At 70.8% G+C, this 56,675-nt stretch carries 50 protein-coding genes (2 of these 50 running past the window's edge); 16 read left to right on the forward strand and 34 right to left on the reverse strand.

The features are described from left to right. On the forward strand, window positions 1-97 hold the end of the coding sequence (locus tag ABT254_RS27815) for a DUF5988 family protein (RefSeq protein ID WP_351475510.1). The gene continues 110 nt to the left of window position 1, outside the view; 97 of the gene's 207 nt are visible here — the last part of the coding sequence; the start codon falls outside the window, past its left edge; the stop codon is at window positions 95-97. Here ABT254_RS27815 and ABT254_RS27820 read toward each other — a convergent pair. Genes ABT254_RS27820 through ABT254_RS27830 form a run of 3 tightly spaced genes read right to left on the reverse strand, consistent with a single transcriptional unit; the run spans window position 94 to window position 3,602 of the window. Continuing rightward, window positions 94-966 (reverse strand): alpha/beta fold hydrolase, encoded by an 873-nt coding sequence (locus ABT254_RS27820; RefSeq protein WP_351475513.1) that lies wholly within the window; start codon window positions 964-966, stop codon window positions 94-96. The two genes, ABT254_RS27815 and ABT254_RS27820, sit on opposite strands and share 4 nt — an antisense overlap. A gap of 26 nt (window positions 967-992) precedes the next feature. Next, complete coding sequence (gene pruA / locus ABT254_RS27825) at window positions 993-2,624, reverse strand: L-glutamate gamma-semialdehyde dehydrogenase (protein WP_351475516.1); 1,632 nt, start codon at window positions 2,622-2,624, stop codon at window positions 993-995. A gap of 51 nt (window positions 2,625-2,675) precedes the next feature. After that, the gene (locus ABT254_RS27830) at window positions 2,676-3,602 is read right to left on the reverse strand and encodes a proline dehydrogenase family protein (RefSeq protein WP_351475519.1); all 927 of its coding nucleotides are present in this window, start codon (window positions 3,600-3,602) and stop codon (window positions 2,676-2,678) included. A 128-nt stretch (window positions 3,603-3,730) separates the two neighbouring features. On the opposite strand from ABT254_RS27830, the gene ABT254_RS27835 reads away from it, so the two are divergent. Continuing rightward, window positions 3,731-4,942, forward strand: coding sequence for a PucR family transcriptional regulator (locus tag ABT254_RS27835; RefSeq protein WP_351475522.1), 1,212 nt, complete (start codon window positions 3,731-3,733; stop codon window positions 4,940-4,942). Between the two features lie 100 nt (window positions 4,943-5,042). Here the strand turns inward: ABT254_RS27835 and pdxR are convergent, their stop codons facing one another. Further along, the gene (gene pdxR / locus ABT254_RS27840; protein WP_351475525.1) at window positions 5,043-6,455 is read right to left on the reverse strand and encodes a MocR-like pyridoxine biosynthesis transcription factor PdxR; all 1,413 of its coding nucleotides are present in this window, start codon (window positions 6,453-6,455) and stop codon (window positions 5,043-5,045) included. Between the two features lie 47 nt (window positions 6,456-6,502). On the opposite strand from pdxR, the gene ABT254_RS27845 reads away from it, so the two are divergent. Next, the gene (locus tag ABT254_RS27845; protein ID WP_351475528.1) at window positions 6,503-7,690 is read left to right on the forward strand and encodes an MFS transporter; all 1,188 of its coding nucleotides are present in this window, start codon (window positions 6,503-6,505) and stop codon (window positions 7,688-7,690) included. 24 nt (window positions 7,691-7,714) lie between these two features. On the opposite strand, the gene ABT254_RS27850 is transcribed toward ABT254_RS27845, so the two are convergent. Beyond that, window positions 7,715-8,305, reverse strand: coding sequence for a TetR/AcrR family transcriptional regulator (locus ABT254_RS27850; RefSeq protein ID WP_351475531.1), 591 nt, complete (start codon window positions 8,303-8,305; stop codon window positions 7,715-7,717). 95 nt (window positions 8,306-8,400) lie between these two features. Between ABT254_RS27850 and ABT254_RS27855 the strand changes: the two genes are divergently transcribed. After that, a complete protein-coding gene (locus ABT254_RS27855; protein WP_351475534.1) occupies window positions 8,401-9,921 on the forward strand; it encodes an MFS transporter in 1,521 nt (506 codons plus the stop codon). A gap of 66 nt (window positions 9,922-9,987) precedes the next feature. On the opposite strand, the gene serA is transcribed toward ABT254_RS27855, so the two are convergent. From serA to ABT254_RS27885, 6 genes are all read right to left on the reverse strand, one after another. Continuing rightward, window positions 9,988-11,577, reverse strand: a complete 1,590-nt coding sequence (serA, locus tag ABT254_RS27860; RefSeq protein ID WP_351475537.1) for a phosphoglycerate dehydrogenase — start codon at window positions 11,575-11,577, stop codon at window positions 9,988-9,990. Between the two features lie 232 nt (window positions 11,578-11,809). Further along, entirely contained in the window at window positions 11,810-12,808 is a 999-nt protein-coding gene (gene ilvC, locus ABT254_RS27865; protein WP_030942878.1) for a ketol-acid reductoisomerase, read from the reverse strand. A 118-nt stretch (window positions 12,809-12,926) separates the two neighbouring features. Continuing rightward, window positions 12,927-13,451 (reverse strand): acetolactate synthase small subunit, encoded by a 525-nt coding sequence (gene ilvN, locus ABT254_RS27870; protein ID WP_059128941.1) that lies wholly within the window; start codon window positions 13,449-13,451, stop codon window positions 12,927-12,929. Window positions 13,452-13,473: 22 nt separating this feature from the next. After that, window positions 13,474-15,327, reverse strand: a complete 1,854-nt coding sequence (locus ABT254_RS27875) for an acetolactate synthase large subunit (protein WP_351475797.1) — start codon at window positions 15,325-15,327, stop codon at window positions 13,474-13,476. Window positions 15,328-15,563: 236 nt separating this feature from the next. Then, window positions 15,564-18,575, reverse strand: a complete 3,012-nt coding sequence (locus tag ABT254_RS27880) for an EAL domain-containing protein (RefSeq protein ID WP_351475542.1) — start codon at window positions 18,573-18,575, stop codon at window positions 15,564-15,566. A 446-nt stretch (window positions 18,576-19,021) separates the two neighbouring features. Continuing rightward, complete coding sequence (locus tag ABT254_RS27885; protein ID WP_351475545.1) at window positions 19,022-19,972, reverse strand: 2-hydroxyacid dehydrogenase; 951 nt, start codon at window positions 19,970-19,972, stop codon at window positions 19,022-19,024. Between the two features lie 75 nt (window positions 19,973-20,047). Between ABT254_RS27885 and ABT254_RS27890 the strand changes: the two genes are divergently transcribed. Together ABT254_RS27890 and ABT254_RS27895 are read left to right on the forward strand one after the other, a co-directional pair. Continuing rightward, window positions 20,048-21,046, forward strand: a complete 999-nt coding sequence (locus ABT254_RS27890) for an aldo/keto reductase (RefSeq protein ID WP_351475548.1) — start codon at window positions 20,048-20,050, stop codon at window positions 21,044-21,046. A 115-nt stretch (window positions 21,047-21,161) separates the two neighbouring features. Next, window positions 21,162-22,304 (forward strand): PQQ-dependent sugar dehydrogenase, encoded by a 1,143-nt coding sequence (locus tag ABT254_RS27895; protein WP_351475800.1) that lies wholly within the window; start codon window positions 21,162-21,164, stop codon window positions 22,302-22,304. Between the two features lie 4 nt (window positions 22,305-22,308). Here ABT254_RS27895 and ABT254_RS27900 read toward each other — a convergent pair whose 3' ends face one another. The 7 genes from ABT254_RS27900 to ABT254_RS27930 all read right to left on the reverse strand — a co-directional run bounded on the left by ABT254_RS27900 (window position 22,309) and on the right by ABT254_RS27930 (window position 30,014). Continuing rightward, window positions 22,309-22,500, reverse strand: a complete 192-nt coding sequence (locus ABT254_RS27900) for a DUF6191 domain-containing protein (protein ID WP_351475551.1) — start codon at window positions 22,498-22,500, stop codon at window positions 22,309-22,311. 22 nt (window positions 22,501-22,522) lie between these two features. After that, entirely contained in the window at window positions 22,523-25,561 is a 3,039-nt protein-coding gene (locus ABT254_RS27905; RefSeq protein WP_351475803.1) for a helix-turn-helix transcriptional regulator, read from the reverse strand. A gap of 143 nt (window positions 25,562-25,704) precedes the next feature. Beyond that, entirely contained in the window at window positions 25,705-25,890 is a 186-nt protein-coding gene (locus tag ABT254_RS27910) for a hypothetical protein (protein ID WP_351475554.1), read from the reverse strand. A 208-nt stretch (window positions 25,891-26,098) separates the two neighbouring features. Then, on the reverse strand, window positions 26,099-26,656 hold the full coding sequence (locus ABT254_RS27915; RefSeq protein ID WP_351475557.1) for a hypothetical protein: 558 nt from the start codon (window positions 26,654-26,656) through the stop codon (window positions 26,099-26,101). A gap of 80 nt (window positions 26,657-26,736) precedes the next feature. Then, on the reverse strand, window positions 26,737-27,309 hold the full coding sequence (locus ABT254_RS27920) for a GNAT family N-acetyltransferase (RefSeq protein WP_351475559.1): 573 nt from the start codon (window positions 27,307-27,309) through the stop codon (window positions 26,737-26,739). Continuing rightward, the gene (locus tag ABT254_RS27925) at window positions 27,287-29,530 is read right to left on the reverse strand and encodes an MMPL family transporter (RefSeq protein WP_351475562.1); all 2,244 of its coding nucleotides are present in this window, start codon (window positions 29,528-29,530) and stop codon (window positions 27,287-27,289) included. Before ABT254_RS27925 ends, ABT254_RS27920 begins: the two co-directional genes overlap by 23 nt. 190 nt (window positions 29,531-29,720) lie before the next feature. Further along, window positions 29,721-30,014, reverse strand: coding sequence for a hypothetical protein (locus ABT254_RS27930; protein WP_351475565.1), 294 nt, complete (start codon window positions 30,012-30,014; stop codon window positions 29,721-29,723). A gap of 186 nt (window positions 30,015-30,200) precedes the next feature. Here ABT254_RS27930 and ABT254_RS27935 point away from each other — a divergent pair, with 186 nt between their 5' ends. Next, the gene (locus ABT254_RS27935; protein WP_351475568.1) at window positions 30,201-31,004 is read left to right on the forward strand and encodes an SAM-dependent methyltransferase; all 804 of its coding nucleotides are present in this window, start codon (window positions 30,201-30,203) and stop codon (window positions 31,002-31,004) included. A gap of 56 nt (window positions 31,005-31,060) precedes the next feature. On the opposite strand, the gene gatB is transcribed toward ABT254_RS27935, so the two are convergent. The 9 genes from gatB to ABT254_RS27980 form a co-directional block, all read right to left on the reverse strand. Next, window positions 31,061-32,575, reverse strand: coding sequence for an Asp-tRNA(Asn)/Glu-tRNA(Gln) amidotransferase subunit GatB (gatB, locus tag ABT254_RS27940; RefSeq protein ID WP_351475571.1), 1,515 nt, complete (start codon window positions 32,573-32,575; stop codon window positions 31,061-31,063). Between the two features lie 15 nt (window positions 32,576-32,590). Beyond that, window positions 32,591-32,833, reverse strand: a complete 243-nt coding sequence (locus ABT254_RS27945) for a hypothetical protein (RefSeq protein WP_030942833.1) — start codon at window positions 32,831-32,833, stop codon at window positions 32,591-32,593. Beyond that, window positions 32,830-34,332, reverse strand: coding sequence for an Asp-tRNA(Asn)/Glu-tRNA(Gln) amidotransferase subunit GatA (gene gatA, locus ABT254_RS27950; RefSeq protein WP_351475573.1), 1,503 nt, complete (start codon window positions 34,330-34,332; stop codon window positions 32,830-32,832). Before gatA ends, ABT254_RS27945 begins: the two co-directional genes overlap by 4 nt. A gap of 5 nt (window positions 34,333-34,337) precedes the next feature. Further along, window positions 34,338-34,634, reverse strand: a complete 297-nt coding sequence (gatC, locus tag ABT254_RS27955) for an Asp-tRNA(Asn)/Glu-tRNA(Gln) amidotransferase subunit GatC (RefSeq protein ID WP_030851400.1) — start codon at window positions 34,632-34,634, stop codon at window positions 34,338-34,340. Window positions 34,635-34,835: 201 nt separating this feature from the next. Further along, window positions 34,836-37,082 (reverse strand): putative bifunctional diguanylate cyclase/phosphodiesterase, encoded by a 2,247-nt coding sequence (locus tag ABT254_RS27960; protein WP_351475577.1) that lies wholly within the window; start codon window positions 37,080-37,082, stop codon window positions 34,836-34,838. Between the two features lie 259 nt (window positions 37,083-37,341). Next, window positions 37,342-39,534: an NAD-dependent DNA ligase LigA gene (gene ligA, locus ABT254_RS27965; protein ID WP_351475580.1), complete on the reverse strand. Its 2,193-nt coding sequence runs from the start codon at window positions 39,532-39,534 to the stop codon at window positions 37,342-37,344. Between the two features lie 15 nt (window positions 39,535-39,549). Further along, complete coding sequence (locus ABT254_RS27970) at window positions 39,550-40,551, reverse strand: methionine synthase (RefSeq protein WP_351475582.1); 1,002 nt, start codon at window positions 40,549-40,551, stop codon at window positions 39,550-39,552. A gap of 233 nt (window positions 40,552-40,784) precedes the next feature. Further along, window positions 40,785-41,483 carry an SDR family oxidoreductase gene (locus tag ABT254_RS27975; RefSeq protein WP_351475584.1) on the reverse strand — a complete coding sequence of 233 codons (699 nt, stop codon included), beginning with the start codon at window positions 41,481-41,483 and terminating at the stop codon, window positions 40,785-40,787. Between the two features lie 62 nt (window positions 41,484-41,545). Continuing rightward, window positions 41,546-42,085, reverse strand: coding sequence for an LOG family protein (locus ABT254_RS27980; protein ID WP_266960726.1), 540 nt, complete (start codon window positions 42,083-42,085; stop codon window positions 41,546-41,548). Window positions 42,086-42,135: 50 nt separating this feature from the next. On the opposite strand from ABT254_RS27980, the gene ABT254_RS27985 reads away from it, so the two are divergent. The 5 genes from ABT254_RS27985 (at window position 42,136) to ABT254_RS28005 (ending at window position 47,719) form a co-directional block, all read left to right on the forward strand. Next, window positions 42,136-42,459, forward strand: a complete 324-nt coding sequence (locus tag ABT254_RS27985; RefSeq protein WP_351475588.1) for a DUF427 domain-containing protein — start codon at window positions 42,136-42,138, stop codon at window positions 42,457-42,459. 59 nt (window positions 42,460-42,518) lie between these two features. Then, complete coding sequence (locus ABT254_RS27990) at window positions 42,519-43,292, forward strand: alpha/beta fold hydrolase (protein WP_351475590.1); 774 nt, start codon at window positions 42,519-42,521, stop codon at window positions 43,290-43,292. A gap of 140 nt (window positions 43,293-43,432) precedes the next feature. Then, window positions 43,433-45,061, forward strand: coding sequence for a glycosyltransferase family 2 protein (locus ABT254_RS27995; RefSeq protein WP_351475593.1), 1,629 nt, complete (start codon window positions 43,433-43,435; stop codon window positions 45,059-45,061). Window positions 45,062-45,075: 14 nt separating this feature from the next. After that, window positions 45,076-46,068, forward strand: coding sequence for a glycoside hydrolase family 26 protein (locus ABT254_RS28000; RefSeq protein ID WP_351475596.1), 993 nt, complete (start codon window positions 45,076-45,078; stop codon window positions 46,066-46,068). 10 nt (window positions 46,069-46,078) lie between these two features. Continuing rightward, complete coding sequence (locus ABT254_RS28005) at window positions 46,079-47,719, forward strand: glycosyltransferase family 39 protein (RefSeq protein ID WP_351475599.1); 1,641 nt, start codon at window positions 46,079-46,081, stop codon at window positions 47,717-47,719. Window positions 47,720-47,725: 6 nt separating this feature from the next. Here the strand turns inward: ABT254_RS28005 and mnmA are convergent, their stop codons facing one another. Next, on the reverse strand, window positions 47,726-48,862 hold the full coding sequence (gene mnmA, locus ABT254_RS28010; RefSeq protein WP_351475602.1) for a tRNA 2-thiouridine(34) synthase MnmA: 1,137 nt from the start codon (window positions 48,860-48,862) through the stop codon (window positions 47,726-47,728). Window positions 48,863-48,922: 60 nt separating this feature from the next. Between mnmA and ABT254_RS28015 the strand changes: the two genes are divergently transcribed. Together ABT254_RS28015 and ABT254_RS28020 are read left to right on the forward strand one after the other, a co-directional pair. After that, entirely contained in the window at window positions 48,923-49,582 is a 660-nt protein-coding gene (locus ABT254_RS28015) for an N-acetylmuramoyl-L-alanine amidase (protein WP_351475605.1), read from the forward strand. 185 nt (window positions 49,583-49,767) lie between these two features. Next, complete coding sequence (locus tag ABT254_RS28020) at window positions 49,768-51,291, forward strand: multicopper oxidase family protein (protein ID WP_351475608.1); 1,524 nt, start codon at window positions 49,768-49,770, stop codon at window positions 51,289-51,291. Window positions 51,292-51,301: 10 nt separating this feature from the next. Here the strand turns inward: ABT254_RS28020 and ABT254_RS28025 are convergent, their stop codons facing one another. The 3 genes from ABT254_RS28025 to ABT254_RS28035 form a co-directional block, all read right to left on the reverse strand. Next, complete coding sequence (locus ABT254_RS28025; protein WP_351475611.1) at window positions 51,302-52,465, reverse strand: cysteine desulfurase family protein; 1,164 nt, start codon at window positions 52,463-52,465, stop codon at window positions 51,302-51,304. 117 nt (window positions 52,466-52,582) lie between these two features. Further along, window positions 52,583-52,867, reverse strand: a complete 285-nt coding sequence (locus ABT254_RS28030; RefSeq protein ID WP_099931465.1) for a DUF4190 domain-containing protein — start codon at window positions 52,865-52,867, stop codon at window positions 52,583-52,585. A gap of 37 nt (window positions 52,868-52,904) precedes the next feature. Continuing rightward, complete coding sequence (locus ABT254_RS28035) at window positions 52,905-53,066, reverse strand: hypothetical protein (protein WP_351475614.1); 162 nt, start codon at window positions 53,064-53,066, stop codon at window positions 52,905-52,907. Between the two features lie 146 nt (window positions 53,067-53,212). On the opposite strand from ABT254_RS28035, the gene ABT254_RS28040 reads away from it, so the two are divergent. Next, a complete protein-coding gene (locus ABT254_RS28040; protein ID WP_351475617.1) occupies window positions 53,213-53,839 on the forward strand; it encodes a TetR family transcriptional regulator in 627 nt (208 codons plus the stop codon). A 73-nt stretch (window positions 53,840-53,912) separates the two neighbouring features. Here the strand turns inward: ABT254_RS28040 and ABT254_RS28045 are convergent, their stop codons facing one another. Together ABT254_RS28045 and ABT254_RS28050 are read right to left on the reverse strand one after the other, a co-directional pair. Then, entirely contained in the window at window positions 53,913-54,299 is a 387-nt protein-coding gene (locus ABT254_RS28045; protein ID WP_351475620.1) for a hypothetical protein, read from the reverse strand. Window positions 54,300-54,450: 151 nt separating this feature from the next. Beyond that, entirely contained in the window at window positions 54,451-55,428 is a 978-nt protein-coding gene (locus ABT254_RS28050; RefSeq protein WP_351475623.1) for a helix-turn-helix transcriptional regulator, read from the reverse strand. A 104-nt stretch (window positions 55,429-55,532) separates the two neighbouring features. Between ABT254_RS28050 and ABT254_RS28055 the strand changes: the two genes are divergently transcribed. After that, window positions 55,533-56,129, forward strand: a complete 597-nt coding sequence (locus ABT254_RS28055) for a TIGR03086 family metal-binding protein (RefSeq protein ID WP_351475626.1) — start codon at window positions 55,533-55,535, stop codon at window positions 56,127-56,129. Window positions 56,130-56,288: 159 nt separating this feature from the next. On the opposite strand, the gene ABT254_RS28060 is transcribed toward ABT254_RS28055, so the two are convergent. Further along, window positions 56,289-56,675, reverse strand: the 3' portion of a protein-coding gene (locus tag ABT254_RS28060; RefSeq protein ID WP_351475629.1) for a thioesterase family protein. 474 nt of this gene lie beyond the right edge of the window; only the last 387 of its 861 coding nucleotides appear in the window; the start codon falls outside the window, past its right edge — the gene reads right to left on this strand; it ends in the stop codon at window positions 56,289-56,291.

The following is a 56,675-nucleotide window of genomic DNA, read 5'->3' on the forward strand; positions in this document are numbered from 1 at the left end:
CTACGAGCACTTCAGGGCGACCTCGCGTCACGCGAACACCCCGGAAGGCAGCCTGCCGGTGTACGAGTGGTGGGAGCGGACGGAGATGCCGGGCTAGGCCACCGCCGGCCCGACCGCCTCCCGGAAGCCCTTCGGGTCGTCCGTCCACACCATGTGCCCCGCGTCCGGCAGGATCACCCGGCGGACGCGGGGCAGAGCACGTTCCAGGGAGTCCACGGCGGAGCGGGGGCGGATGTCCTGGGCGCCGTCGAGGATCAGGACCGGCAGATCGAGGGCGCGGCAGGCGTCGTGGAGCTCGGGAGTCCCCCAACTGCGCCCGCGTTCCTGGTTGAGGGCCTTGCCGCACTCGCGGTTGATCCCGAACCAGGGGTCGGCCATCCGTTCGGCACGCTCCAGCGCCCGCTCCTGGTCCTGGAACTCGGCCGACCACTGCAGGATCGCCCACTCCCGGTCCTCGTCGTCGGATCGCACCGGCAGGTCGTCCAACTCCCGTCGGCGGACGAGGCGTTCGGGCTGCTCGCCGAGGCGGGCGAGGAGGTTGGCCAGGAAGGCGGGGTGCCAGTCGGAGTCAGGTCCGATGCCCGTCCCGGACACGTACACGAGCAGGCTCACCCGCTCCGGGTGCGCCAGGGCGTAGCTCAACGCGAGCTGCGCGCCCCACGAGTGGCCCAGCAGCCGCATCCGCTCAAGACCGAAGTGCCGTCGTACGGCGTCGAGATCGGCGACGAAGCGGTCGAGCGTCCAGGGACCGGTGACCTCCCGTTCCGAACGCCCGCAGCCCCGCTGGTCCCAGCGGACGACCGGCGTAAGGTCGGCGAGCAGCTCGGCCAGGTCCTCGAAGTAGTCCCACAGGCCCGGCCCGCCGTGGCAGAGCACCAGGGGTTCGCCGGAGCCCGACCGCGCGGCCCACAGACGTACGCCGTCGTCGGCCGCCACGGTCGGGCTCTCGTTCTGCTTCGCCGTCATGAGGGGCAGTCTGCCCCGGTGACGGGTCAGCCCATGTGCGGGTAGGTGTAGTCGGTCGGCGGGACCAGCGTCTCCTTGATGGCGCGGGTCAGGGTCCAGCGCATCAGGTTCTGCGGGGCGCCGGCCTTGTCGTTGGTGCCGGAGGCGCGGCCGCCGCCGAAGGGCTGCTGGCCGACGACGGCGCCGGTCGACTTGTCGTTGATGTAGAAGTTGCCTGCCGCGTAGCGGAGCTTGTCCATCGTGTACGCGGCGGCCGCGCGGTCGCCCGAGATGACCGAGCCGGTCAGCGCGTAGTCGGACACCGACTCCATCTGGGTCAGCATCTCCTCGTACTTGTCGTCCTCGTAGACGTGCACGGCGAGGAACGGGCCGAAGTACTCGGTGCGGAACACCTCGTTCTCCGGGTCGGAGCACTCGACGACGGTCGGGCGGACGAAGTAGCCCACCGAGTCGTCGTAGCTGCCGCCCGCGACGATCGTGCAGGCCGGGTCGGACTTGGCTCGGTCGATGGCGGCCTTGTTCTTGGCGAAGGAGCGCTCGTCGATGACGGCACCGATGAAGTTGGAGAGGTCGGTGACGTCGCCCATGGTCAGGTAGTCGACCTCGGCGGCGAACTCCTCCTTGAAGCCGGAGTTCCAGATGGACGCCGGGATGTAGGCGCGGGAGGTCGCCGAGCACTTCTGGCCCTGGTACTCGAAGGCACCGCGGGTCAGCGCCGTCTTCAGGACCGCGCGGTCGGCGCTGGGGTGCGCGACCAGGAAGTCCTTGCCGCCGGTCTCGCCGACCAGGCGCGGGTAGGAGCGGTACTTCTCGATGTTGTTGCCGACCGTCTTCCACAGGTACTGGAAGGTCTTGGTGGAACCGGTGAAGTGGATGCCGGCCAGGTCCCGGTGCTCCAGAGCCACCTTGGAGACCTCGATGCCGTCACCGGTGACGAGGTTGATGACGCCCTTGGGCAGCCCGGCCTCCTCCAGCAGCTGCATCAGCAGGACCGCCGCGTGGGTCTGGGTCGGGGACGGCTTCCAGACGACGACGTTGCCCATGAGCGCGGGCGCGGTGGGCAGGTTGCCCGCGATCGCGGTGAAGTTGAAGGGCGTGATCGCGTAGACGAAGCCCTCCAGCGGGCGGTGGTCCAGACGGTTCCACACGCCCGGGGAGTTGGCCGGGGGCTGCTCGGCCAGGATCTGGCGGGCGTAGGCGACGTTGAAGCGCCAGAAGTCGATCAGCTCGCAGGGACAGTCGATCTCGGCCTGCTGGGCGGTCTTCGACTGGCCGAGCATGGTCGATGCGGCGAGCGTCTCGCGCCACGGGCCGGACAGCAGCTCGGCCGCGCGCAGGATGATCGCGGCGCGGTCGTCGAAGGACATCGCGCGCCAGGCGGGCGCGGCGGCGAGGGCCGCGTCGATGGCGTCCTGCGCGTCCTGCTGGGTGGCGTTGGCGTACGTGCCCAGGCGGGCCTTGTGGTTGTGCGGCTGCACGACGTCGAACCGCTCGCCGCCGCCCATCCGCTTCTCGCCGCCGATCGTCATCGGCAGGTCGACCGGGTTCTCGGCCAGCTCCTTCAGCTTGGCCTCCAGCCGGGCGCGCTCGGGCGAGCCGGGGGCGTAGCCGTGCACCGGCTCGTTGACGGGGGTGGGGACCTGGGTCACAGCGTCCATGGGATCCGTAACTCCTTGATGTTGAGCGGGTGTTGCGAGCGGGGTGCGGGTTCAGCCCTTGCTGAGCATGCTGCGGACGAAGAAGCGCAGGTTCGCCGGCTTCTCCGCGAGCCTTCGCATGAAGTAGCCGTACCAGTCGGTGCCGTAGGCGGTGTAGACGCGCATGCGGTGGCCCTCGGCGGCGAGTCGGAGGTGTTCGTCGCTCCGGATGCCGTAGAGCATCTGGAACTCGTACTCGTCGGGCTTGCGCCCGGCCTTGCGGGCCAGCTCCTGGGCGATGGAGATCAGGCGCGGGTCGTGGGACCCGACCATCGGGTACCCCTCGCCCTCCATCAGGATCCTGAGGATCCGCACATACGCCTTGTCGATCTCCTGCTTCTGCTGGTACGCGACCTCGGCGGGCTCCTTGTACGCGCCCTTCACCAGCCGCACCCGGCTGCCGGCCGCGGCGAGACGGCGGGCGTCGGCCTCGGTGCGGAACAGGTAGGCCTGGATGACGCAGCCGGTCTGCGGGAAGTCCTTCCGCAGCTCCTCGTGGATGGCGAACATCGAGTCGAGGGTGGTGTGGTCCTCGGCGTCGAGCGTGACCGTCGTACCGATGGCGGCGGCGGCCTCGACGACGGGCCGGACATTGGCGAGGGCGAGCTCATGGCCGCCGTGGAGCGCCTGGCCGAACATCGACAGTTTGACGGACATCTCGACCCGCTCACCGAGGCCCAGGTCGCTCAGCCGGTCGATCAGCGCCAGATAGGCGTCCCTGGCCGCGGCGGCCTGCTCGGGGCTGGTGATGTCCTCGCCGACGACGTCCATCGTCAGCTCCAGACCGCGGCCCGTGAGGTCCTTGATGATCGGCACGATGTCGTCGACGGTCTCACCCGGGATGAAGCGGTCGACGACCTGCTTGGTCACCGGGGCCGCCGAGATCAGGCGTCGCATCCGGTCGCTGCGCGACGCGGCAAGAATCACGGGACCCAGCACGGGGCACCTCCACAAACCAGCAGATAGAACCACCGTGAAACCTAAGGATCCCTCCGATCCTCAGCCATCGACAGCTGTCACGCATCCGTGCCGCAGATCTCAGACAGATGTATGAAGCGGGCCCGGAAATGCGGGAGAATGCCCGAGTGACGTCCGAAGCTTTCAGCCACGCCGGTGACTACCAGGAGCTGGTCGACGAGATCTCCGAGCTCCTCGGCGTACCCGCGACCCTGGAGAACCGGGACTTCGAGCTGATCGCCTTCGGTGCGTACGACAGCGAGGGCGACCTCGACACCTCCGCCCTGGATCCCGTGCGCACCCGCTCGATCCTGACGCGGCGTTCCACGTCCGCGGTCCGTTCGTGGTTCGAGGGCTTCGGCATCACCCGGGCGACGGGCCCGGTCCGTATCCCGCCGACGCCCGAGGCGGGCGTGTACCGGGGACGCATCTGCCTTCCGGTACGCCATCGGGGTGTCGTCCTCGGCTATGTCTGGCTGCTGGACTCCGACCCCGGCCCGACCGAGCGGCAGCTGACCGCCGCCATGGACGTGGCGGCACGCATCGGCGCGCTGCTGGCGGACGAGGCGCAGCACGGCGCCGACCTCACCCGGGAGCTGCGGGCCGTGCTCACCGCCGAGCGCGGCTGGCAGCAGGACATGGCGGTGGCGGAGTTGCGCACCGCGCTGGGCTCGCGCGCGGACGGCCTGCACACGGTGGTCTGCGTGACCCCCTGGCCGTCCGCCGACCCGGAAGACGCCCCTTCGGTGCGTACGGTGCCGGGGGCGACGGCGCTGTGCACGGTGCCGTGGGGTGCGTCCTCCCATGCCCTCGCCCTGCTGGTACGGCTGCGCTCGGCGGACGTCCTGACGCCGGCCGGCTCGGCGGCGGGGCGGCTGCTGGAGCGGGCGCGGCAGCTGGAGGGGGGCGGCACGGCGGCGTGCGGGATCGCGGCCGCGCGCACGGGGCTCGCGGAGCTGGCGACGGCCTGGCGGGAGGCCCTGGCGGCGGCGCGGGCCGCGCTGGCGGAGCCCCGGCTCGGTCCGGTCGCCGAGTGGGCGCACATCGGCCCCTTCCGCCTGCTGACCGCGCTGCCCCCCGACGTGGCCCACGACCCTGCCGTCCACACCCTGTTGTCCCCCACCCACCGCGAACTCGCCCGCACCGCCGAGATCTACCTCGACTGCGCGGGCCAGGCCGCCCGCACGGCCGCCGAACTGGGCATCCACCGTCAGACCCTGTACTACCGCCTGTCCCGCGTGGAGAAGCTGACGGGCCTCGACCTGGACGACGGCGAGGATCGGCTGCTGCTGCACATGGCGTTGAAGGGCGCGAGGCTGTAGTCATGCCGCCGCTGATGCGGGAATCCGTCGCACCGAGCCCGCATACCGCCGCGACCAGCCACAGCGAAGCCCCGGACAAAGAGACGGCTCATCGATCCCCTCACCCGCCCTGGCACAGGACATCCGCAACGGCAGCCACGCCTTCCCCGATCGCCCGCTCCGTCACATCCCCGAACCCCAGGACGAGCAGCCCGGGGGTCACGGCCCCCGAGGCCCTGCACGGGCTCATGCCGTACAGACCGACCCCGCGGCGGCGCGCCGCCGCCACCACCGCCCGCTCCTCCACGCCCTCCGGCAGATGCGCCACCGCATGGAACCCGGCGGCCAGCCCCGACAGCCGTACCGCGGGGGCGTGTCGGGCGAGTGCCTCCACGAGGGCGGTGCGGCGGGCCGCGTACGTCGTGCGCATGCGGCGCAGATGGCGGTCGTGGCGGCCGGACTCGATCAGGCGGGCGAGGGCGAGCTGGTCGAGGGCGGGTGAGCCGCGGTCGGCGATGCGTTTGAGGTCGGTGACCGAGTCGAGGAGCGCGGGCGGGCACAGCAGCCAGCCCAGGCGCAGGGCGGGCGCGAGGGACTTGCTGACCGTGCCGATGGAGATCACCCGGTCCGCGGCGATCCCCTGGAGCGCACCGACCGGTTCACGGTCGTAGCGGAACTCGGCGTCGTAGTCGTCCTCGATGACGTACGCGTCCCGGCGTGCCGCCCATTCGATCAGCGCGTGGCGACGCTCGGGTGTCAGTACGACGCCCGTGGGCCACTGGTGGGCCGGGGTGACGATCACCGCGCGGGCTCCGGTGGCGTCCAACGCCCGTACGTCGACGCCGTCTTCGTCGACCGGCACCGGTACGGCCGCGAGGCCCGCCGCGTCGGCGGCGGACCTCGCGGTGGCGGGTCCGCCCGGGTCCTCGTAAGCGACGAGGCGCACCCCGCTGCGGGCGAGCGCGCGCAGGGCGAGGTTCAGGCCCTGTGCGTAGCCGGAGCAGACGACGGTGCGGGCGGGGTCGGCGGCGGCGCCGCGGACCCGGCGCAGATAACCGGCCACCACCTCGCGCAGGACCCAACTGCCGCGTGGATCCCCGTAGTCGAGCTCCGCGGTGGGCATGGTGCGCGCCGCCTCCCTGGTCGCCCACAGCCAGTCGGCGAGCGGGAAGGAAGCCAGGTCGGGGACGCCGTGCCGGAAGTCGGCGATCAGGCGGGGGCGGGCCTCGGGCGGCGACGGCGCGGGGGCGGGCTCCACCTGGGCGCAGGCCGCGACACGGGTGGCGGAGCCGACGCGGGTGACGAGGTAGCCCTCTGCCTGGAGCTGCGCGTAGCAGTCCTGGACGAGACCGCGGGACAGACCGAGGACGCGGGCGAGTTCACGGGAGGAGGGGAGGCGTTCGCCGGCCTCCAGCCGGCCCGAGCGGATCGCGTCCCGCAACTGCCGCTCCAACTGCGCACAGAGCCGATCCCCGCCGTCCCGGTCCACGGTCAGGAGCAGCTCGGGTGACAAACCGGCCCACTGCACAGGCATGGAATTGGAGCTTAGCCCAGGGCCGGTCGGTGCGTAGCTTCGACGGTATGACGCCTACGACGCCTTCGGCCGACTGCCCTGCGCAGCAGATCACTTCACGCCCGCCGCTGCTGAGCCGGCCCCTGCTGCTGCGCTTCGTGAGCCTGGTCGGCGCGAGCGTCAGCTTCTTCCTGCTGCTGTCGGTGGTGCCCGCCTACGCCGCCGAGGCGGGCGGCGGAGGTGCGGCGGGTCTCGCCACCGGCTCTCTGATGCTCGCCACGGTCCTCGGCGAACTCGTCACTCCCCGGCTGGTGGCCCGGCACGGCTACCGGGCGACCCTGATGGCCGGCCTGTTCCTGCTCGGCGCCCCGGCCCTGGTTCTGACCATGTCCGGCGGCACGGCGTGGATCGTGGCGGTGTGCCTGGTGCGTGGCCTGGGCTTCGCGCTCACGATCGTCGCGGGCGGCGCCCTGACCGCGACGCTGATCCCGGCCGAGCGCCGCGGCGAGGGCCTGGCGGTGGTGGGTGTGGTGTCCGGGGTGCCGTCGCTGATCGGTCTGCCGCTGGGGCTGTGGCTGGTCGGGCGGGTGGGGTACGGGCCGGTGGCGGTGGCCGGGGGTGCGGCGGCGCTGGCCGCGATCGTCTCCGTGCTCGGACTGCCTGACCGGTCGGCGGGTTCGCAGGAGTCGGTGGGAGTGGTCCGCGGGCTGCGCACGGGCGCCCTGCTGCGCCCGGTCGTCGTGTTCGCGGCCACCGCGACGGCGGCCGGAATCCTGGTCACCTTCCTGCCGTTGGCCGTCCCTTCGACATCCGCCGGGGTGGTGACCGTGGCGCTGTTCGTGCAGCCGGCCGCCGCGACCGTGGCACGCTGGGCGGCGGGCCGCCACTGCGACCGGTACGGCAGCGCCCGGCTCGTGCTGCCCGGCCTGCTCCTGTCGGCGGCGGGCGTGCTGGTCACCGCCGCGACCGGGAGCGCGGCCGCCGTCGTGGCGGGAACCGCCCTGTTCGGAACAGGCTTCGGCATCGCGCAGAACGCCACGCTGACACTGATGTACGCCCGCGTCTCCGCCTCCTCCTACGGCACGGTCAGCGCCCTGTGGAACCTGGCCTACGACGGCGGCATGGGCGTGGGCGCCGCGGGCTTCGGCCTCCTCGCGGGGCTGACCGGCTACCCATGGGCCTTCGCGGCGACGGCGGTACTGATGCTGGGCGCCCTGGCGCCGGTTCTTCGAGATCGCCACCACAACGATTGCTGAAGTCCACTTCGGGGGACGGGAGACTCAGCTCCTCGTGGCCCCGGTGGCCCCGGCGATCACCTGGCGCAGCCCCTCGGTGAGCTGCTCCGCGGTGGGCGCGGTCTTCGGGTCGAAGTGCCACTGGGCGATGAGGCCTGTCATGAGGGTCACGTAGAACATGCCGAGCGTGTCGGTGGTCTCGTCCGAGACGTCCTCCTCGCGCCCGCCCATGAGCATCGGCACGAACCCGCGTCCGGCCTCCCGCTGGGCGCGCGCCAAGTGGTCGCGCAGCTCGGGCAGTTGGTCACCCATGACCACGATCTCCATGCTGAGATGCCAGATCGAGCCCGGCGCGCGCATGGTGCCGATGACGTTCGACCACACCTCCTGGAACCGTTCGAGGGAACCGGGCTCGGCGCTCATCGCGGCCCCGTCCCCCTCGAAGGCGTCCCCCATCCCCTCGACCAGCGACACATACGCCTGCGCCAGCAGGGCGTCCTTCGACCCGTAGTGGTAGCCGATCGAGGCCAGGTTGGTCCCCGACGCCTTGACGATGTCGCGCGCCGTCGTGCGCGCGAACCCCTTCTCCAGCAGGCAGCGCTTGGCGCCTTCGAGCAGATCCTCACGGTGTCCCATGCCCCCACCCTACTCCGATCCATACAACCGTCCTAGACGCATGACTTATACGTTCGTTCTAGACAAGTGTTTAAGACGCCCGTACAGTCCCTGTCATGACGAACCCGACGAGCACCACCACAACCCCGGCCGGCCAACTGGCCGGCCGCCGCGAATGGACCGCAGTGGGCGTGCTGATGCTCCCGTTGCTGCTGGTCTCGATGGATGTCTCGGTCCTGTACTTCGCGATCCCGGCGATCAGCGCGGACCTGGAACCGAGTGGGACCCAGCAGCTGTGGATCTTCGACATCTACGCCTTCGTCCTGGCCGGCCTGCTGATGACGATGGGCTCCCTGGGCGACCGCATAGGCCGTCGCAAGCTGCTCCTGATCGGCGCGGCGGCCTTCGGCATCGCGTCGCTCACCGCGGCCTACGCGAACAGCGCCGAGACCCTGATCGCGGCCCGCGCGGTCCTCGGCATCGGCGGCGCGACCCTGATGCCGTCGACGATGGCGCTGATCCGCACGATGTTCACCGACCCGGGCCAGCGCGCGAAGGCGATCGGCCTGTGGTCCGGTGTGATGACGGCCGGCATCGCGCTCGGCTCGGTGATGAGCGGCGTCCTCGTGCAGTACTTCTGGTGGGGCTCGGTCTTCCTGGTCAACCTGCCGGCGATGGCCCTGCTGCTGATCCTTGGCCCGTTCCTGCTGCCCGAGTCCCGCGACCCCGCCCCCGGCCGCTTCGACTGGCTCAGCGTGCCTCTGTCGATGGCCGCGGTGCTCCCCGTCATCTACGGCCTCAAGGAGATCCCGTCCGAGGGCTGGCACGTCCAGTACGTCGTCTCGATCACCGTCGGCCTGCTCTTCGCGACCGCCTTCGTCCACCGTCAGCGCACCGCCGCCGCACCGATGATCTCGCCGGCGCTGTTCCGCGGCCGTGGCTTCGCGCCCTCCGTCGTCCTCAACCTCATCGGCTCGTTCGCCATGATGGGCTCGGCGTACTTCACCACGCAGTACCTGCAGTCGGTGCTCGACAAGAGCGCCATGGAAGCGGCCCTGTGGGCACTGCTGCCGTCGGTGCCGATCGGCATGGCGGCACCACTGGCGACCTCAATGGTCCAGAAGGGCGTCGACCGCGCCTACGTCGTCACCGCGGGCTTCGCGATCGGCGCGGCCGGCTACGCGCTCCTGGCCTTCGTGGGCACGGACTCCCTCTGGCTGATCCTGGTCGCGTGCGGCGTCCTCGCCTCGGGGATCGTCATGGTCATCTCGCAGATCACGGACCTGGCGATGAGCAGCGCCCCGGTGGAACGGGCGGGCTCGGCCTCCTCCCTGATGGAGACCGGCGCGGAGTTCGGCGGCGCGCTCGGGATGGCGATCCTCGGCTCCATCGGTACGGCCCTCTACCGCCACGAGATCCCCGCCTCGGCTCCCGCTCCGGCCCACGAAACCCTGGGCGGCGCACTGGCGGCGGCCGCTCAGCTCCCGGGGCGCGCGGGAGACGCCCTGGCGACGACGGCCCGCGAGGCGTTCACCAGCGGAATGCACGGCGCGGCGATCGCCGGGACGGTGGTCCTGGTGGGGGCGGCGGCACTGGCGGCGAGGGCGCTGCGGGGGATTCGCGTCAGCGACAAGTAGCACGTAGGGCAACGCGAAGGGGCCGAGCCGACTCACGTCGGCTCGGCCCCTTCCCTTGGTGATCTGTCAGACCAGGTTCACCGAGCGGGCGAACGTCGCCCCGATCTCCGCCTCGACCTCGACCAGCACCGCGGGGGGCACCGTGTCGTCCACGGTCAGTACGGCCAGCGCCTCGCCACCGGCCACGGCCCGCGAGACCTGCATACCGGCGATGTTGATCCCCGCCTCGCCGAAGATACGGCCGACCGTGCCGACGACACCGGGACGGTCCTCGTACCGCAGCACGACCATGTGGTCGGCAAGGGCGAGGTCGACGTCGTAGTCGCCGACGGCCACGATCTTCTGCAGGTGCTTCGGGCCGGCCAGCGTGCCCGAGACCGACACCTCGTCGCCGCCCGAGAGCGTGCCGCGCACGGTGACGACATTGCGGTGGTCGGTCGCCTCCGAGCTGGTGGTCAGCCGCACCTCGACGCCGCGCTCCTGCGCGAACAGCGGGGCGTTGACGTACGACACCGTCTCGTCGACGACGTCCTCGAAGACACCCTTGAGGGCGCTGAGCTCCAGCACCTTCACGTCGTGCTGGGTGATCTCGCCGTACACCTCGACGTCGAGGCGGACCGCGACCTCACCGGCGAGCGCGGTGAAGATACGGCCGAGGCGCTCGGCGAGCGGCAGGCCCGGCTTGACGTCCTCGGCGATGACACCGCCCTGGACGTTCACCGCGTCCGGCACGAGCTCACCGGCGAGGGCGAGGCGCACCGAGCGGGCGACGGCGATACCGGCCTTCTCCTGCGCCTCGTCGGTGGAGGCACCGAGGTGCGGGGTGGCGACGACCTGGTCGAACTCGAACAGCGGGGAGTCCGTGCAGGGCTCCTTCGCGTACACGTCGAGACCGGCACCGGCGACCCGGCCCTCCTTGAGGGCGGAGTACAGCGCCTCCTCGTCGACGATCCCACCGCGCGCGGCGTTGACGATGCGCACGCTCGGCTTGACCTTGCGCAGCGCCTCGTCGCCGATGAGGCCGACGGTCTCGGGGGTCTTGGGCAGGTGGACGGTGATGAAGTCGGAGACCTCGAGCAGCTCGTCCAGCGACAGCACCTTGACGCCCATCTGCGCGGCGCGGGCGGGCTGGATGTACGGGTCGTAGGCGACGACCTTCATCCCGAACCCGGACATGCGCTGCGCGACGAGCGCGCCGATGCGGCCGAGACCGACGACACCGAGGGTCTTCTCGGCGAGCTCGACGCCCGTGTACTTGCTGCGCTTCCACTCGCCGTTCTTCAGCGCGGCGTTGGCCTGCGGGATGTGGCGGGCGGTGGCGACGATGAGGCCGCAGGCCAGCTCGGCGGCGGTCACGATGTTCGAGGTGGGGGCGTTGACGACCATCACGCCGGCCTTGGTGGCGGCGGAGACGTCGACGTTGTCCAGGCCGACGCCGGCTCGTGCGACGACCTTCAGCTTGTTCGCGGCGGCGATGGCCTCGGCGTCCACCTTGGTGGCGGAGCGGATCAGGATCGCGTCGACGTCGGCGATGGCGGGGAGCAGTTCGGCTCGGTCCGCTCCGTTGCAGTGCCGGATCTCGAAGTCGGGGCCAAGCGCGTCCACGGTCGCGGGCGACAGCTCTTCAGCGATGAGTACGACGGGTTTCGAGCTCACGTGAGTCCTCACAAGTCCAATGCGGACGGCCGTCCCGACGGCCGCAGGCGGTGGAGGTTTGCTAGCCGCGTGGAAGACGCACGACGCTGTGGGCCTGACGCGTATGTAGTACGGCAGTGTAGTGGCGGCGCGACGATCGTCCTGCGCCTCTCCGGAAGGATCACCCGTCCGTGAGTGGACGGTCTGGACAAGGGGGCCGGAGCAGTCCGCTCCGGCCCCGTCGCCATGAGGCTTACGCCTCCTCGTCGACCCAGCTCATCAGCTTGCGCAGCTGCTTGCCGGTGGTCTCCAACAGGTGCTCGGAGTCGGCCGTCTTGTACTCGTTGTACTTCTTCAGACCGCCGTGGTACTCGGCCATCCACTCACGCGCGAAGGTGCCGTCCTGGATCTCGGCGAGGACCTTCTTCATCTCGGCCTTGGTGGCGTCGGTGATGATCCGCGGGCCGGTGACGTAGTCGCCCCACTCGGCGGTCTCGGAGATCGACCAGCGCATCTTCTCCAGGCCGCCCTCGTACATGAGGTCCACGATCAGCTTCAGCTCGTGCAGGCACTCGAAGTACGCGATCTCCGGCTGGTAGCCGGCCTCGGTCAGCGTCTCGAAACCGGCCTTCACCAGCGCGGCCGTGCCACCACAGAGAACCGCCTGCTCACCGAAGAGGTCGGTCTCGGTCTCCTCGGTGAAGGTCGTCTTGATGACGCCGGCGCGGGTGCCGCCGATGCCCTTGGCGTACGACAGCGCGAGCGCGAAGGCGTTGCCGGTCGCGTCCTGCTCGACGGCCGCGATGCACGGAACGCCGCGGCCCTCCTCGTACTGACGGCGCACCAGGTGGCCCGGGCCCTTCGGGGCGACCATGCAGACGTCCACGTTGGCCGGGGGCTTGATGAAGTCGAAGCGGATGTTCAGGCCGTGGCCGAAGAACAGCGCGTCCCCGTCCTTGAGGTTGTCCTTGATGGACTCCTCGTAGACCTGGGCCTGGATCGGGTCCGGCACCAGGATCATGATGACGTCGGCCTCGGCGGCGGCCTCGGACGGCGTCACCACGCGCAGGCCCTGCTCCTCGGCCTTGGCCTTGGACTTGGAGCCCTCGTGCAGACCGACACGGACGTCGACACCCGAGTCACGGAGCGACAGCGCGTGGGCGTGGCCCTGGCTGCCGTAACCGATGACCGCGACCTTGCGGCCCTGGATGATGGACAGGTCGGCGTCGGCGTCGTAGAACAGCTCGGCCACTTTGGGTTCTCTCCTTGAGTGCAGGTTGTGCGTCCCACCGTATGACGACGGGCGGAAGTGAAGTTTCGGGGTCTCGGAATACGGGCGGCCGGTGTCACCCGGCCGCCCCAATGCGTCGTTACGCCGACCGGTCGAGCGCGCGCAGCGACCGGTCCGTGATCGAGCGGGCGCCCCGGCCGATCGCGATGGTGCCGGACTGGACGAGCTCCTTGATGCCGTACGGCTCCAGCATCTTGAGCATGGCGGACAGCTTGTCGCTGCTGCCGGTGGCCTCGATGGTGACGGCCTCCGGGGAGACGTCGACGGTCTTGGCGCGGAACAGCTGGACGATCTCGACGATCTGGGAGCGCGTCTCGTTGTCGGCGCGCACCTTCACCAGGACGAGTTCGCGCTGGACGGCCTGGGCCGGCTCCAGCTCGACGATCTTCAGCACGTTGACCAGCTTGTTGAGCTGCTTGGTCACCTGCTCCAGCGGCAGGTCCTCGACGTTCACCACGATGGTGATGCGGGAGATGTCGGGGTGCTCGGTGACGCCGACCGCGAGCGAGTCGATATTGAAGCCGCGGCGGGAGAACAGGGCGGCGATCCGGGCCAGGATGCCCGGGGTGTTCTCCACCAGGACGGAGAGCGTGTGCTTGGACATGGTCTGGTTGCGTCTCTCTCGCTCAGTCGTCTTCGTTGTCGCCGAAGTCGGGGCGGACGTCCCGGGCGGCCATGATGGTGTCGTTCGAGGTGCCGGCGGCGACCATCGGCCACACCATCGCGTCCTCGTGGACGATGAAGTCGATGACGACGGGGCGGTCGTTGATGGAGTTCGCCTCTTCGATGACCTTGTCGAGGTCGGCGGGGTCCTCGCAGCGGATCGCGTAGCAGCCCATGGCCTCCGACAGCTTCACGAAGTCGGGGACGCGGGTGCCGGCGCTCGGCTGCTTGCCGTCCGCCTCCGGGCCGGAGTGCAGCACGGTGTTGGAGTAGCGCTGGTTGTAGAAGAGGGTCTGCCACTGGCGGACCATCCCGAGGGCACCGTTGTTGATGATGGCGACCTTGATCGGGATGTTGTTCAGGGCGCAGGTGGTGAGCTCCTGATTGGTCATCTGGAAGCAGCCGTCGCCGTCGATCGCCCAGACCGTCTGGTCCGGGGCGCCGGCCTTGGCACCCATCGCGGCCGGGACCGCGTAGCCCATCGTTCCGGCGCCGCCGGAGTTCAGCCAGGTCGCGGGCTTCTCGTACTGGATGTAGTGCGCGGCCCACATCTGATGCTGGCCCACGCCCGCGGCGAAGATCGTGCCCTCCGGTGCGAGCTCTCCGATGCGCTGGATGACCTGCTGCGGCGACAGCTGGCCGTTCTCGGGGTGCTCGTAGCCCAGCGGGTACGTCTCGCGCCAGCGGCTGAGGTCCTTCCACCAGGCGCTGTAGTCGCCCTGGTGGCCCTCGCTGTGCTCCTTCTGGACGGCCTGGATCAGGTCGGCGAGGACCTCGCGCGCGTCCCCGACGATCGGCACGTCCGCGGCGCGGTTCTTGCCGATCTCGGCCGGGTCGATGTCGGCGTGGACGATCTTGGCGTACGGGGCGAAGCTGTCCAGCTTCCCGGTGACGCGGTCGTCGAAGCGGGCTCCGAGGGCGACGATCAGGTCGGCCTTCTGCAGCGCGGTGACGGCGGTGACCGCACCGTGCATGCCCGGCATTCCCACGTGCAGCGGGTGGCTGTCGGGGAATGCGCCGAGCGCCATCAGGGTGGTGGTGACGGGCGCTCCGGTGAGCTCGGCGAGAACCTTGAGCTCGGCGGTGGCGTGTGCCTTGATGACACCGCCGCCGACGTAGAGGACGGGCCGCTTGGCGGAGGTGATCAGCTTCGCGGCCTCGCGGATCTGCTTGGCGTGCGGCTTGGTCACCGGGCGGTAGCCGGGCAGGTCCATGACGGGCGGCCAGGAGAAGGTCGTCTGCGCCTGCAGCGCGTCCTTCGCGATGTCGACCAGGACCGGGCCGGGACGGCCGGTGGAGGCGATGTGGAAGGCCTGCGCGATCACCCGCGGGATGTCCTCCGCCTTGGTGACCAGGAAGTTGTGCTTGGTGATCGGCATCGTGATGCCGACGATGTCCGCCTCCTGGAAGGCGTCCGTGCCGATCGCCTTGGACGCGACCTGCCCGGTGATCGCCACGAGCGGCACCGAGTCCATGTGCGCGTCGGCGATCGGGGTCACCAGGTTGGTGGCGCCCGGCCCTGAGGTCGCCATGCAGACACCGACCTTGCCGGTGGCCTGCGCGTAACCCGTCGCCGCGTGGCCGGCCCCCTGCTCGTGGCGGACCAGGACGTGGCGCACCCGCGTGGAGTCCATCATCGGGTCGTACGCGGGAAGGATCGCACCGCCGGGAATGCCGAATACCGTGTCGGCCCCGACCTCCTCGAGAGAGCGGATGAGGGACTTCGCACCCGTGACGTGCTCGGGTGCGGACTGCTGTCCTCCGGATCGGGGCCGCGGCTGCGGATGGGCCCCGGTGGCCTGCTCGGTCATCGTCAGTCTCTTCTCGATGCTGAGGGTTTTTGCGAGGTTTGTACAGTGTTCAAGTGCTGCATGACTGGTGCCTGTGCAACAAAAAACCCCTCGTGCCGTAAGGCAAGCGAGGGGAGCGCGCCGGGTGTGGTCGCTGGGAGTTCCGGGTCCGTCCGGACATCGCCAGCTCAGCCGACGCGCTTTCCAAGTACGAGAATTCGGGTGCGCATGGCACAGACCCTCCCCCCGGCACGCACCACGTGTCAAGTGGGTGGGACGGGAGTCTCATTATGTGAGCGGAGGGCACTTCCGCCTCCCAGAACAGCGGGCACACCACTGGTGTACACCCCTGCGCCGCCGCCCGCGAACGCGGGCTCGATCGGGCCGTGCGGTACCGGATAGTGGCCGGAAGACAGCGCCCGGCGCACCCGGACCTCGTCCAGCGGACCGGAGAACGCCATGCCCTGCCCGTGCGTGCACCCCATCGCGCGCAGCGCCACGACCTGTTCGGGCAGGTCCACGCCGTCGGCCACGGACTGCAGCCCGAGGTCGGTCGCGATCCGCAGCAGCCCACTGGTGATCTTGTGCAGCCGCGCGGACTCGACGACGCCCTCGACCAGGCTGCGGTCGAGTTTCAGCACGTCGACGGGGAGTCTGCGCAGCGCCGTGATCGCCGCATAGCCGCTGCCGAAGCCGTCCAGGGCGATCCGCACGCCGAGCCTGCGCAGGGCGGCCAGGCGTCGCTCCAGCTCGTCCAGGGAGACCCGGGGGTCGGTGTCGGACAGCTCGATCACCAGGGAGCCGGACGGCAGCCCGTGCCGGGTCAGCAGCGCCTCGATGGAGCCGAGCGGCATCGAACGGTCGAGCAGCCGCCGGGCGCTCATCGGCACCGCGACGGGCACGGACAGCCCCGTGCCGGTGCGCTCGGCGGCCTGCTCCACGGCCTCCTCCAGCATCCAGCGGCCGAGCTCGGCGGTCTTGTCACTGTCCTCGGCGACCCGCAGGAACTCGGCGGGGGTGAACAGCACCCCCTGCGAGGACCGCCAGCGCGCCTGTGCCTCGACCGACGTGATCCGGCCGTCCTCCAGACAGACCACGGGCTGGTGCAGCAGCGCGAACTCGCCGTCGTGCAGTGCGGCACGCAGCCGGGTGGCCAGCTCCGCCTTGCGTACGACGTCCTGCTGCATCTGCGGGGCGTACAGCTCGACGCGGCCCTTGCCGGCCGCCTTGGCGCGGTACATGGCGAGGTCGGCGTTGCGCAGCAGCTCGCCCGCACCGAGGCCGGGCTCGGCGAAGGCGACGCCGATGGAGGCCGCCACCCGGACATCGTTGCCGTCGATGAGGTACGGCTGCGAGAGCGTGATCCTGAGGCGGTCGGCGAGCTCCAGGATGTGCCGTTCGCGCGCGGAGCGGTCCCGGGTGCCGTCCCCGACGATGAGGGCCGCGAACTCGTCACCGCCGAGCCGGGAGGCGGTGTCCCCGTGCCGGACCGCGTCCTGGAGTCTGCGGGCGGCCTGGACGAGCAGCTCGTCCCCGGCCTGGTGCCCGATCGTGTCGTTGACGGCCTTGAAGCCGTCGAGGTCGATGAAGAGGACGGCCGTACCCCGCAGGGACACCCGGTCGGCGGCCCGGCGGCCGGAGAGGGCCTGCTGGACGCGCTTGGTGAACAGGGCCCGGTTGGGCAGGTCGGTGAGCGGGTCGTGCTCGGCGTTGTGCTGCAGCTGTGCCTGCAGGCGCACTCTTTCGGTCACGTCCCGGCTGTTGAAGATGAGGCCGCCGTGGTGGCGGTTGACCGTGGACTCGACGTTGAGCCAGCCGCCGTCGCCGGACCGGAAGCGGCACTCGATGCGCGTAGTGGGTTCCTCGGACGGGCTGGCGGCGAGGAAGCGGCGCACCTCGTGCACCACGCAGCCCAGGTCCTCCGGGTGGATGAGATTGGCCAGTTCCGTACCCACGAGGTCCTCGGCGGGCCGTCCGTAGACCCCGGCGGCGGCCGGGGAGACATAGCGGAGGATGCCGTTGGGCGCGGCGATCATGATGACGTCGCTGGAGCCCTGCACCAGGGAGCGGAAGTGGTTCTCCTTCTGCGCCAGTTCCTGGGTGAGGGTGATGTTGTCGAGCAGCATGATGCCCTGGCGCACCACGAGGGCGAGCACCACCGTGCCACCGGTGAGGAGCACCACGCGGTCGACCCGGTGGCCGTTCAGCACCGTGTAGAGGATCCCGAGCGTGCACACGGCAGCGGCGAGATAGGGCGTGAGGGCGGCCAGGGAGCCGGCGATGGGCCGGGCGCCCGGATACCGGCCGTGATCGCCTCCCTGTGGTGCCGGGTGGTGCTGGTGCGCGCCACCCCGCTGGCCCGGCACGTGTTCGTGCACCACGCGCGTGTGCCCGTCGAGGTCGCACCGGTCGGACTCGGACTGCTGGCCCGGCCGGGGCGCGGCCCAGGGGGCGTACGCCAGGAGCAGGGAGCCGGCGAACCAGCCCGCGTCGAGCAACTGGCCCGAGTGGTAGCTGTTGTGCAGCAGCGGCGAGGTGAACAGGGCGTCGCACATCACCGTCAGCGCCAGCGCGCCGATGGCGGTGTTGACCGCCGTGCGGTTCACCGCGGAGCGCCTGAAGTGCAGCGCGAGCACCATGCTGACCAGGACGATGTCCATCAGCGGATAGGCGAGCGACAGCGCGGTGTGCGCGACGCTCGGCCCGTCGAACTTGGCCGCCTGGGCGAGCGCGAGGCTCCACGACAGCGTGAGCAGCGAGCCGCCGATCAGCCAGGCGTCGAGCGCGAGGCACACCCAGCCGGCCTTGGTCACCGGCCGCTTGGCGAGCACCAGGAGTCCCACGATCGCGGGCGGCGCGAAGCACAGGAAGAACAGGTCGGCATAGCTGGGACTGGGGACCTGCTCGGCGAGGACGACCTCGTACCACCCCCAGACCGCGTTGCCCAGGGCGGCCATGGCGGAGGAGAGGGCGAACAGCAGCCAGGCGGGTCGAAAGCGGACACGGCGGCTGCGGGCGTACAGGAACAGCGACACGGCGGCGGTGCCGGCCGCGGCGCTCAGTCCGAAGTCACCCATGATCAGCGAGAGTTCGTCCGAACCCCAGCCGAACGCGGAACCGACGGCGTATCCCGCGCAGACCAGGGCCAGCACGAGTTGCGGGACCAGACCGGGTCCGCGGCCGGCGGCCGGCGGACGGGGCAGCAGCGTCCTCGGCGAGGGCTGTACCCGCACCGCTGTGCCGAGGGTGGTCGTGGGGGGCGGGGGCGAGCTCACCGGGCCCACCCGGTCCGCATCGCTCCCAGGTCCCGCAGCTCCCGGTGCGCTGGGTGCGCATGCCCCCGGCGGCTGTGCCTGCGGTGGTGATGGCTGTGCCGGCAGCCGTGACTGCCGTGGTGACCGCGTCTGCGCGCGGCCGTACGCCAGAGTCGCCTCCGGCGGCCCCGTCGCGTCGGATCGCTCGCCCATAGGCCGTGCATCGCCCGTCGCCCCCCTCACAGTCTGAATTTCCATCCCCGGCGCCGAACGGTGCGGCGCAGCCCCTGCTCGGGACGATACACCAGTCTCGTCACTCAGGGACATAGTTCCTCTACGCTCCGTGACGACCAGCGGGAATGTGAGCACGGACCGCGTCCGCAGGGTTGCGGAGGGTACCGGAAACGGATTGCACTCCCGTTGCGTCCCTCGCGCGGGGCGCGCACGGGACGCTCAAGCCGTCGGGGTCACGCGCCGCTTGCGCCTGTCGTAAGGATCACGTTGCGCAGCGGCTCCCGGTTCACGAAACGGGTCAACTGGTCCACCAGCAGTCGCTTGGCGCGGGGCAGAAACGCGGACGTGGGGCCGCCGACATGGGGGCTGATGAGGACTCCCGGGGCACGCCACAGGGGGTGTTCGCGGGGCAGCGGCTCCGGGTCCGTGACGTCGAGGGCTGCGGTGATACGGCCGGACTCCACCTCGGCGAGCAGGGCCTTGGTGTCGACGACGGGGCCGCGGGAGACGTTCACGAGGAGCGCGCCGTCCTTCATGCGCGCGAGGAAGTCGGCGCCGGCGAGGCCGCGGGTGGCCTCGGTGAGGGGCGTGACGAGGACGACGACATCCGCTTGTGGCAGCAGGGCGGGCAGATCGGTGAGCGGATGCACCGGGCCGCGCGCCGTGGTGCGCTCAGAGCGCGCGACGCGCGCCACCCGCGCCACCTCGAACGGAACGAGCCGGTCCTCGATGGCGGAGCCGATCGACCCGTATCCGACGATGAGGACGTTCTTGTCGGCCAGCGCGGGCCGGAATCCGCCGAGCCACTCCCCGCGGCCCTGAGCCCGCACGAAGTCGGGGACGCCTCGCAGCGAAGCGAGGATCAGTGTGAGCGCGAGTTCCGCGGTGCTCGCCTCGTGCACCCCGCGCGCGTTGCACACCTGCACGCCGGGACGCAGGTGCTTCAGCCCCGGCTCCAGGCTGTCGATGCCGGCCGACAGGGTCTGTACGACCTGCACGCCGCTCAACGCGGGGAGGGGACGTACGCCCACGTCACCGGGCTTCATGTAGGGAACGACGTAGTAGACGCAGTCGGCAGGGTCCCCGGGGAAGTCGTCGGCGCCGTCCCAGAAACGGTACTCGGGGCCTTCGGGAAGCCCCTCGATGGTGTCGGGCGGGATGGGGAGCCACACGTCAGCAGTCATGTCAGGAGGCTATGTCAGGGCCACGGCAGCGCAGAGGTTAGGTTGGGGGACCAGGAGAGGGAGGGTCACGAGCAGGTGGAGCGCAGGACGATCGGCGCGGGGGCACTCGCGGTGGGGGCCGTCGGACTCGGGTGCATGCCGATGAGCTGGGCGTACAGCGGGTCGCGGCAGCGGGGCGACGCCTCGCTCAGGGCGGTGCACCGGGCGCTGGACGCGGGTTCGACGCTCCTGGACACGGCCGACATGTACGGCCCGTTCACCAACGAGCTGCTGCTGGGGCGGGTGTTGAAGGAGCGCCGCCAGGACGCCTTCGTGTCGACGAAGGTCGGCCTGCTGGTGGGCGAGCAGCACATCGTGGCCAACGGCCGCCCCGGCTATGTGAAGCGCGCCTGCGACGCGTCCCTGAGGCGCCTGCAGACGGACGTCATCGACCTCTACCAGCTGCACCGCGAGGATCCGGAGGTCCCGGTCGAGGAGACGTGGGGCGCGATGGCGGAGCTCGTCCGGGCCGGAAAGGTACGGGCGTTGGGCCTGTGCGCGGTGGGCGCCCGCGGCGGCCGGCGCACCGGCGGCCGACTGCACGACGCGACGATCAGGCAGCTCCAGCGCGTCCAGCAGGTGTTCCCGGTGAGCGCGGTGGAGGCCGAGCTGTCGGTGTGGTCGCCGGAGGCACTGGAGTCGCTGCTGCCGTGGTGCGAGGCGCGTGATGTCGGCTTCCTGGCCGCGATGCCGCTCGGCAACGGCTTCCTGACCGGCACGCTCACCCCGGGCCAGGGCTTCGAACCGGACGACGTGCGTGCCCGCCACCCCCGTTTCACCGCGGAGATGATGGCCGCGAACCAGCCGATCGTGGCCGGCCTGCGCCGGGTCGCCGCCCGGCACGGCGACGAGGTCACGCCCGCCCAGGTGGCCCTGGCCTGGGTGCTGGCCCAGGGACGGCACGTGGTCCCGGTCCCGGGCACCAAACACGAACGCTGGGCAACGGAGAACGCCGCATCCGCAGCCCTCCGGCTGACCCCGCAGGACCTGACCGAACTGGCGGAACTGCCGGGCGCGCGGGGATCCTGGGACTGAACCCGACGGTGGGGATCCGTGGACCGGGAACCTGCGGGACGCGAGCGGTGTAAGACAAGTAGAACCTGCCGCTGGACCGCCGCCCGAAGGGACCAAGACCGTGCTACGACGAGCTGTGCCGGCCGTGCTGGCCACGACCGCGCTCCTGCTGACAGCGGGCTGTTCCTCCGGCGGAGGGTCAGGCGGTGACGGTACGGGGCCCGGCAGCAGCACGCCCGCGAGCGCGTCCCCGTCGCGGCAGGCCGCCGAAAAGGCCCCGCCCGCCAAGGGCTCCGTCAAGGTGCTGCGTACGGTCGCCACAGGGCTGAAGACCCCGTGGGGCCTCGCCCGGCTGCCCGGCGGGGGCCTGCTCGTCTCCTCCCGTGACGAGGGGACGATCACGAAGGTCGACGAGAAGACCGGCAGGAAGACCGAGCTGGGCAAGGTGTCCGGGGTCTCCCCCGCCGGAGAGGGCGGCCTCCTCGGCATCGCGCTCTCCCCGGACTACGCCGCGGACCACATGATCTACGCGTACTTCACCTCGGCCTCGGACAACCGCATCGTCCGCCTGCTGTACGACGCGCAGAAGCCGGCCGGCGAACAGCTGGGCGCGCCGGACACCATCTTCAAGGGCATCCCCAGGGGCTACATCCACAACGGCGGCCGGATCGCCTTCGGCCCGGACAGGATGCTGTACGCGGGCACGGGCGAGAGCGGAAACCGGGGCCTGGCCCAGGACAAGAAGTCGCTGGGCGGCAAGATCCTCCGTCTGACCCCGGAGGGCGACCCGGCTCCCGGCAACCCCTTCCCCGACTCCCCCGTCTACACCTACGGTCACCGCAACGTTCAGGGCCTGGCCTGGGACCCCGAACAGCGCCTGTTCGCCTCGGAGTTCGGCCAGGACACCTGGGACGAGCTGAACGCGATCAAGCCTGGCGGCAACTACGGCTGGCCGGACGCCGAGGGCAGGTCGTCCGACTCCGAGTACCACAACCCGATAGCCCAGTGGCACACGGACGACGCCTCGCCCAGCGGCATCGCCTACGCCGAGGGCTCGATCTGGATGGCGGGTCTCAAGGGGCAGCGCCTGTGGCGCATCCCCCTGAAGGGCACGGCGGCCTCGGCCGATCCGCAACCCTTCCTGCGGGGCGAGTACGGCCGCCTTCGGACCGTGGTCTCGGCCGGCGGCGACAGGCTGTGGCTGACGACGAGCAACACGGACGGCCGGGGAGACCCGAAGTCCGGCGACGACCGAATACTGGAGCTGCAGGTCCGCTGAGGGATCACTCCTCGGCGGCGTCCGTCTCTTCCTCCTGCCGGGGCGGCCGTACGACGACCTTCCCGGACTCGAGGTCTATCGGCCCGCGTCCGGGGTCGTTGTCGCCGACGTCCTCGCGGGTCAGTTCCAGCCTCTTCTTCTCGTCTCGGGTGTGTTTGCGGCCGGGTGCGAAGAGTTCCTCGAAGACGTTGAACATCGCTTTCCCTTCAGCTGCTCCGTCATCCGGCGATCAGGCGGTCGCCGTCCCCCGGCGGGAAGAGTCCCCGTCGATGCGCCACCGCCGCCGCCTCTCCTCTTCCTGAGACGCCCAGCTTCCCCAGAATGTTCGACACATGGACGCTGGCGGTCTTCGGGGAGATGAAGAGTTCCTCGGCGATCTGGCGGTTGGTGCGGCCGGCGGCGACCAGGCGCAGGACGTCGCGTTCCCGTCCGGTGAGGCCGAGCGCCTCCGCCGGGTCGGCGGGCCGAGGGTCCGGGACGCGCTTGAGGGCGAGGCGGCCCCGCTGGGCGAGCAGGGCGACGGCGTCGGCAAGGGGGCGGGCGCCGAGGTGGTCGGCCACGGCGTGGGCCAGGCGCAGCAGTTCGGTGGCGCGGTCGCGCTCGTCGTCGCCGCCCGAGGCGAGAAGGGCCTCGGCCAGCCGGTGGCGGACACGGGCGAGGTCGTAGGGGCGGTCCAGGGCTTCGAAGGAGGTGACCACGTCCGACCAGGTGTCGGTGGTGTCGCGGCCCTCGGCGCGGGCGAGTTCGGCGCGGACCCACTGCTCGTGGGCGAGCCAGATGGGGGTGTCGGTGGTGGTCTTCTTGACGGCCTCGCGGAGCCGTTCCAGGGCGTCGGCGCGGCCCTGGGCCGCCGCGGGCAGGGCCCGGGCGTCGGCCTCGGCGGTGGCGGCGGCGAGCAGCAGCGGCCAGCCGTAGCGCTGGGTGCCGGGCGGTATGTCGGAAACCAGGGCGCGGGCCAGTTCGGCCCGGGCGTCGAGGAGGCGGCCCTCACCGGCGGCCACGCCGATCTCGATGCGGGAGAGGAGCAGGGTGTGCTGAGGCATGGGATCGTGCGTACCCAAGTAGCCGCGGGCAGCGGCGAGTTGACGGGCGGCCTCGGGCAGGTCACCACGGCCGAGGGCGACGTGGGCGAGGCAGCTGGCGCCGCCGCCCCGGGGCTTGGCGCCGTGTCCCACGCGCAGGGCGCCGGCCGCCGCGTCGGCGGCCTCGTCCCAGCGGCCCAGGGAGTAGAGCGCCTCGGAGAGGTTGGCCCACACCCAGGCCTCGGAGTCCAACTGGCCGAACTTCCTGGTGTAGACGAGGCCTTCCTGGAGGAGGGGAACGGCTTCGCGGGTGCGGCCGACCGCGTCCAGTTCGGAGGCGAGATTGACGTAGGCGCGACCGGCGACGTACGAGACGCCTTCCTCCAGGGCCCGGTCCTTGACCTCGTACATCTCGGCGAGGCCCGCCTCGACGGAACCCGCGTCGACCATCAGGCCGCCGTAGGTGAGGCGGGCGTTGAGCTCGGTCTCGCGGGCGCCGACCATGCGGGCGTACTCGACGGCACGCTCGGCGGAGGAGAGGGCGTCGGGGCCGGGTTCGTGGAGCATCGACCAGTTGGCGGCGGTGGAGAGCACCTCGGCGTGCACCTCGGAGGGCGGCAGTCCGCGGACCAGCTCCTGGGCGGTGCCGAGTTCCTTCCAGCCGTCGCCTCGGGCGAGAGCCTGTACGAGACGGGAGCGCTGGACCCAGAACCAGGCGGCGCGCAGGGGGTCGCCCTCCTCCTCCAGCAGATGCAGGGCCCGCTTGGTGATCTGCAGGGCGCGTTCGCGTTCCCCGGACAGCCGGCCGGCGACCGCGGCCTCGGCCATCAGGTCCATGTAGCGCAGGGGTGTGGTGGCCGGGTCGCAGCCGCAGGGCGGGTAGACCTCGGTGTAGTCGATGGGGCGCAGCCGGTCCCGTACGTCCTCGGGGGCGGTGTCCCACAGCTCCATCGCCCGTTCCAGGAGCCGCAGTTGCTCGCTGTAGGCGTGGCGGCAGCGGGCCTCGACGGAGGCGTCCAGGACGGCGGGCAGGGCCTTGGCCGCATTGTGGGCGTGGTACCAGTAGCTGGCCAGGCGCATGACACGCTGGTCGGCGGGGACGAGCGTCGGGTCGGCCTCCAGGGCCTCGGCGTAGCGGCGGTTGAGGCGGGAGCGCTCGCCGGGCAGCAGGTCGTCGCTGACGGCCTCGCGGACCAGCGAGTGGCGGAAGCGGTAGCCGTCGCCGGCGGTCGTGGCCAGCAGGATGTTGGCGTTCACGGCGGCCCGCAGCGCTTCGATGAGGTCGTCCTCGGCGAGCTGGGCCACGGCGGCGAGCAGCGGGTACTCGACGGTGGAGCCGCCCTCGGCGACGATCCGGGCGACCCGCTGCGCGATCTCGGGCAGGCCCTCGACACGGACCAGGAGCAGGTCGCGGAGGGAGTCGGTGAGGCCGGTGCCGCAGCCCTCGCTGGCGCAGACGGCGAGTTCCTCGACGAAGAAGGCGTTGCCGTCGGAGCGTTCGAAGATGTCGTCGATCTGGGCGGGGTCCGGTTCGGCGGCGAGGATGCCGGCGATCTGGCGGCCGACCTCCTCCCGGTTGAAGCGGCCGAGTTCGACGCGGCGGACGGTGCGCAGCCGGTCGAGTTCCGCGAGCAGGGGGCGCAGCGGGTGACGGCGGTGGATGTCGTCGGCGCGGTAGGTGGCGAGGACGACCAGGCGGCCGGTGCGCAGGGTGCGGAAGAGATAGGCGAGGAGGTGGCGGGTGGAGGCGTCGGCCCAGTGGAGGTCTTCGAGGGCGACGACGACGGTCCGGTCGGCGGCGACGCGTTCCAGGACGCGGGCGGTGAGTTCGAAGAGGCGGGCCATGCCCTCCTCGTCGTGCCGCCCTCCGGAGGTTTCGCCCAGTTCGGGCAGGAGCCGGGTGAGCTCCTCCTCCTGGCCGGCGGCCGCGGCGGCGAGCTGGTCGGGCAGTTCGCGGCGCAGGGCGCGCAGGGCGGTGGAGAAGGGTGCGAAGGGCAGCCCGTCGGCGCCGATCTCCACACAGCCGCCGAGCGCGACGACGGCGCCCTGACGGCAGGCCGCGGTGGCGAACTCCTCGACCAGCCGGGTCTTGCCGACCCCGGCCTCGCCGCCGATCAGGAGGGCCTGGGGGGTGCCTGCGGCGGCTTGGGCGAGGGCGTCGTTCAGCGTGTCGAGTTCTTCTGTTCGGCCGACGAACACGGGGCTTACGGACCTGGTCTCCACGAAGCCGAGCATCGCACGCGGGTCCGACAGCGCGGGAACGGTTTTCGTCCGGGGGCTGCCGCCCCCGGACTCCCGCTCCGGCCCTGGAGGGGCCTTGTCCTCGAACGCCGGGAGGGCCGGCTCTTCGCGCCCGCCCTCCCGGAGCTTGACCGCGCTCACGCCGCGCGGGCGGAGCGTAGCCGGCGAAGACCCCGGCTATGGCTTTCGTCCTCGGCGGCGTGGCGGGTGGCCTCGTGGCGGGCGGCGCGGCGGCCGCGGACGACGGCGCGGGCCAGCCGCTCCTGCTCGGCCTCGCGGATCAGTTCGGCGGAGCGGAGCTGGGAGATCTCGTACTCGTACATGGTGTGTCCCTTGTGAGTGGTGGTTTTCGGGCTTCGCTTGCTGCGATGCCTCAACCTTCGTCTCCAAGGGGGGTGCGCCACATCGGGAGAGTTCCGCATCTTCGGGCCCACCGGGGGCCTTAGATGTGCGTGAGGGGCCTCAGGAGCTCCGTAAGGTACTCACGGATGCCCTAAGACCCCTCAGGACCTGCGGTGATGCGGTGGTGGTTCAGCTGGTCGACGGCAGGCCGAGCAGGACGTCGGTGTACTTCAGGACGGCCAGCAGCAGGCCGATGACGCCGAGCGCGACACCGCCCCAGGCGACCGACTTGATCCAGGCCGGCTGGGGCCTGCCGGGGGCGCCGAAGGCGGGCCGGGCGAGCACCACGACACCGACGACCAGCGCGAGGAGCGCGAACAGTCCGCCCCACAGGGCGCTGGTCTGCCAGGCGTCGCCGTAGACCTCCTTGACCTGCTTGGCGACCGTCGCGGTCTGCGAGGTCTGCAGCTGGCCCACGAGCGTCTCGCGCGCGGCGGCCACCGTGCCGATCCAGCTGCCCGTCAGCGAGACGATGCCGAGCCCGGCGGAGACGACGGCGCCCGCGCCCTGGCCGACGCCGGAGGGACCTTCCTCGTCGCTCGCGCGGTCGCTCTCGACAAGGTCTGCCTCGGCGGTCGCCTCCTCGGGGGTCTCCTCGGCGGCGGTGGCGTCCACCGTCTGCTCGTCGGTCTTCACTTCGGTGGCCTCGGTCGTGCCGGCCTCGTCATCAGTCTTGGTGGTTCCCATACCTCGCACCGTACGGACGCTGTCTGAGAGGTCTCTTAATGATCGTCGGGGCGATCGCGGAGGCCTCTTCTTGCGGATCGTCAATGATCGTTGTGTTCGGCACGCGCGCGTGCTTCGCGCCACTCCGGGGCGAGGATCGACCACACCTCGAGGTCGTGCCGCACCCCACCATAGGGGTGTGCCTGGCGCCGTACACCGTCGCGGGTCATTCCGAGACGCCGGGCGACGTTCAGACTGGGTACGTTTCCCGAGGCCGCGACCCATTCGATGCGGTGGATGCCGCGCTCCTCGACCGCCCAGTCGATGAGCACCCGCATCGCGCGGGTGACCAGTCCGCGGCCCGTCGCCGCGGGCTCCAGCCAGCAGCCGACCTCGGCGTTGCCGGTCTCCGCGTCGAAGTGCAGTGTGAGCACGCCACCCACGAGCTTTCCATCCAGCCAGATGCCGTGGAGCGAGCCGGTGTCGGCGGCGCGCATGTCGGCGTACCGCTGGAGCACCTCGCGTGCGGAGGGCACGTCGACGGCCTTCGAGCCGAAGGCGATGAACTGCCCGATGAAGTCCCGTCCGCGCTCCAGATGCGCCAGGAACTCCTCGGCGTGCCACGGCTCCAGGGGACGCAGTTCGGCACCGTCACCCAGAGGTATCGCGTACATCCTCGTCCTGCCCCTTCGCCAGTACGTCCGCCACCTCGGCGTCCGTCGCCGCGGCCAGCCTCTCATGGGCCGCGCGGGCTTCCGGCGGTTCGATGCTGATGCGGGGCAGGCGCTGGTCGAGCCAGCGGGGCAGCCACCAGTTGGCGCCGCCGAGCATGTGCATGAGGGCCGGTACCAAGAGGGTGCGCAGCACGAAGGCGTCGAGGGCGACCGCGGAGGCGAGCGCGATGCCGAACATGGCGATCACGCGGTCTCCGCTGAGCACGAAGGCGAGGAAGACCGAGATCATGATGACCGCGGCCGAGTTGATCACCCGGCTGGTCTCGGCGAGCCCGACGCGGACGGCGCGCCGGTTGTCGCCGGTCTCCAGCCACTCCTCGTACATCCGGCTGACCAGGAAGACCTGGTAGTCCATGGACAGCCCGAAGAGGACGGACACCATGATCACGGGGAGGAAGGGCTCGATGGGGCCCGCGCGGCCGAGGCCCAGCAGTTCGCTGCCCCAGCCCCACTGGAAGATCGCGACGACGATTCCGAAGGCGGCGGCGACGGCGGCGACGTTCATCGCGGCGGCCTTCACCGGGATGCCGATGGACCGGAAGGCGAGCAGCAGGAGCAGACAGCCCAGGCCGATGACGACGCCCACGAACAGGGGCAGCTTGCCGACGATGACGGCGGCGAAGTCGTCGTAACTCGCCGTCACACCGCCGACGTGCAGATCGAGCGAGGTGCCGGTCTCTGCGCGCGGCAGCACCTCGGTGCGCAGCCGGTCGACGAGGTCGCTGGTCTTCTGCGACTGGGGCGCCGACTCGGGGACGATCGTGAAGTACGCGGTGTCGCCGCCGGTGTTGTAGGTCACCGGAGTCACCGAGGCGACACCCTCGGTGGTGCGGATGGTGGCGTCGAGGTTGTCGAGGGCGAGCTTGTCCTCGGCGCCGTCGACGCGCGTCACCACGGTCAGCGGGCCGTTGACACCGGGCCCGAAACCGTCGGCGAGGCGGTCGTACGCCTGCCTGGTGGTGGATGTCTTCGGGTCGTTGCCCTGGTCGGAGGTGCCCAGGTGGAGGGAGAGGGTGGGCAGCGCCAGGACGGTCATGACGACGAGCGCGACGATGCCGAGCACCTTGGGGTGGCGTTCCACGAACGCCGACCAGCGGTGGGCGAAGCCGGTGGGCAGCTCCGGCTGCGGCCCGTGCTCCTCCAGATGGCGCCGCTCACGCCGGCTCAGGGCGCGCGGGCCTATGAAGGACAGCAGGGCGGGCAGCAGGGTGACGGAGGCCGCGACCGTCAGGACGACGGTCAGCGAGGCGGCGATCGCGACGCCGTTGAGGAAGCTCAGTCTGAGGATCAGCATCCCCAGCAGGGCGATGCAAACGGTGGCACCCGCGAAGACCACGGCGCGTCCCGTGGTTGCCACCGCGCCGGTGACCGCCTCGGTGACGGACAGCCCGCGTTTGAGTCCGCGTCGGTGTCTGGTGACGATGAACAGCGCGTAGTCGATGCCGACGCCGAGTCCGATCAGCATGCCGAGCATGGGCGCGAAGTCGGCGACGGTCATGGCGTGCCCGAGCAGCACGATCGCGCCGTACGCGGTGCCGACGCCGACCAGCGCGGTCGCGATGGGCAGCATCGAGGCGGCGAGCGAGCCGAAGGCGAGGAAGAGGACGGCGGCGGCGACGACCACGCCGACCACCTCGGCCAGATGTCCGCCCGCCGACTCGGTGAGCCCGATGGCGCTGCCGCCGAGTTCGACCTGGAGACCGTCGGCCCGGGCCGCCTCGGCCGTGCGGACGACGGCCTCGGCCTCGGGCTTCTTGATGTCCTCGGCCCGGTCCTCGAAGGTGACCGTGGCGTACGCGGTGTGCCCGTCGGCGCTGATCCGGCCCGCGCCCTGGCCGTCGTAGGGGCCGCTGACGGAGGCGATGCCGGGCAGGTCCGCGATCTTGTCCAGGGTCTCGGTCATCGTCTGCTCGACGTCGGCGGCCCGGACGGTGCCGGAGGTGGTGTGCCAGACAACGGTGTCGGTGTCACCGCCGAACCCCGGGAAGCCGTCCTGCAGCAGTTGCATGGCCCGGCCGGACTCGGTGCCGGGAGCCTCGTAGTCGTTCGAGTACGCCGAGCCGGTGACGGCGGCGGCCGCGCTCACCCCGCCGAAGGCCAGAAGCCACAGCAGTACCGCGACGAGGCGGTGCCGAACACACCAGCGTGCAAGGGCTGCCACGAACGTGCTCCCAGGTGGATTTGTGGATCTTTGACCGGGAACAGTCGTTCACAAGATGAACAGCCCGCAAAGAACGCATGAGCAATGCGAAGACCACTCTTGCAGGCAGAAGTGATCGTTTATGCCATTCGTGGAGTTATTCACACGAGTGGGAGCCAGATCACAGGACAGTAACGAGAACTCTGTCACCTCAGTCGAACTGGTCCCCCAGCGCCATCACCATCGCCCCGATGATCAGCAGCCACAGCGCCCGCCGGGTATGCCCCCGGGAGCCCAGCACCGCGGCCAGCGCGCACACGAGGGCGCCGAGGGCGTAGGCGCCCGGCACCAGCGCCGGAGCGGACCCGGTGGCTCTCAGCACCGACGCGGCCAGCCCCGCGAGGGCCAGCAGCGCCCCGGTCCCGGCCGCCGTCCAACGGGCCCGCCGCGCGACCTCGGCAGGATCCGCGAGGTCCGGTATCTCGGAATCACCGCGTCCACTCATGGCGGGCGAGCGTAGCGCGTCCCGCTGGGAAACCGGATGCGGGGCGCCCACGAGGGCTGCTAGCTTCCGCCCGTCGACAGTCCCCGGCTCCTCGCCGACGACCGAAGCGGGTGCATTGTTTGAAGGTCCGACCGAGCTCCTACGCATCGACTTCCACTACGAAGATCACAAGGAGCCCGTTCACCGATGTCCGACACCAGGACCACGAACGACGACCTGACTGACCGCCTCACCCACCCCCGATGGGCCCGCAGCAACCGCTACGACGCCCGCTGGACCATCGAGAACCAGATGGGCCCGCACGCGCTGTGGCTGCTGGAGTGGCTGGCCCCCGCGCTCGGCCTGGAGGAGCTGCGCCCCGGCGCCCGCGTCCTCGATCTGGGCTGCGGCCGCGCGATGACGTCCGTCTTCCTCGCCAGGGAGTACGACGTCCAGGTCACCGCGGCCGACCTGTGGGTGAAGCCCGACGACAACGCCGTACGCATCGCCGAGGCGGGCGTCGCCGACCGCGTGCTGCCCGTGTACGCCGAGGCCCACGACCTGCCCTTCGGCCAGGGCACGTTCGACGCGATCGTGTCCGTCGACGCGTACCAGTACTTCGGCACCAACGACCTGTATCTGCCCACGCTCACCCGGCTGTTGAAGCCGGGCGGACGGATCGGGATCGTCGTACCGGCACTCCGGCAGGAACCGGAGGGCGACGAGCCGCCGGAGCACCTGAAGGAGTACTGGGAGAAGGACCCCGGCTTCTGGGCGTTCCACACCCCCGCCTGGTGGCGCCGCCTGTGGACCCGCAGCGGGGCCGTGGAGGTCGAGACGGCCGACTGGCTCGAGGACGGCTGGCGCGACTGGCTGCTGTGGAGCGAGGTGTGCGCCGAGGAGAGCCCCAGCGCGTTCATGGCGGACATGGCGCGCTGGTCCGTGGACCTCATGCACGCCGACGTCGGGCATCTGCTCGGCTTCGCACGGATCGTGGGTCGCCGGCTGTGAGCTGACATGGCCGGGGGGCTGCGCCGGTACGCCGGCGCAGCCCCCTGGTCGCGTGCTCAGCCCTCGCTGACGCCCAGCTTCTGAAGGATCAGCTCCTTGACGCGGGCCGCGTCGGCCTGACCGCGGGTCGCCTTCATGACCGCGCCGACCAGGGCGCCGGCCGCGGCCACCTTGCCACCGCGGATCTTGTCGGCGATGCCCGGGTTGCCGGCGATGGCCTCGTCGACCGCCGTACCCAGCGCCGAGTCGTCGGAGACGACCTTCAGACCGCGCTTGTCGACGACCTCGTCCGGGGTGCCCTCGCCCGCGAGAACGCCTTCGATGACCTGGCGGGCCAGCTTGTCGTTCAGATCACCGGAGTTGACCAGCGCGGTGACCCGGGCGACCTGCTCCGGCGTGATCGCCAGCTCGTCGAGCGAGGTGCCCGACTCGTTGGCGCTGCGGGCCAGTTCACCCATCCACCACTTGCGGGCGGAGGCCGCGTCGGCACCGGCGTCGATCGTCGCGACGATCGGGTCCAGCGCACCGGCGTTGAGGATCGCCTGCATGTCGGTGGCGGAGATGCCCCACTCGGCGAGCAGCCGGGTGCGGCGGGCCAGCGGCAGCTCGGGAAGGGCCGCCCGGATCTCCTCGACCCACTCGCGCGAGGGGGCCACCGGCACGAGGTCCGGCTCGGGGAAGTACCGGTAGTCCTCGGCCTCTTCCTTCACCCTGCCCGAGGTCGTCGACCCGGTGTCCTCGTGGAAGTGGCGGGTCTCCTGGACGATCGTGCCGCCGCTGCTCAGCACGGCCGCGTGCCGCTGGATCTCGAAACGGGCCGCACGCTCCACGGACCGCAGCGAGTTGACGTTCTTCGTCTCGGAGCGCGTGCCGAACTTCTCGCTGCCCTTGGGCATCAGCGAGAGGTTCACGTCACAGCGCATCTGCCCCATTTCCATACGGGCTTCCGACACGCCGAGCGCCCTGATGACCTCGCGCAGCTCACGGACGTACGCCTTCGCCACCTCGGGGGCACGGTCGCCCGCGCCGACGATCGGCTTGGTGACGATCTCGATCAGCGGGATGCCGGCCCGGTTGTAGTCGAGCAGCGAGTGCGAGGCGCCGTGGATACGGCCGGTCGCGCCGCCCACATGGGTCGACTTGCCGGTGTCCTCCTCCATGTGGGCGCGCTCGATCTCCACGCGGAAGGTCTCGCCGTCCTCCAGCTGTACGTCGAGGTAGCCGTTGAAGGCGATCGGCTCGTCGTACTGGGAGGTCTGGAAGTTCTTCGGCATGTCCGGATAGAAGTAGTTCTTCCGGGCGAAACGGCACCACTCGGCGATCTCGCAGTTCAGCGCGAGACCGATCTTGATCGCCGACTCGACGCCGGTCGCGTTGACGACCGGGAGCGAGCCGGGCAGGCCGAGGCAGGTGGGACAGGTCTGCGTGTTCGCGTCCTGACCGAGCTCGGTCGAACAGCCGCAGAACATCTTGGTCTTGGTGCCGAGTTCGACATGGACCTCGAGGCCCATGACGGGGTCGTACGACGCGAGAGCGTCCTCGTACGACACCAGGTCGGTCGTGGTGGTCACGGTGAAACTTCCCTCTCAGCCCAGCAGGACGTCGTCGTCGCCCAGCCGCTTCAGCTCGCGGTACAGGATGGCGAGGCCGGTGACGATGCCGACGGCGGCGACCGTCGCGTCGATCAGCCGCAGGGTGTCCTGTTCGGCCTTGGCCTTCTTGATCCGCTTGGCGACACCGAACGCGCCGAAGGCGGTGGTGGCGATGGACACGTACGTACCGGACTTGGACTTCTTGAAGTCCTTGGCCTTGGTCAGTGCCTTGGTCACAGCGACGGAGCCTCCTCGAGGAGCGGGTGCCCCCACCTTTCCACGAAGGCGGCCTCGACGGCTGCGCCGACCTTGTAAAGACGGTCGTCCTTCAGCGCCGGGGCGATGATCTGCAGACCGACCGGGAGGTTGTCCTCCGGGGCCAGACCGCAGGGCAGCGACATGGCCGCGTTGCCCGCCAGGTTGGTCGGGATGGTGCAGAGGTCGTTGAGGTACATCGCCAGCGGGTCGTCGATGCGCTCGCCGATGGCGAAGGCGGTGGTCGGGGTCGTCGGCGAGACGATCACGTCGACCTGCTCGAAGGCCTTCTCGAAGTCGCGCGTGATGAGCGTGCGGACCTTCTGGGCGGAGCCGTAGTAGGCGTCGTAGTAGCCGCTGGACAGGGCGTACGTGCCGAGCATGATGCGGCGCTTCACCTCGGGGCCGAAGCCTTCGGCGCGGGTGAGGGAGGTGACCTCCTCGGCGGAGTGCGTGCCGTCGTCGCCGGAGCGCAGGCCGTAGCGCAGACCGTCGAAGCGGGCGAGGTTCGAGGAACACTCGCTCGGCGCGATCAGGTAGTACGCCGACAGCGCGAGGTCGAAGCTGGGGCAGTCCAGCTCGACGATCTCGGCGCCCAGTTCCTTCAGCAGCGCGACGGACTCGTCGAACCGCTGGATGACGCCGGCCTGGTAGCCCTCGCCGCGGAACTGCTTGACGACGCCGACGCGCATGCCCTCGACGCTGCCGTTGCGGGCGGCCTCGACGACCGGCGGGACCGGCGCGTCGATGGACGTGGAGTCCAGCGGGTCGTGCCCGGCGATGACCTCGTGCAGCAGCGCCGCGTCCAGGACCGTACGGGCGCAGGGACCACCCTGGTCGAGGGAGGAGGAGAAGGCGACCATGCCGTAGCGGGAGACCGCCCCGTACGTCGGCTTCACGCCCACCGTGCCGGTGACGGCGGCCGGCTGGCGGATGGAACCGCCGGTGTCGGTGCCGATGGCGAGGGGCGCCTGGAAGGAGGCGAGCGCGGCACTCGACCCACCGCCGGAGCCACCGGGGATCCTGGTCAGGTCCCACGGGTTGCCGGTCGGGCCGTACGCGCTGTTCTCGGTGCTGGACCCCATGGCGAACTCGTCCATGTTGGTCTTGCCGAGGATGACGACGTCGGCGGCCTTCAGCTTCTTGGTGAGGGTCGCGTCGTACGGCGGGATCCAGCCCTCGAGGATCTTCGAACCGACGGTCGTCGGGACGCCCTCGGTGGTGAAGATGTCCTTGAGCGCGAGCGGGACACCGGCGAGGGGGCCGAGCTTCTCGCCCCGCTCCCGCTTCTCGTCGACGGCACGGGCCTGGGCCAGGGCACCCTCGCGGTCGACGTGCAGGAAGGCGTGCACCTTCTCGTCGACGGCCTCGATACGGGCCAGGTGGGCCTCGGCGACCTGGACGGCCGTGAGCTCGCCGGAGGCGATCTTCGCGGCGGTCTCGGCGGCCGTGAGCTTGATGATGCTGACGTTCTCCGTCATGGCGGTTAGTCCTCCCCCAGGATCTGCGGCACCTTGAAACGCTGCTGCTCCTGGGCCGGGGCGCCGGAGAGCGCCTGCTCGGGGGTGAGCGAGGGACGGACCTCGTCCTTGCGCATGACGTTCGTCAGCGGGAGCGGGTGCGAGGTCGGCGGTACGTCTTGGTCGGCGACCTCGCTGACGCGAGCCACCGCGCCGATGATGTCGTCCAGCTGGCCTGCGAAGTGTTCGAGCTCTTCGGGCTTCAGCTCCAGACGCGCCAGCCGGGCGAGGTGGGCGACCTCCTCGCGCGTAATGCCAGGCATGCAGCGTTCCTCTGGGGTGAGTGTGTGTGGTTGGGGGCAGGCGGATATGTGACGCCAGTCCCCAATCCTATGGGGCGGGGCCCGGTGACCGTGAAACGGTTTCCCGGACCTTACGCCCAAGAGGCCGTCGGGGGTCAACGGCGCCCGTCCCGGGCCTCGGCCCCCGCCTCCCGCCGGCCCCACGGGTGGGCCGGCGGGGAACTACTCGTCGGTCGCCGCGGCCGGCAGGGCCGCCCGAGGCCGCTGCCAGCCCCGCGACCCGCGCGCCCGCAGCCACGCCGTCGTCTCCTCCGGCGGCATCGCGGCTGCGACCAGCCAGCCCTGTACGGCGTCGCAGCCGAGGTCCCGCAGCCGCTCCCAGGTCTCGTCGTCCTCGACGCCCTCCGCGACGACCAGCAGACCGAGGGAATGGGCGAGGTCGACCGTGCAGCGGACGATCTCCGCGTCCTCCGCGTCGACGGCGAGGCGGGCCACGAAGGAGCGGTCGATCTTCAGCTCGCTCACCGGAAGCCGCCGCAGGTGCACCAGGGAGGAGTAACCGGTGCCGAAGTCGTCCAGTGACATCTTCACGCCGTGCCCGGTCAGCCCGGCCAGTGTGTCGGCGGCGCGCTGCGGGTCCTCGAGCAGGACGTGCTCCGTTATCTCCAGTTGGAGCGCTCCCGCCGGGACGCCGTGCCGGGCCAGCCGGGCGGCGACGGAGCCCGCGAAACCGGGGGTGTGGACGTCACGCGGGGAGACGTTGACCGCGACCGGCACATACAGGCCCTGGGCCCGCCACCGGGCCACCTGAGCCAGCGCCGTCTCCAGGACGTACTCCGTGAGATGGGGCATCAGCCCCGAGGACTCGGCGATCGCTATGAACTCGTCCGGCGGCACCTTCCCGCGCTCGGGATGCACCCACCGGACCAGGGCCTCGAGGCCCGCGACCTGTCCGTCGAAGCGGACCTTGGGCTGGTAGTGCAGCTGCACCTCCTGCGCGTCCAGCGCCCGGCGCAGATCACCGAGGAGGCCCAGCCGGTCCGGTGTGTTCGAGTCCCGCTTGGACTCGTACACCTCGACGCCGGTACGGTCCCGCTTCGCCTGGTACATCGCCACGTCCGCCCGCCGCAGCAGCCCCTCGGCGTCCAGTGCATGGTCCGGGAAGACGGCGACCCCCGCGCTGGCCTCCAGGACGAGGGTGAGCCCGTCGAGGTCGAGCGGGGAGCTGAGCGCGGCGACCAGGCTCCGGGCGAGGCGGGTCGCGGAGGTCGTGGAGTCGGCCACCGGCAGTAAGACGGCGAACTCGTCACCGCCGAGCCGCGCGGCCTCCGCTCCACGGGGCAGGGCCAGGCGCAGCCGGTCGGCTATCTGCAGGAGCAGCCGGTCACCGGCGAGATGCCCCAGGGTGTCGTTGACCGAGCGGAAGCGGTCCAGGTCGATCAGCATCAGCGCGGCGCGCGCACCGATGCGTTCGGCGTCGTCGAGTGCGGTCCAGATGCGCTCAAGGAGCCACTGACGGTTGGGCAGCCCGGTCAGCGGGTCGCGCAGCTGCTCCTCGGCCCGGGCGCGGGCGATCCACAGGGTGGAGTCGAGGGCGATCAGCGGGATGGCGAAGAGCGGCAGCAGCACCGGCTGGGCGACGGCGACCACACAGACCAGCGGGGCGATGCCGAGCAGCGCGACCGCGACCAGGCCCTGTCTGACCAGGGCGGTGCGGGCGACGGTGGGCAGCCCGCCGTGGCGCGGGGCGTGCAGGTACCAGAGGAGGGTGCGGGTGACCAGGAGGTACGCGACGGCGACCAGCATCACCGCGGGCGCCGTGTAGAGGGTCCAGGTGTCGGGGTTCCAGGGTTTCTCCACGGACGGCACGCGTCCGAAGGCGCCCAGCACCAGGGCTCCGGCTCCGATGCCGAGGATGTCCACCGAGCCGTGCAGCACGCCCTGGCGCCAGCGGTTGCGCCGGGCTATGCCGACCAGCACGACCACGGTGAGGCTGACCATTCCGGCGGGCACCCAGCCGTACAGCATCAGGACGGCGAGGGTGAGGGCGGCGCCCGAGCCGGTGCCGCCCCACCAGCGGGAGCGGCCGAGCATGACCAGGTGGCCGACGATGATGCCGGTCAGCACGGCGAAGGACCAGCCGACGGTGCCGGCCGGGAAGAGCGCGTGCGTGCCGGCGAACCCGCGGTAGAAGCCGGCGCCGAGGACGAAGGCCGCCGCCGCGACGACCGCCGCGGGCAGCGCGGGCCAGGACATGTGCCGTTCGTGTTCGGAATCCGGCAGTCCGGGAGGGTGGTCGGCGGTGAGGTGCGGGGCGCGCCCGTCCGTCACGGTGTACTGTCCGGTGGCGCGCCCCTCCGCACCCGGACGCTCCGAAGGCCGCCCTGCCCACCGGCTCGCCCGCCATGCACCGGTGACCCGGCGCAGGCGCAGCCGTGAGTCAGGGGCGGCGCTCTCGGTCGGTTCCATTCCCGTCCCTCTCACAGCCGGCGGTGCCCACGCCACGCGGCCCGTTGCCCGACATCCATCAACGGCACCGCGTTGGAAAACCCTTCCCCTTGCCCGCCAAGAGCAAGGGGATGCCCCAACCGCAGCTGGGCACGGCAGGTGCACACCTCAACAGTAGGCCGCAGAAGGCTTCCACGGGCAGCGGTCGCGGACGGTTGCCCGAATGCACCCCGGCCACCCGTATGCATCTGGTATGCGCCGATCGGGTGGCCTTCAATCGCTATTCCTCTGTGGGAAGCGCAACTTCGGCCGCCGCGTCCGGTCCCTGTTCCAACAGGACGTTGAAGCCCTCCTCGTTCAGAACGGGCACCTTGACCTGCATCGCCTTGTCATATTTCGACCCAGGATTGTCACCGACAACCACGAAGGATGTCTTCTTCGAAACGGAACCGGTCACTTTCGCTCCGCGGCTCTGCAGCGCCTCCTTCGCGCCGTCGCGGGTGAAGTGCTCGAGAGTGCCGGTGACCACGACGGTCAGCCCTTCGAGCGGGCGCGGGCCCTCCTCCTCACCCGAGCTCTCCTCCTCCATGCGCACGCCCGCGGCGCGCCACTTGCGGAGGATCTCCTGGTGCCACTCCTCGGCGAACCACTCCTTGAGGGAGGCGGCGATGATCCCGCCGACGCCTTCGGTGTTCGCCAGCTCCTCCTCGGTGGCCTGCTCGATGCGCTCGATCGACCGGAACTCACGGGCCAGCGCCTCGGCCGCGACCGGGCCGACGTGACGGATCGACAGGCCCGTGAGGATGCGCGCGAGCGGGCGCTCCTTGGCCGCGGCGATGTTCTCCAGCATGGCAACCGCGTTCTTCTTCGGCTCGCCCTGCTGGTTGGCGAAGACCGTGGCGACCTTCTCCTCGCCGGTCTTCGGGTCGCGCTTGGGCAGCCCGCTGTCCTGGTCGAGGACGTACGCCTTGATGGGCAGCAGCTGCTCGATGGTGAGGTCGAAGAGGTCGCCCTCGTCCACCAGCGGCGGGTCCTTCGGCTCCAGCGGCTTGGTGAGGGCGGCCGCGGCGACATAGCCGAAGTGCTCGATGTCCAGTGCCTTGCGGCCCGCCAGATAGAACAGCCGCTCGCGCAACTGGGCCGGGCAGGTGCGGGCGTTGGGGCAGCGCAGGTCGACGTCGCCCTCCTTCATGGGCCTCAGCGCCGTACCGCACTCGGGGCACTCGGCCGGCATCACGAACTCGCGCTCGCTGCCGTCGCGCAGGTCGACGACCGGGCCGAGGATCTCCGGGATGACGTCACCGGCCTTGCGCAGCACCACCGTGTCGCCGATGAGGACGCCCTTGGCCTTGACGACGTCCTGGTTGTGCAGGGTGGCGAACTCGACCTCGGAGCCCGCCACCGTGACCGGCTCGACCTGGGCGTACGGAGTGACCCGGCCCGTGCGGCCCACGCCCACGCGGATGTTGATGAGCTTGGTGTTGACCTCCTCCGGCGCGTACTTGTACGCGATCGCCCAGCGCGGGGCGCGGGAGGTGGAGCCGAGCCGCCCCTGGAGCGGGATCTCGTCCAGCTTGACGACGACCCCGTCGATCTCGTGCTCCACGGAGTGGCGGTTCTCGCCGTAGTGGGCGATGAACTCCCGTACGCCGTCGAGCCCGTCGACCACCTTGTTGTGCCGGGAGGTGGGCAGGCCCCAGGTCTTGAGCAGGTCGTAGGCCTGGGAGAGGCGGGTGAGGCCCTCGAAGCCCTCCAGGGCGCCGATGCCGTGGACGACCATGTGGAGCGGGCGGGTGGCGGTGACGCGGGGGTCCTTCTGGCGCAGTGAACCGGCCGCCGCGTTGCGCGGGTTGGCGAAGGGCTTGTCGCCGGCCTCGACCAGGCGGGCGTTGAGCTCCTCGAACTTCTCCATCGGGAAGTAGACCTCGCCGCGGATCTCCACGAGGTCGGGGACGCGGTCACCGCTCAGCCTGTCCGGAATCTCCGCGATCGTACGGACATTGGGGGTGATGTCCTCGCCCGTGCGGCCGTCGCCGCGGGTCGCCGCGCGCGTGAGGCGGCCCCGCTCGTAGGTGAGGTTGACGGCGAGACCGTCGACCTTGAGCTCGCACAGGAGGTGGTAGCCGGGCCCGCCGACGTCCCTGGCGACGCGCTCGGCCCAGGCGGCCAGTTCCTCGTCGCTGAAGGCGTTGTCCAGGGAGAGCATGCGTGAGCGGTGCTCGACGGAGGTGAACTCCGTCTCGTAGGCCCCCGCGACCTTCTGGGTCGGCGAGTCCGGCGTGCGCAGCTCGGAGTACTCCTCCTCCAGCGCCTCCAGGGAGCGCAGGAGCTTGTCGAACTCCGCGTCGCTGATGACCGGAGCGTCCTTCACGTAGTACCGGAAGCGGTGCTCCTCGATCTGCTCAGCGAGCTTCGCGTGCTTCTCCCGCGCCTCGGCGGGCACCGTCGTCTCCGCTTGCTTGTCGCCGGCCACCGTGTTGTCCTCCCGTTACTCTGGGTTGTCCGCGAGGGATCTCGCCGCCCGGACGCAGTGGGCGAGTGCCCTGCGTGCGTAGTCCGGGGAGGCCCCCGCGAGTCCGCACGACGGCGTGAGGGTGACCGCCTCCGCGAGAAGACCCGGTTGCAGCCCCAGCCTGCGCCACAGCGTCCTGACACCCATGACGCTACCGGCAGGGTCTGACAATGGACCGTCCGTGCCCGGTACGACACCGGCGAAGAGCCGGGTACCCGCTTCCACCGCCTCTCCGATCGTGTCGTCGTCACGCTCGGTGAGGAGCGAGAAGTCGAAGGAGACCGCCGCAGCGCCCGCCCGTCGCAGGAGGGCGAACGGGACGTCCGGTGCGCAGGAGTGGACCACGGTGGGGCCGTCGCCGTGAACCCCGACGACGTCGCGGAGGGTGGCCTCGACGAGCTGGCGGTCGACGGCGCGGTGGGTGCGGTAGCCGCTGGCGGTCTTCACCCGGCCGCGCAGGACGGCGGTGAGGGAGGGCTCGTCGAGCTGGAGGACGAGGTGGGCGCCGGGGATGCGGCGGGCGACCTCGGCGAGGTGCAGTCGGAGGCCTTCGGTGAGGGAGGCGGCCAGGTCGCGGCAGGCACCGGGGTCGGAGAGGGCCGCCTCGCCGTTCTTCAGCTCGAGGTTGGCGGCGAGCGTCCAGGGGCCGACGGCCTGCAGCTTGAGCGGCCCCTCGTACCCCTGCGTGAACTCCTCGAGCGCGTCGAGATCCTCGCCGAGCCATGACCTGGCCCGCTTGGTGTCCCGTCCCGGGCGGTCCCCGATCCGCCAGCCGCTGGGCTCCACGCGCGCGTACAGCTCGACGAGCAGTCCGGCGGTTCTGCCGATCATGTCCGCGCCGGGGCCGCGGGCGGGCAGTTCGGGCAGGAAGGGGAAGTCCTCGAAGGTCCCGGTGACGGTTTTGGCCGCCTCGCGGGCGTCGCCGCCGGGCATCGAGCCGATGCCGGTGGCTGGGCCGAAGGAAAGGTCTGCGTTCACATGTGAAGCCTATGTTTTCCCGCCCCCGCCGCCCCTACCCGTCCCGACCCTGGGGGCTGCCGCCCCCAGACCCCCGCTTCGGCCTGAACGGCCTCGTCCTCAAACGCCGGACGGGCTGAAAAACCAAACCCCGGCCAGCGAAAAATCAGCCCCTCCGGCGTTTGAGGAGCGGGGGTCCGGGGGCTGGCCCCCGGGTCGGGACGGGAAGGGGCGGCGGGGGCGAAAAACTCCCGTCAGCGGCCCGGGCGCACCGTCAGGTCGTTGACCTCCGCATCCCTCGGCAGATCGACGGCCATCAGAATCGTCGTCGCGACCGACTCCGGGTCGATCCACTTCGACGCGTCGTACTCCTTGCCCTCCTGCTGGTGGACCTTGGCCTGCATCGGGCTGGCGGTACGCCCGGGGTACACGGAGGTGACGCGGACGCCGTTGTCGTGCTCCTCGTGCCGCAGGGAGTCCGCCAGGGCCTTCAGGCCGTGCTTCGAGGCCGCGTAGGCGGACCAGTCCGCGTGGGCGTTCAGGCCCGCGCCGGAGTTCACGAAGACCACCTGGCCCCGGGCGGCACGGAGTTGGGGCAGGAAGTGCCGGGTCAGCTCGGCCGGGGCGATCAGGTTGACGTTGAGCTGGTGGCGCCAGGACTTGGGCGTCAGCTCGCCGACCGGTCCGAGGTCGACCACACCCGCGATGTGGAGCAGGGAGTCCACCCGGTCCGGCAGCGTCTGGTGCGAGAACGCCCAGGACAGCCTGTCCGGGTCGGCCAGGTCGCCGACCAGCGTCCTCGCACCGGGAAACTCGGCCGCGAGTTCCTTCGCGCGGCCCGCGTCCCGCGCGTGCAGGACGAGTTCGTCCCCGCGCGCGTGGAGGCGGCGGGCGACGGCCGCGCCGATGCCGGAGCCCGCTCCGGTGATCACATGGGTAGCCATGCCCGCCATGCTCGCACCCGCCGGCGCCCGCGGGCGCCCTGCCCTCTGCCGCCGTCCCCGTCATGCGCGCCTCACTCGACGCCCTGGCTCTCCTCCAGGTAGGCCAGCGCACCCACCGGCTCCTCCGCGAAGAACACCAGGTCGGTGAGGGGGCGGGGCAGGAACCCCTCGTCCTCCATGCGCCGGAACTGCTCCTTGAGGCCGTCGTAGAAGCCCGCCGTGTTGAGCAGGACGACCGGCTTGTCCGTGTGGCCGTGCTTCTTCAGTTCCAGGATCTCGGTGGCCTCGTCCAGGGTTCCCGTCCCGCCGACCATGACCACCACCGCGTCGGCCTTCTCCAGGAGCAGCTTCTTGCGCTCGGCGAGGTCACGGGCGATCACCATCTCGTCCGCGCCCTGCCGCGCCTTGGCCGCCAGGAAGTCCACGGAGACCCCGCACAGCCGCCCTCCGGCCTCCTGCACACCGTCGGCGACGACCTTCATCAGGCCGACGTCCGAACCGCCCCAGACGAGCGTGTGCCCGCCCTTGCCGAGCAGTTTCGCGAACTCGCGCGCGGGGCGCGTGTAGCGGTCGTCGAGATCGGCGGCGGAGAGGAAGACGCAGATTCGCATGCCCTCACCGTACGCGGGAAGAAAGGGGCCTCCGCGAATGCTCTTCCGGTATGGCCGAAGGACACACGATCACCATCGAGCAAAGCGACCGGCACGTGCGCGTGGTGCACGGCGGGCAGATCCTGGCGGAGAGCGAACGAGCCCTCGTCCTCAGGGAGACGGGCTGTCCGCCGCGGTACTACCTGCCCGCCGAGGACGTACGACTCGATCTGCTGACCCCCTCCGACACCCACACCTACTGCCCGTTCAAGGGCACCGCGAGCTACTGGTCGCTGCCGGACGCGGCGGACCTGGTGTGGTCCTATCCCGAGCCCAAGCCCGAGGTCGCGCAGATCAAGGACCACCTCTGCTTCTACGAAGTCGAGGTGTCGTGAGCGAGGTCCTCAGCGCGTAAGGGCGATTATTTCCCTGCCTTGGGGCAATCTCCACAGGCATGGACAAGAAGACCATTTCGCACGACGGCACCTCCCTCGCGTATCAGCGCACCGGGCAGGGGCCCGCCGTCATCCTCGTCAGTGGAGCGATGTCGACCGGTGCCACCGTGGCGCCCCTCGCCGGGCCGCTCTCCGGTCGTTTCACCGTCGTCTCCTACGACCGCCGGGGCCGCGGCGAGAGCCGTGACACCCAGCCGTACGCGGTGGCCCGCGAGGTCGAGGATCTCGCCGCGCTCATCGACGCGGTGGGCGGCGAGGCCTCGCTGTACGGCATCTCGTCGGGTGGCGCGCTGGTCCTGGAGGCGGCCGCGAGCGGGCTGCCGGTGCGTCGGGTCGCCGTGTACGAGGTGCCGTTCGCGGTGTACGAGGGCGGCGCGAAGGAGCGGGCCGAGTACACCGAGCGGCTCGACGAGGCGCTCGGGCAGGGCCGGCTCGGGGACGCGGTCGAGCTGTTCCTCAGGCTCACCGGGCTGGCCGAGGAGATGATCCAGGGCGCCCGCAACTCCCCCATGTGGTCCGGCATGGAGGCGATCGCGCCGAGCCTGGCGTACGACAACGCCGTGATGGGGGACGGCCTGGTGCCGCGGGACCGGCTGGCCGGGATCGATGTGCCCGTTCTGTCCCTCGCGGGCAGCGCGAGCCCCGCCTGGATGCGGAAGGCCGCCCGAATCGTGGCCGAAACGGTACCCGAGGGGACGTATCGGGTCCTGGAGGGTCAGACACACATGGTGGATCCGAACGTCCTTGCGCCGGTGCTGGCGGAGTTCTTCTAGATGGGCGCGCTCCCACGTCAAGAGTTGAGGAAGGTGAAACACACTCGGGCGGAATAGTCACATAAGATTCACCACGAACTCGCGCTTCCGGCGAGCCTCCTTGTCCCCCGGCATTCCGGCTCGCTTGTGGAGCACGACCCATGAATACCGCGCACACCTTGTCCGACGGCGGCATCCCGGCGGTCCCGCCGCAGCGTCGCCGCCGGGCCGAACCGCGCAAGGCCCTTTCCGGCCAGGACCGGTCGGGGCTGCTGCCCTCCCCTCCCGACGACCGGGAGAAGATCTCGTACGTCAGGCGCCACACCTGGGTGCTGACGTACTCCTCCCTCGTCGGGTTCGTGTGCCTGGTGATCAGTCAGGTGGAGGCGGCGGCGACCAGCTCGTGGATCTGGGCGTACATCCCGCTACTGCTGCTGTCCGTGGTGAGCTTTCTGATCTCGTTCCGGCTGGACGCCTTCACCCCCAGCTTCGACCTGCGCGGGCACCGCCGTCTGGTCAAGGCCTGGCAGCCGGAGCGGTATCCGGACGTGGACGTGTTCCTGCCGGTGTGCGGGGAGCCCATCGAGGTGCTGCACAACACCTGGCTGCATGTGCGCACGCTGGCCGAGCGCTACCCGGGGACGGTCACCCCGATCGTCCTTGACGACTCCGACGACGCCGAGATCGGCGCGATGGCCGAGGACTTCGGCTTCCGGTACCTGGTGCGGCCCAACCGGGGCTGGATGAAGAAGGCGGGCAATCTGCGGCACGGCTTCGAGCGCTCATCGGGCGAGTTCATCCTCATCCTGGACGCCGACTTCGCACCCCGCGCGGATCTGCTGCACGAGCTGCTGCCGTACATGGACCGCGAGCCGCGCACCGGCATCGTGCAGTCGCCGCAGTTCTTCCGGGTCCTGGACCAGCAGAACTGGATCGAGCGCGGGGCCGCGGCCGTCCAGGAGCTGTTCTACCGCAGCGTCCAGGTCTCCCGGCAGAAGAGCGACGGCTCGATCTGCGTCGGCAGCTGCGCGGTCTACCGGCGCAGCGCCCTGGCCGAGATCGGCGGCACCAGCCTGGTCGAGCACTCCGAGGACATGTACACGGGGTTCGAACTACGCGCGCGTGGATGGGATCTGACGTACGTACCGGTCGCGCTGTCGACCGGGGTGTGCCCGGACACCGTGGGCGCCTTCTACAGCCAGCAGTACCGCTGGTGCATGGCCTCGCTCGCGATGCTCGGCAGCAAGGACTTCTGGCGCACGAAGATGCGCTTCGTCAGCCGGCTGTGCTATCTATCCGGATTCGTCTACTACATCGAGACCGGACTGCTGACCTTCAGCGGCCCGCTCATCGCCCTGACGATCATGCTGGCGGCCCCCGAGCAGCTCAAGCTGGCCAACATCGGCCTGGTGCTGCCCAGCGTCATCTACCTGACCGTGATCTACCCGATCTGGCACCGCAACCCCTACCGCCTGGAGGCCTGGGCCACCCGCATCCTGTACGGCTGGGCGCACGCGTTCGCCGTCTGGGACACCGTGCGCCGCCGCCCGATGGGCTGGACGCCGACCGGAGCGGGCGGTGCCAAGGGCAGCAAGACCCGCCGTCTGTGGATCGGCATGTGGGCCTGGAGCGGGACGACCGCCGTGGCCTGGATCGCGGTCGCGGTCTGGCGGATGAGCACCTCGCTCAGCCCGTCCGACTACGCCCTGATGCTCGCCTCCGGCCTCTTCTACGGCGTCGCGGTCGCCCGCGCCCTGATCCAGCCGCGCGCCGAAGAGGTCGCCGCATGAGCCGGAAGAGCCGTATGACCAGCCCCCGTTGCCTGCTGCTCGCCCTCACCGGCTTCCTGCTGGCCGCGGCCTCCGCCTGCGCGCCGCCCGCCCCGCAGGTCCCCGCGGCCGCGGCCGCCAAGGCACAGCAGCAGACGCAGAGCGCCGAACCGCCGTACGACATACGTCCGTTGCTGAAGCCGGACCACAAGTACCTCGGTGTCGCCTTCAACGGCTCGCCCCGCGCCACCGCGCCCGTGACCGCCTTCGCCGGGAAGGCGGGGAAGCAGCCCAACCTGCGTGAGTACTACGCGAAGTGGGGCGACCCGTTCCAGGCGGACGTCAACCGGGCCGTGTGGGACGACGGCCAACTGCCCTTCCTGGTCTGGGAACCCTTCTCCCGCACGGCCGCACAGATCGCGGCCGGACAGGACGACGCGTACATCCGGGAGTTCGCGGACGCCGTGCGCGACTACAACCGGCCGCTCGCGCTGAGCTTCGGGCACGAGATGAACGGCGGCTGGTACCCCTGGGGCAGCAAGAAGACCGGCGCGGCCGACTTCGCGCGCGCGTGGCGGCACATCCACGACCTGTTCACGGACGAGGGCGCGGCCGATGTCATCTGGGTGTGGAGCCCGAACGTCATCAACCCGGTCCCGGACGTCCGGCTGAAGCCGTACTACCCGGGTGACGCGTACGTGGACTGGGTCGGCGTCGTCGGCTACTACGCGCTGCACGGCCCGACCACCTTCCGCACCCTGTTCGGGCCGACCATGACCGAGATCCGCCGCTTCAGCGACAAGCCGCTCCTGATCGCGGAGACGGGTGTCCAGGCCGGGGAGACCAAGCCCACCGAGATCGCCGACCTGTTCGCGGGGGTACGCGCGCGTGCCGACGTCCTGGGCCTGGTCTGGTTCAACCTCAAGAAGGAGGCCGACTGGCGTATCGACAGCGGCCCCTTGTCGCTCGCCGCGTTCCGGAAGGCGGCCGCGGACGGCTCCTTCGGCTTCGACGTCCGCAATCCGTAGGGGGCCGCAGATGGAGCAGAACGACTCGACCATGCAACTGCCCGTGGCGCCGCCGAAGGCCCGCCGCCGGGTCGCCGAGACGATGCAACTGCGGGTGCTGCGGCCCAGGCCGGGCGGCTACACCCTGCGCCCGGTCCCGGACTCGGGCTGGTCGGCTCAGGCCAGCTCGCGCCGTGTCTGGGTCAGCCGGCTGGTCCTGCTGGCCCTGCTGGTCGTACAGACCGCGCTGTCGCTGCGCCTGCAGAACACCGCCTTCGAGGACGAGGCGCTCTACCTGTTCGCCGGGCACGCCGAGCTCGGCCATCTGCTGCACGGCACGAAGCTCTACGGCGGCTTCGAGAGCTACTTCTCCGGCGCGCCCGTCCTCTACCCGGTCCTGGCGGCCGCCGCCGACTCCGTGTTCGGGCTGGCCGGGGCGCGCGCGCTGAGCCTCGCCTGCATGCTGGGCTGCACGTCCCTGCTGTACGCGATGACGCGCCGCCTGTTCAACGAGCGGGCGGGTCTGTGCGCAGCCGGTGTCTTCGCCATCGCCCAGTCAACGGCGTTCATGGGCAACTTCGCCACCTACGACGCCCTCGCCCTGTTCCTGCTGGCGCTGGCCGCCTGGATCGTCGTCCGCACCTCGGACGCGCACCCGCTGCTGACCCTGCTCGCGGCGCCGGTCGCCGCGCTCGCCGTGGCGGTCAAGTACGCCGCGGCGCTGTATCTGCCCACCGTGGTGCTGCTGTGCGTCCTGACCGCCTACCAACGGCGCGGTCTGCCGCGCGCGTTGCTGCGGGGCGTGCTGCTCTCCCTTGGCACCGCCGCGCTGCTGGGCGCGGGGCTGTACGCCTCCGGGTACCTCGCCGCGATCCAGTCCACCACGACGGCCCGTGCGGCCGGTACGACGCCCGCCGGGCAGATCCTGCGCGACTGCGCCCGCTGGGGCGGCCTGGCGGTCGCCGTGGCCCTGGTGGGGGCGTTCTCGTACGTCCGCACCGGACGGATGAGCGAGATGCCGGGCTGGCGCGGGAACCTGCCGGGGGCCCGCTGGCGCGCCGCGCTCGGAGTGCTGCTGGTCGGCACCGCCCTGCTCGCGCCCGCCTACCAGCTGCACCTGCACACCGAGGTCTCGCTGCACAAGCACATCGGCTACGGCCTGTTCTTCGCGGCGCCGCTCGCCGGGGTCGGCGTCACCCGGCTGATGGGCGCCCACTTCAAGTACCCGCAGTGGGCGATCTTCCTGGGCGTGGTGCTGCTCTCCAGCGGCATGTCGCAGGCGTACGACAACTTCCACGCCTGGCCCGACTCCAGGGGCCTGGTGGCCGCGATACGGCCTTATGTGAACGCCCACGGCCACTATCTCGCCGACACCTACGAGGTGCCGGTGTACGAGCTGGGCAAGGCCACTTCGTACCGGCAGTGGAACTCGACGTACACGATCGACTACACGACCCGTTCCGGACGGCACCTCACGGGCGCGGCCGGCTTCAAGGCGGCCGTGGCCGAACGGCACTTCACGCTGATCGTGCTCGACCGGGGCAACCCGACCGGTGAGAGCGCGACCGTCCGGGACGCGCTCGTCCACTCGACCGGCTACCGCCTCCTCGGCACGGTGCCGTACGCCGCGGGCTGGGGCAGCAGCCGGTTCGAGCTCTGGGCGCCTTCCTAGAGACGGTCAGGCGACCGAAGTCGTCGTCCTCGCGCGCGTGGTCGTCGCGATCGTCGCCGAGCCCACCACGCGCGTGCCGTCGTACAGCACGATCGCCTGGCCGGGGGCGACACCGCGGACGGGCTCCGTGAAGGAGACCTCCAGGGTGCCGTCGACGAGTTCGGCGGTGACCTCGGTCTCGCCGCCGTGGGCGCGCAGCTGGGCGGTGTACGTGCCGGGCCCGGAGGGGGCCGTGCCGCACCAGCGGGGCTTGATCGCGGTCAGGGCGGTCACGTCCAGGGCGTCGGCCGGGCCGACCGTCACCGTGTTGTTCACCGGCGAGATGTCCAGGACGTAGCGCGGCTTGCCGTCGGGGGCCGGGGTGCCGATGCGCAGCCCCTTGCGCTGGCCGATGGTGAAGCCGTACGCGCCCTCGTGGGTGCCGATCTTCGCCCCGGACTCGTCGACGATGTCGCCCTCGGCCTTGCCGAGCCGGTTCGCGAGGAAGCCCTGCGTGTCGCCGTCGGCGATGAAGCAGATGTCGTGCGAGTCGGGCTTCTTGGCGACCGCGAGACCGCGGCGCTCGGCCTCGGCACGGATCTCGTCCTTGGTCGTCACGGTGTCGCCGAGCGGGAAGAGGGCGTGCGCCAGCTGCCTCTCGTCCAGGACGCCGAGGACGTACGACTGGTCCTTGGCCATGTCGGAGGCGCGGTGCAGCTCACGGGTGCCGTCCTCGTTCACGATCACCTGGGCGTAGTGGCCGGTGCAGACGGCGTCGAAGCCGAGCGCCAGGGCCTTGTCCAGGAGGGCTGCGAACTTGATCTTCTCGTTGCAGCGCAGGCACGGGTTCGGGGTGCGGCCGGCCTCGTACTCGGCGACGAAGTCCTCGACCACGTCCTCGCGGAAGCGGTCGGCGAGGTCCCAGACGTAGAACGGGATGCCGATGACGTCGGCGGCGCGGCGGGCGTCGCGGGAGTCCTCGATGGTGCAACAGCCACGCGCGCCCGTGCGGAAGGACTGCGGGTTCGCGGAGAGCGCGAGGTGGACGCCGGTCACGTCGTGGCCGGCCTCCGCGGCGCGGGCGGCGGCGACGGCGGAGTCCACTCCGCCGGACATGGCGGCGAGTACGCGAAGGGGGCGGGGGCGCTGCGGGGTGTCAGTCATAGCCCTTCAAGAGTACGGGGACTCGGGAACCGGAGCCCACGCGTATCCGTTGGTGATCACATGGGGGCGAGCAGGAGTGACTCGGACCGGCGGATCGGGCGCCGTGCGCTGCTGCTGGGCGGCGCGGCGGCCGCGGTCGGCACGGCGGTGCTGGCGCGTGAGGAGCTGTCGCACCTGTGGTGGCGGCTGCCGGGGGTGGAGAAGCCGCGCACGCCGGGTGCGGTCGACTTCCGGGGTGCGCAGTGGCTGGCGGCCTCGCCGGCGAACTACCGGCGGGCCGACCGGCCGGCCGACTACTCGATAGACCGGGTGGTCGTCCATGTCACCCAGGGCGGCTTCGCGAGCGCGGTCAAGGCCTTCCAGGACCCGGACCACAAGGCCGCGGCCCACTACATAGTCCGCAAGGACGGGCACGTCACACAGATGATCCGCGAGCTGGACGTGGCGTTCCACGCGGGCAACCGCGAGTACAACGAACGCAGTGTCGGCATCGAGCACGAGGGCTTCGTGGAGGACAGATCGTCCTTCACGGACGCGATGTACGCCTCCTCGGCGCGGCTGGCCGCGGGGATCTGCCGGCGCTACGGCATACCGGTCGACCGCGAGCACATCATCGGGCATGTGGAGGTGCCGGGGACGGACCACACCGACCCGGGGCGGTACTGGGACTGGGACCGGTACATGGGGCTCGTGCGGTCGGTGAAGACAACGAAGTCGTAAAGGCTTCCGCCGGGACGAGGTGTCCATTGCGTCCCTCACGCCGTGGGCGATCTGGTCTTTTTCAACTTGGCTCTTCTTCAAGGCAGTTGGGTGGGGCGGACGCTCAGGGCGCCTTCACAGCCGGCCCGGCTTCTTCCTGACTTCACCCCAGCCCTCGCACAGTTCTTGGTTCAACGATCCCGCCCATGACTCACACCACAGAGCCCGGCGAGGGCACGGGCGGACACGGCGAGAACACCCGCAAGGGCAAAGGCATGCACCGGCGCAGGTTCCTCGGCGGCATGGCCGGTGTCGGCCTCGGGGCCGTCGCCGGGGCCGGGGGCGCCTTCTCCCTGCTGACCGAGGCGGGCAGGAGCAAGGCGAGCGCGGCGACCGACACGGCCGCCCTGACCGTCCCGGACCTGCTGGAGGGCACCACCTCCGGCAGCACCACCACCTTCACGCTGGAAGCGAAGACCGGCACGGCCGAGGTGCTCTCCGGGGTCACCAGCGACACGATGGGCTACAACCAGTCCTTCCTCGGGCCCACCATGAAGTGGACCAGCGGCGACACGGTCCTGCTCGACATCACCAACAGCCTGGGCGAGGACACCACCGTCCACTTCCACGGCGCGCATGTCCCGGCCAAGATGGACGGCGGCCCCCAGGTCGCCTTCGCCGACGGGGAGACCTGGTCCCCGACGTTCACGGTCAAGGACGAGGCCAAGACGCTCTGGTACCACCCGCACGCCCTGGGCACCACGGCCAAGCAGGCGGTGCACGGGCTGGCCGGCATGATCATCGTCGAGGACGACTCGACCGCGTCCTCGAACCTGCCGAGCACCTACGGCACCGACGACATCCCGCTGATCTTCCAGAGCCTCGCCACCGACAGCGCGGGCGCGCTCAAGTACGACCTGTCCGGCTATCTGAGCAGCGGGCTGAGCTTCCCGCTGCTGCTGAACGGCACCAACGTCGACGACACCACGCTCACCTTCACCGCCACCAAGACCCGCACGCGGTTCCGGGTGCTCAACGCCTCGCCGTCCGACATCATCACCCTCCAGCGCAGAGACGGCGGCAAGCTCAACCAGATCGCCACCGACCAGGGCTATCTCACCGCGGCAACCGAGGTGACCAGCATCCGGCTGGTGGCCGGCGCCCGCGCCGAGTTCGTGCTGGACCTCTCGGACGCCGTGACGCTCCAGGCCGTCGTCACCACCGGCTGGGTGCGCGGCGGCAGCGGCACCTACGACGTGCTCGCGATCACGGCGTCCGGCACGGACACCCCGTCCGACCTGCCGAGTTCGCTCAACACCATCGACCGGTACGACACCAGCGACTTCACCGCCCGCACCATCACGCTCGGCCAGAGCGGCACCTCGATGACGATCGACGGTTCGGTGGGCACGAGCATGTCGTCCATGGCCATGATCAGCACCACGCTGGGCTCCAAGGAGATCTGGACGATCAAGAACAACACCCAGCTGGAACACTCGTTCCATCTGCACGACGTGCCGTACCAGTTGGTCTCCGTCAACGGCGAGGACCCGACCGGGGTCGACCTCGGCTGGTTCGACACGTACGAGGTGGTCGGCGGCGGAACCATCAAGATCGCCATGGAGTTCACGGACTTCTCCGACGACACCTACATGTACATGCTCCACTGCCATCTGCTGCAGCACGAGGACGAGGGCATGATGGCGTCCCTCATGGTGACGGAGAGCTGACGGCGCTTGTTCAGGTGAGCCCGGCGGCTCGAGCCCGCTCGACCGCCGGGCCGATCGCCTTCGCCAGGGCCTCGACGTCCGCCTCCGTGGAGGTGTGGCCGAGGGAGAAGCGCAGGGTGCCGCGGGCCAGGTCGGGGTCGGTGCCGGTGGCCAGCAGGACATGGCTGGGCTGGGCGACGCCGGCGGTGCAGGCGGAGCCGGTGGAGCACTCGATGCCCTGGGCGTCGAGGAGCAGCAGCAGGGAGTCGCCCTCACAGCCGGGGAAGGTGAAGTGGGCGTTGGCCGGGAGGCGGTCCACGGGGTCGCCGCCCAGGATCGCGTCCGGGACCGCCGTACGGACGGCCTCGACCAGACTGTCGCGCAGGGCGCCGATCTCCCGCTCGAACCACTCGCGCTGCTCGGCGGCGAGACGTCCGGCCACCGCGAAGGAGGCGACGGCGGGGACGTCGAGGGTGCCGGAGCGGACATGGCGCTCCTGACCGCCGCCGTGCAGGACCGGCACGGGGGTGTACTCGCGGCCGAGGACCAGGGCGCCGATGCCGTACGGACCGCCGATCTTGTGCCCGGAGACCGTCATCGCGGCGAGTCCTGAGGCGGCGAAGTCGACCGGGACCTGGCCGAAGGCCTGGACCGCGTCGGCGTGCAGCGGGATGCCGGACTCCCGTGCCACGTCCGCGAGTTCACGGACGGGCATGACCGTGCCGATCTCGTTGTTCGCCCACATCACGGTGGCCAGGGCCACGTCGTCGGGGTTGCGGGCGATCGCCTCGCGCAACGCCTCGGGGTGGACCCGTCCGTACGGGTCGACCGGGAGGTACTCGACGGTGGCGCCCTCGTGTTCGCCGAGCCAGTGCACGGCGTCGAGGACGGCATGGTGCTCGACGGGGCTGGCGAGGACGCGGGTGCGGGCCGGGTCGGCGTCGCGCCGGGACCAGTACAGGCCCTTCACGGCGAGGTTGTCGGCCTCGGTGCCGCCGGAGGTGAGAACGACCTCGCTGGGGCGGGCGCCGAGCGCTTCCGCAAGGGTCTCGCGGGCCTCCTCGACGGTACGGCGGGCCTGCCGGCCGGAGGCATGGAGGGAGGAGGCGTTGCCCGTGACGCTCAGCTGGGCGGTCATTGCCTCGACTGCCTCGGGGAGCATCGGGGTGGTCGCGGCGTGGTCGAGGTAAGCCATGGTGGGGCCGATTCTACGGGGCCCCCGTCGCCGGCAGTACGTCCGGACCGGGCGGTTCGGCGACCGGGCCCCGTCGTCCTCGGGGAGGTCGGCCGTTCGTCATGGTGCGCCTCGGGCTCACAGGCTCCACGAGACCGTGTTGGACATCTGCATGGCGATCACCAGAACCGCCAGGTCGGCCACGCCCAGGGCCATACCCAGGTACGCGCGGCCCCGGCGGGTGGTACCGCGCCAGAGGGCGACGGCGGCCAGGACGATGGCGACGGGGCCGAGGAAGACGTTCAGCACGAGCAGGCCGAGGAGGCCGAGGATGAAGGACGCGACGGCCATGCCGTCGGCGTCGCGGGCGGGCTTGCGGGTGGTGGTGTCGGTGCGGCTCGTGGCCGGGGCGGTGAGTTGCATCGTGCTCAGCTCCAGTGGACGGAAGTCGGTCGGGTGGTCAGTGGGCCGAGGTGCGGCGGCTGTGGCGCTCGCGGACGGCGAAGATGCCGAGCCAGACGGCGATGCCGACGGCCACGAGAGCGGTGACGGTCAGCGGCGCGTGGGCCACGGTGCCCAGGACGACGCCGAGCAGCATGAGTGCGGCGACGAGGAACAGCATGGGATTCGATCCCCCTCCGTGCGCCCCGGGAGGGCGCCTCTGGTTAAGTTTCGGTGAACGGTTGTAGTAACACTTGTTCACTGACTTCAGAGTCTAGCGCGCTCAACGGCTTTCCAAATCCAGAGAACAGTTGTTAACTGGATGACATGAGTCACACCCTCGGCATCCGGCAGGCCCAGAAGCAGAAGACCCGGCAGGCGCTCCTGGACGCGGCACTCGGCCTGCTGGAGGAGCAGAGCCTGAGCAGCCTGGGCCTGCGCGAGGTCACGCGCGCCGTCGGCGTCGCCCCGACCGCCTTCTACCGCCACTTCCGCTCCATTGCGGATCTCGGCGTGGCCCTGGTCGAGGAGGCGCTGGGCAGCCTGCACCCGATGATCCGGACGACGGTGTCCGCGGCCGACTCCAGCGAGGAACGCATAGCGCGCGCCATCGAGTTGATCGCCGGCCATGTGGACGGGTACCCCGCGCATGTCCGTTTTATCGCCCGCGAACGACATGGCGGGGTCCAGCCGGTGCGGGAGGCCATCCGGGACCAACTGGCCCGGTTCGCCGAGGAGGTGAAGGGGGAGCTCGCCAAGGACCCGGAGTCGGAGGGCTGGAGCGACGACGACCTGCTCATGCTCGCCCATCTGTACGTCGACCAGATGCTGGTCACCGCCTCGCTGTTCCTGGAGTCCCTGGAGGGCACCAAGGAGGACCGGGAGCGCGTGGCGCAGATCGCGACCCGTCAGATGCGGCTGATCAGCATCGGGCGGCACCACTGGGCGGACTGAGCCCGGGCAGCACCAAGGGACGGCCCCCCTGTTTCACCGGGGGGTGCCGCCCCTTGCCGTACCGCGTCCGAGGTCAGTTCTTCGTAGCTTGCGCGGTGGGGGCGCCGCTGGGTGCGGCACCACCGCCACCGGGGCCGCCCTGACCACCGCCGCAGCCGCCGCCCTGGCCGCCTCCACCGGGACCGCCCTGACCGCCGCCCGCGGCCGCACCGGCGCTGGGCGCGCCGCTCGGCATGCCCGAGGGGGCACCGGAGGGCCTGGCGGTGGCGTTGCCGGTGGGGGCGCCCGAGGGGGCACCGCTCGGGCGCCCGGTGGCGTTGCCGGTCGGTGCCTGACAGGCTTGCTGCTGCCCCGAGTTGCCGCTGTTCGACGACGACGAGTCGCCCGAGCCGCAGGCCGCCAGGACCAGAGGCGAGAGCGCCAGCAGAGCCACCGCCGGGACGAGACGCACACGCTTCATGAGAAACAACTCCAAGGAGGATGAAGGGAGATGAGGGAGCCTCGAGTGCGGGAACTCAATCAACGGCGCTTAGGGCTTCCTTGGGGGCGGTCTGTCCCCGGCCTGTGATTCAGGTAAAGCGGATCCCAAGAGACCGCGCTGACCTGCTACTTCACAAACCGCTCTCGCCTACTCGCTGGTACAGGTCCGTGACAGAGGCGGCCGCGGCGGCCAGCTCCGCGCGCACCTCGGGCGGCGAGAGGACCTCCACGTGGTCGGCGAACTGCAGCAGCTGGCGCGCCTCGCGGACCACGCGGTACGAGAGCCGCGCGGTCACCCACTCGCCCTCGCCGTCGTCCTCGGGGAGTCCGGCGAGCTGCGAGGCGTGCAGGCGCAGGAACATGTCGAGGCGGTCGCGGCGGACGCGGACGGCGACGTCGAGTCCGCCGGGCCGCTCCTCGACCTGGCGGCGCAACACCTCCCAGGCATCGGCGAGTTCGACCCCCGGCCGCCGCTTCACCCCGTCGTCCAGGACGGTGGCGGACTGCACCCGGTCGGCGCGGAAGAGCTGCGGTTTCGCGCGCCGGTCGGCGACGAGGTACCAGATGCCCGCCTTCGACACGAGCCCGTACGGGTCGACGGTGTACGTCCGCGCCTTCTGCGCCCCGCTGTGCCGGTAGCGCAGCCGCAGCCGGCGGTCGGCGAAGACGGCGTCCTGCAGGGTGTCCAGGTCCACGGCGGGCTGCGGACCGCCCTTCCAGCGCGTGGCGTCGACGAGGATGCGGCGGGAGGTCACCTCGGCCGCCGGGCGGTACGGGGCCGGCAGCGCGGCCATCACCTTGCGCAGCGCCGAGCCGAGCGCCGCGTCCAGGCCGAGTGCGGCGTGTGCGCCCTGGGCGGCGAGGATGAACAGGGCGCGGGACTCGTCGACGGTCAGCCCTGTGACGTCGGTACGGAACCCGGCGAGCAGCTCGATCCCGCCGTGCCGCCCGCGCTCCGCGTAGACCGGGACACCGGAGGCGGACAGGGCCTCGACGTCCCGGTAGATGGTCCGCACCGACACCTCGAGCCGGTCGGCGAGTTCGTGCGCGGGGACGCGGCCGCGGGTCTGCAGGAGCAGCAGGATCGAGAGCAGTCGGTCGGACTTCACCGCACCAGAATCGCGCCGCACGAAGTCCCCGGCAAATGTTGACGGAAACTGTCAGGTTATGCGGCGACTCTCCGACCCGAAGAGACCGTCAGAGAGAGGCCCCGATGAACGCCATGAACGCCATCGATCCCCGTCCCGTGTACACCCGCGCCACCGAGCAGGCGGCTGCGCTCATCAAGACCGTACGTCCCGAGCAGCTGGCCGGTCCGACCCCCTGCGCCGAGTTCGACGTGCGCACGCTGCTCAGCCACATGGTGGGCGGCACCCTGCGCATCGCGGTGGTCGGCGAGGGCGGCGACGGGCTCGCCGTACACCCGTTCGTGGACGGCGTGGCCGACGACGACTGGACGGCCGAGTACGACGAGGTCCGCACCCGGGTCCTCAGGGCGTGGGCGGGCGACGACCGCATGGAGGCGCCGGTGCGCGTCCCCTGGGGCGAGGTCCCGGGCCGCGCGGCCCTGTCCGGCTACGTCATGGAACTGGTCACCCACACCTGGGACCTCTCCGAGTCGCTCGGCCACCCCTTCGAACTCGACCCGGAGCTGGCCGACTTCGCCCTCGCCGCCGCTCGTCGTGTTCTGCCTGACCCGCAGCGCGACGAGCGGACTCCCTTCGGCGACGTCCTGCCGGCCCCTGAAGGAGCCGACAGCTACCGCCAGTTGGCAGCCTGGCTGGGAAGGGCTCCGCTCAGCCGAGCCTGACCGCCCGCCACGGACCGCTTCTCGATCTCGCCCTTGTGGGCTGGATTTCTTCAGCCCGTCCGGTGTTTGAGGACGAGGCCGTTCAGGCCGAAGCGGTGGTCTGGGGGCGGCAGCCCCCAGGGCGGCGGGGGCGAAGGCCGCCGCCTCACGCCACCCCGCTCAGCCGAGCCTCACGCGGGCCAGTTGGCGGGACTGGGCCACCAGGCGGTCGTTGCTGTCCCAGACCTCCGCGTCCTCCTCCAGGAAGCCGCCGGCCAGGTTGCGGGTGGTGATCGAGACGCGGAGGGGGCCGGGGGCCGGGCGGGAGCGGACGTGGACCGTGAGTTCCACCGTGGGCACCCAGCCCTTCAGGCCGAGTTCGAAGGCGGTGGGCGGGAGTGCGTCCACCGCCAGGAGGAGCGAGAGCGGGTCGGCGTCCCGGCCGTCCGCCAGGCCGAACCAGGCGCGCATCTCGCCCTTGCCGGACGGTGCGCCGACCGCCCAGCCGATGGTGGCCGGGTCCAGCTTGATCATCAGGCGGTCGGTGATCGCCGAGCTGCCATCCAC

The organism is Streptomyces sp. NPDC001137, assembly GCF_040298885.1.
In the GTDB taxonomy this organism is placed as follows: Bacteria; Actinomycetota; Actinomycetes; order Streptomycetales; family Streptomycetaceae; genus Streptomyces.

Bases quoted from the DNA above. Each gene is read 5' to 3' on its own strand.
- ABT254_RS27820 (WP_351475513.1), bottom strand. From the start codon at position 966: ATGACGGCGAAGCAGAACGAGAGCCCGACCGTGGCGGCCGACGACGGC.
- pruA (WP_351475516.1), bottom strand. From the start codon at position 2,624: ATGGACGCTGTGACCCAGGTCCCCACCCCCGTCAACGAGCCGGTGCAC.
- ABT254_RS27835 (WP_351475522.1), top strand. From the start codon at position 3,731: ATGCGGGAGAATGCCCGAGTGACGTCCGAAGCTTTCAGCCACGCCGGT.
- pdxR (WP_351475525.1), bottom strand. From the start codon at position 6,455: ATGCCTGTGCAGTGGGCCGGTTTGTCACCCGAGCTGCTCCTGACCGTG.
- ABT254_RS27845 (WP_351475528.1), top strand. From the start codon at position 6,503: ATGACGCCTACGACGCCTTCGGCCGACTGCCCTGCGCAGCAGATCACT.
- ABT254_RS27850 (WP_351475531.1), bottom strand. From the start codon at position 8,305: ATGGGACACCGTGAGGATCTGCTCGAAGGCGCCAAGCGCTGCCTGCTG.
- ABT254_RS27855 (WP_351475534.1), top strand. From the start codon at position 8,401: ATGACGAACCCGACGAGCACCACCACAACCCCGGCCGGCCAACTGGCC.
- ilvN (WP_059128941.1), bottom strand. From the start codon at position 13,451: ATGTCCAAGCACACGCTCTCCGTCCTGGTGGAGAACACCCCGGGCATC.
- ABT254_RS27885 (WP_351475545.1), bottom strand. From the start codon at position 19,972: ATGACTGCTGACGTGTGGCTCCCCATCCCGCCCGACACCATCGAGGGG.
- ABT254_RS27900 (WP_351475551.1), bottom strand. From the start codon at position 22,500: ATGTTCAACGTCTTCGAGGAACTCTTCGCACCCGGCCGCAAACACACC.
- ABT254_RS27905 (WP_351475803.1), bottom strand. From the start codon at position 25,561: ATGCTCGGCTTCGTGGAGACCAGGTCCGTAAGCCCCGTGTTCGTCGGC.
- ABT254_RS27910 (WP_351475554.1), bottom strand. From the start codon at position 25,890: ATGTACGAGTACGAGATCTCCCAGCTCCGCTCCGCCGAACTGATCCGC.
- ABT254_RS27915 (WP_351475557.1), bottom strand. From the start codon at position 26,656: ATGGGAACCACCAAGACTGATGACGAGGCCGGCACGACCGAGGCCACC.
- ABT254_RS27920 (WP_351475559.1), bottom strand. From the start codon at position 27,309: ATGTACGCGATACCTCTGGGTGACGGTGCCGAACTGCGTCCCCTGGAG.
- ABT254_RS27930 (WP_351475565.1), bottom strand. From the start codon at position 30,014: ATGAGTGGACGCGGTGATTCCGAGATACCGGACCTCGCGGATCCTGCC.
- ABT254_RS27935 (WP_351475568.1), top strand. From the start codon at position 30,201: ATGTCCGACACCAGGACCACGAACGACGACCTGACTGACCGCCTCACC.
- gatA (WP_351475573.1), bottom strand. From the start codon at position 34,332: ATGACGGAGAACGTCAGCATCATCAAGCTCACGGCCGCCGAGACCGCC.
- gatC (WP_030851400.1), bottom strand. From the start codon at position 34,634: ATGCCTGGCATTACGCGCGAGGAGGTCGCCCACCTCGCCCGGCTGGCG.
- ABT254_RS27960 (WP_351475577.1), bottom strand. From the start codon at position 37,082: ATGGAACCGACCGAGAGCGCCGCCCCTGACTCACGGCTGCGCCTGCGC.
- ABT254_RS27975 (WP_351475584.1), bottom strand. From the start codon at position 41,483: ATGGCGGGCATGGCTACCCATGTGATCACCGGAGCGGGCTCCGGCATC.
- ABT254_RS27980 (WP_266960726.1), bottom strand. From the start codon at position 42,085: ATGCGAATCTGCGTCTTCCTCTCCGCCGCCGATCTCGACGACCGCTAC.
- ABT254_RS27985 (WP_351475588.1), top strand. From the start codon at position 42,136: ATGGCCGAAGGACACACGATCACCATCGAGCAAAGCGACCGGCACGTG.
- ABT254_RS27990 (WP_351475590.1), top strand. From the start codon at position 42,519: ATGGACAAGAAGACCATTTCGCACGACGGCACCTCCCTCGCGTATCAG.
- ABT254_RS27995 (WP_351475593.1), top strand. From the start codon at position 43,433: ATGAATACCGCGCACACCTTGTCCGACGGCGGCATCCCGGCGGTCCCG.
- ABT254_RS28000 (WP_351475596.1), top strand. From the start codon at position 45,076: ATGACCAGCCCCCGTTGCCTGCTGCTCGCCCTCACCGGCTTCCTGCTG.
- ABT254_RS28005 (WP_351475599.1), top strand. From the start codon at position 46,079: ATGGAGCAGAACGACTCGACCATGCAACTGCCCGTGGCGCCGCCGAAG.
- mnmA (WP_351475602.1), bottom strand. From the start codon at position 48,862: ATGACTGACACCCCGCAGCGCCCCCGCCCCCTTCGCGTACTCGCCGCC.
- ABT254_RS28015 (WP_351475605.1), top strand. From the start codon at position 48,923: ATGGGGGCGAGCAGGAGTGACTCGGACCGGCGGATCGGGCGCCGTGCG.
- ABT254_RS28020 (WP_351475608.1), top strand. From the start codon at position 49,768: ATGACTCACACCACAGAGCCCGGCGAGGGCACGGGCGGACACGGCGAG.
- ABT254_RS28025 (WP_351475611.1), bottom strand. From the start codon at position 52,465: ATGGCTTACCTCGACCACGCCGCGACCACCCCGATGCTCCCCGAGGCA.
- ABT254_RS28030 (WP_099931465.1), bottom strand. From the start codon at position 52,867: ATGCAACTCACCGCCCCGGCCACGAGCCGCACCGACACCACCACCCGC.
- ABT254_RS28035 (WP_351475614.1), bottom strand. From the start codon at position 53,066: ATGCTGTTCCTCGTCGCCGCACTCATGCTGCTCGGCGTCGTCCTGGGC.
- ABT254_RS28040 (WP_351475617.1), top strand. From the start codon at position 53,213: ATGAGTCACACCCTCGGCATCCGGCAGGCCCAGAAGCAGAAGACCCGG.
- ABT254_RS28045 (WP_351475620.1), bottom strand. From the start codon at position 54,299: ATGAAGCGTGTGCGTCTCGTCCCGGCGGTGGCTCTGCTGGCGCTCTCG.
- ABT254_RS28055 (WP_351475626.1), top strand. From the start codon at position 55,533: ATGAACGCCATGAACGCCATCGATCCCCGTCCCGTGTACACCCGCGCC.